The organism is Acidobacteriota bacterium, from assembly GCA_034211275.1.
Taxonomy (GTDB): domain Bacteria; phylum Acidobacteriota; class Thermoanaerobaculia; order Multivoradales; family JAHZIX01; genus JAGQSE01.
This window is the reverse complement of sequence record JAXHTF010000029.1, coordinates 1-49,058: the sequence shown is the minus strand read 5'-3', so window position 1 is coordinate 49,058 and position 49,058 is coordinate 1. Positions and strand designations below refer to the sequence as shown.

Annotated in this window: 41 protein-coding genes and 1 pseudogene; 37 read left to right on the top strand and 5 right to left on the bottom strand. The window is 68.1% G+C overall.

Features of this window, described 5'->3' with window-relative positions; translation table 11 throughout:
* The 5 genes from SX243_07465 to SX243_07445 all read left to right on the top strand — a co-directional run.
* Window positions 1–1,823, top strand: a 1,823-nt coding sequence (locus SX243_07465) for an O-antigen ligase family protein (protein ID MDY7092793.1), incomplete at its 5' end; no start/stop codon positions are given.
* A gap of 191 nt (window positions 1,824–2,014) precedes the next feature.
* Entirely contained in the window at window positions 2,015–2,773 is a 759-nt protein-coding gene (locus tag SX243_07460) for an SPOR domain-containing protein (GenBank protein MDY7092792.1), read from the top strand.
* A gap of 84 nt (window positions 2,774–2,857) precedes the next feature.
* Window positions 2,858–4,414 carry an apolipoprotein N-acyltransferase gene (lnt, locus tag SX243_07455; protein MDY7092791.1) on the top strand — a complete coding sequence of 519 codons (1,557 nt, stop codon included), beginning with the start codon at window positions 2,858–2,860 and terminating at the stop codon, window positions 4,412–4,414.
* Between the two features lie 98 nt (window positions 4,415–4,512).
* Window positions 4,513–5,629, top strand: a protein-coding gene (gene prfB / locus SX243_07450; protein MDY7092790.1) for a peptide chain release factor 2 whose coding sequence is annotated in 2 segments (ribosomal slippage) — window positions 4,513–4,578 and window positions 4,580–5,629 — 1,116 coding nt in all. Because the reading frame shifts where the segments join, the coding sequence is not laid out codon by codon here.
* A 455-nt stretch (window positions 5,630–6,084) separates the two neighbouring features.
* Window positions 6,085–7,719: a glycosyltransferase family 4 protein gene (locus SX243_07445; GenBank protein ID MDY7092789.1), complete on the top strand. Its 1,635-nt coding sequence runs from the start codon at window positions 6,085–6,087 to the stop codon at window positions 7,717–7,719.
* On the opposite strand, the gene SX243_07440 is transcribed toward SX243_07445, so the two are convergent.
* Window positions 7,716–8,636 carry a penicillin-binding transpeptidase domain-containing protein gene (locus SX243_07440; protein ID MDY7092788.1) on the bottom strand — a complete coding sequence of 307 codons (921 nt, stop codon included), beginning with the start codon at window positions 8,634–8,636 and terminating at the stop codon, window positions 7,716–7,718. The two genes, SX243_07445 and SX243_07440, sit on opposite strands and share 4 nt — an antisense overlap.
* Window positions 8,637–8,814: 178 nt before the next feature.
* On the opposite strand from SX243_07440, the gene SX243_07435 reads away from it, so the two are divergent.
* The 17 genes from SX243_07435 to SX243_07355 all read left to right on the top strand — a co-directional run bounded on the left by SX243_07435 (window position 8,815) and on the right by SX243_07355 (window position 31,472).
* Window positions 8,815–9,264 carry a carboxymuconolactone decarboxylase family protein gene (locus tag SX243_07435; GenBank protein MDY7092787.1) on the top strand — a complete coding sequence of 150 codons (450 nt, stop codon included), beginning with the start codon at window positions 8,815–8,817 and terminating at the stop codon, window positions 9,262–9,264.
* Between the two features lie 259 nt (window positions 9,265–9,523).
* Window positions 9,524–10,939 (top strand): radical SAM protein, encoded by a 1,416-nt coding sequence (locus tag SX243_07430; GenBank protein ID MDY7092786.1) that lies wholly within the window; start codon window positions 9,524–9,526, stop codon window positions 10,937–10,939.
* Window positions 10,936–12,477 (top strand): aldehyde dehydrogenase family protein, encoded by a 1,542-nt coding sequence (locus SX243_07425; GenBank protein MDY7092785.1) that lies wholly within the window; start codon window positions 10,936–10,938, stop codon window positions 12,475–12,477. Before SX243_07430 ends, SX243_07425 begins: the two co-directional genes overlap by 4 nt.
* A complete protein-coding gene (locus tag SX243_07420; GenBank protein MDY7092784.1) occupies window positions 12,474–13,598 on the top strand; it encodes an AMP-dependent synthetase in 1,125 nt (374 codons plus the stop codon). Before SX243_07425 ends, SX243_07420 begins: the two co-directional genes overlap by 4 nt.
* 8 nt (window positions 13,599–13,606) lie before the next feature.
* Window positions 13,607–15,097: an asparagine synthase C-terminal domain-containing protein gene (locus SX243_07415; protein ID MDY7092783.1), complete on the top strand. Its 1,491-nt coding sequence runs from the start codon at window positions 13,607–13,609 to the stop codon at window positions 15,095–15,097.
* Window positions 15,094–16,500, top strand: coding sequence for a radical SAM protein (locus SX243_07410; protein ID MDY7092782.1), 1,407 nt, complete (start codon window positions 15,094–15,096; stop codon window positions 16,498–16,500). Before SX243_07415 ends, SX243_07410 begins: the two co-directional genes overlap by 4 nt.
* A 17-nt stretch (window positions 16,501–16,517) precedes the next feature.
* Window positions 16,518–17,309 (top strand): enoyl-CoA hydratase/isomerase family protein, encoded by a 792-nt coding sequence (locus tag SX243_07405; GenBank protein ID MDY7092781.1) that lies wholly within the window; start codon window positions 16,518–16,520, stop codon window positions 17,307–17,309.
* A 55-nt stretch (window positions 17,310–17,364) separates the two neighbouring features.
* On the top strand, window positions 17,365–19,416 hold the full coding sequence (locus SX243_07400) for a cobalamin-dependent protein (protein ID MDY7092780.1): 2,052 nt from the start codon (window positions 17,365–17,367) through the stop codon (window positions 19,414–19,416).
* Between the two features lie 83 nt (window positions 19,417–19,499).
* Entirely contained in the window at window positions 19,500–20,255 is a 756-nt protein-coding gene (locus SX243_07395) for a phytanoyl-CoA dioxygenase family protein (GenBank protein MDY7092779.1), read from the top strand.
* On the top strand, window positions 20,252–21,106 hold the full coding sequence (locus SX243_07390; protein ID MDY7092778.1) for an enoyl-CoA hydratase/isomerase family protein: 855 nt from the start codon (window positions 20,252–20,254) through the stop codon (window positions 21,104–21,106). Before SX243_07395 ends, SX243_07390 begins: the two co-directional genes overlap by 4 nt.
* 28 nt (window positions 21,107–21,134) lie before the next feature.
* Complete coding sequence (locus SX243_07385) at window positions 21,135–22,916, top strand: ABC transporter ATP-binding protein (GenBank protein ID MDY7092777.1); 1,782 nt, start codon at window positions 21,135–21,137, stop codon at window positions 22,914–22,916.
* Window positions 22,913–24,094, top strand: coding sequence for an HlyD family efflux transporter periplasmic adaptor subunit (locus SX243_07380; protein MDY7092776.1), 1,182 nt, complete (start codon window positions 22,913–22,915; stop codon window positions 24,092–24,094). Before SX243_07385 ends, SX243_07380 begins: the two co-directional genes overlap by 4 nt.
* 13 nt (window positions 24,095–24,107) lie before the next feature.
* Window positions 24,108–24,353 (top strand): hypothetical protein, encoded by a 246-nt coding sequence (locus SX243_07375; GenBank protein ID MDY7092775.1) that lies wholly within the window; start codon window positions 24,108–24,110, stop codon window positions 24,351–24,353.
* Complete coding sequence (locus SX243_07370) at window positions 24,346–27,312, top strand: carbamoyltransferase C-terminal domain-containing protein (GenBank protein ID MDY7092774.1); 2,967 nt, start codon at window positions 24,346–24,348, stop codon at window positions 27,310–27,312. Before SX243_07375 ends, SX243_07370 begins: the two co-directional genes overlap by 8 nt.
* Window positions 27,313–27,438: 126 nt before the next feature.
* Complete coding sequence (locus tag SX243_07365; protein MDY7092773.1) at window positions 27,439–29,214, top strand: hypothetical protein; 1,776 nt, start codon at window positions 27,439–27,441, stop codon at window positions 29,212–29,214.
* The gene (locus tag SX243_07360) at window positions 29,211–29,852 is read left to right on the top strand and encodes a CoA pyrophosphatase (GenBank protein ID MDY7092772.1); all 642 of its coding nucleotides are present in this window, start codon (window positions 29,211–29,213) and stop codon (window positions 29,850–29,852) included. Before SX243_07365 ends, SX243_07360 begins: the two co-directional genes overlap by 4 nt.
* Before the next feature lie 108 nt (window positions 29,853–29,960).
* Complete coding sequence (locus tag SX243_07355) at window positions 29,961–31,472, top strand: deoxyribodipyrimidine photolyase (GenBank protein MDY7092771.1); 1,512 nt, start codon at window positions 29,961–29,963, stop codon at window positions 31,470–31,472.
* Window positions 31,473–31,700: 228 nt separating this feature from the next.
* Here the strand turns inward: SX243_07355 and trmH are convergent, their stop codons facing one another.
* The 4 genes from trmH to SX243_07335 form a co-directional block, all read right to left on the bottom strand.
* Window positions 31,701–32,366, bottom strand: a complete 666-nt coding sequence (gene trmH / locus SX243_07350; protein ID MDY7092770.1) for a tRNA (guanosine(18)-2'-O)-methyltransferase TrmH — start codon at window positions 32,364–32,366, stop codon at window positions 31,701–31,703.
* An 81-nt stretch (window positions 32,367–32,447) separates the two neighbouring features.
* Window positions 32,448–33,371 carry a DUF2090 domain-containing protein gene (locus tag SX243_07345; GenBank protein MDY7092769.1) on the bottom strand — a complete coding sequence of 308 codons (924 nt, stop codon included), beginning with the start codon at window positions 33,369–33,371 and terminating at the stop codon, window positions 32,448–32,450.
* 75 nt (window positions 33,372–33,446) lie between these two features.
* Window positions 33,447–34,640, bottom strand: coding sequence for a patatin-like phospholipase family protein (locus tag SX243_07340; protein MDY7092768.1), 1,194 nt, complete (start codon window positions 34,638–34,640; stop codon window positions 33,447–33,449).
* Window positions 34,641–35,000: 360 nt separating this feature from the next.
* Window positions 35,001–35,948 (bottom strand): transposase, encoded by a 948-nt coding sequence (locus tag SX243_07335; protein ID MDY7092767.1) that lies wholly within the window; start codon window positions 35,946–35,948, stop codon window positions 35,001–35,003.
* 462 nt (window positions 35,949–36,410) lie between these two features.
* Between SX243_07335 and SX243_07330 the strand changes: the two genes are divergently transcribed.
* The 15 genes and pseudogenes from SX243_07330 to SX243_07260 form a co-directional block, all read left to right on the top strand.
* Window positions 36,411–37,385 carry an ATP phosphoribosyltransferase regulatory subunit gene (locus SX243_07330; GenBank protein MDY7092766.1) on the top strand — a complete coding sequence of 325 codons (975 nt, stop codon included), beginning with the start codon at window positions 36,411–36,413 and terminating at the stop codon, window positions 37,383–37,385.
* The gene (gene hisG, locus SX243_07325; GenBank protein ID MDY7092765.1) at window positions 37,382–38,008 is read left to right on the top strand and encodes an ATP phosphoribosyltransferase; all 627 of its coding nucleotides are present in this window, start codon (window positions 37,382–37,384) and stop codon (window positions 38,006–38,008) included. The genes SX243_07330 and hisG overlap by 4 nt, the downstream gene beginning before the upstream one ends.
* On the top strand, window positions 38,005–39,339 hold the full coding sequence (gene hisD / locus SX243_07320; GenBank protein ID MDY7092764.1) for a histidinol dehydrogenase: 1,335 nt from the start codon (window positions 38,005–38,007) through the stop codon (window positions 39,337–39,339). The genes hisG and hisD overlap by 4 nt, the downstream gene beginning before the upstream one ends.
* A complete protein-coding gene (locus SX243_07315; GenBank protein ID MDY7092763.1) occupies window positions 39,336–40,454 on the top strand; it encodes a histidinol-phosphate transaminase in 1,119 nt (372 codons plus the stop codon). The genes hisD and SX243_07315 overlap by 4 nt, the downstream gene beginning before the upstream one ends.
* Before the next feature lie 41 nt (window positions 40,455–40,495).
* Window positions 40,496–41,074: an imidazoleglycerol-phosphate dehydratase gene (locus SX243_07310; protein ID MDY7092762.1), complete on the top strand. Its 579-nt coding sequence runs from the start codon at window positions 40,496–40,498 to the stop codon at window positions 41,072–41,074.
* On the top strand, window positions 41,071–41,745 hold the full coding sequence (gene hisH / locus SX243_07305; protein ID MDY7092761.1) for an imidazole glycerol phosphate synthase subunit HisH: 675 nt from the start codon (window positions 41,071–41,073) through the stop codon (window positions 41,743–41,745). The genes SX243_07310 and hisH overlap by 4 nt, the downstream gene beginning before the upstream one ends.
* Window positions 41,732–42,535: a HisA/HisF-related TIM barrel protein gene (locus SX243_07300; protein ID MDY7092760.1), complete on the top strand. Its 804-nt coding sequence runs from the start codon at window positions 41,732–41,734 to the stop codon at window positions 42,533–42,535. The genes hisH and SX243_07300 overlap by 14 nt, the downstream gene beginning before the upstream one ends.
* Window positions 42,535–43,329: pseudogene (gene hisF / locus SX243_07295) on the top strand (imidazole glycerol phosphate synthase subunit HisF). The gene SX243_07300 and the pseudogene hisF overlap by 1 nt, the downstream one beginning before the upstream one ends.
* Complete coding sequence (hisIE, locus tag SX243_07290) at window positions 43,324–44,073, top strand: bifunctional phosphoribosyl-AMP cyclohydrolase/phosphoribosyl-ATP diphosphatase HisIE (GenBank protein ID MDY7092759.1); 750 nt, start codon at window positions 43,324–43,326, stop codon at window positions 44,071–44,073. Before hisF ends, hisIE begins: the two are co-directional and overlap by 6 nt.
* Window positions 44,070–45,566, top strand: a complete 1,497-nt coding sequence (trpE, locus tag SX243_07285; protein MDY7092758.1) for an anthranilate synthase component I — start codon at window positions 44,070–44,072, stop codon at window positions 45,564–45,566. Before hisIE ends, trpE begins: the two co-directional genes overlap by 4 nt.
* The gene (locus SX243_07280; GenBank protein ID MDY7092757.1) at window positions 45,563–46,237 is read left to right on the top strand and encodes an aminodeoxychorismate/anthranilate synthase component II; all 675 of its coding nucleotides are present in this window, start codon (window positions 45,563–45,565) and stop codon (window positions 46,235–46,237) included. The genes trpE and SX243_07280 overlap by 4 nt, the downstream gene beginning before the upstream one ends.
* Window positions 46,238–46,239: 2 nt before the next feature.
* On the top strand, window positions 46,240–47,247 hold the full coding sequence (gene trpD / locus SX243_07275; protein MDY7092756.1) for an anthranilate phosphoribosyltransferase: 1,008 nt from the start codon (window positions 46,240–46,242) through the stop codon (window positions 47,245–47,247).
* Complete coding sequence (locus SX243_07270; GenBank protein MDY7092755.1) at window positions 47,240–48,154, top strand: indole-3-glycerol phosphate synthase TrpC; 915 nt, start codon at window positions 47,240–47,242, stop codon at window positions 48,152–48,154. Before trpD ends, SX243_07270 begins: the two co-directional genes overlap by 8 nt.
* On the top strand, window positions 48,151–48,759 hold the full coding sequence (locus SX243_07265) for a phosphoribosylanthranilate isomerase (protein MDY7092754.1): 609 nt from the start codon (window positions 48,151–48,153) through the stop codon (window positions 48,757–48,759). The genes SX243_07270 and SX243_07265 overlap by 4 nt, the downstream gene beginning before the upstream one ends.
* Window positions 48,756–49,058: tryptophan synthase subunit beta (locus tag SX243_07260; protein ID MDY7092753.1), on the top strand; the 303-nt coding region annotated here is incomplete at its 3' end. The genes SX243_07265 and SX243_07260, both read left to right, overlap by 4 nt.

Below are 49,058 nucleotides of genomic sequence, written 5' to 3'. Positions count from 1 at the left end.
GGGGGGGGGGGGGGGTGGTGGTGATTCTGCTGCCGGCCCTCTACCTGCTGCCGGCGGCGGTGGTGCGGTGTTGGCGCAGCGACGGAGATCGGCGGCGGGGCGGGGCGGCGTTGGCGGCGGTGGTGACGGTGCTGGCAGCGTGGGCCCTGTGGGGGCGCTTCGGCCTCGCCACCGAGCGGGCGGCGCTGCCGCTGGGGCATCATCTGCCGACGGCGGCGTGGCTGGCCCTGTTGCTGCCTCTGGCGGTGCTGGGGGTGCGGCGCCCGGGACCGGGGCGCTGGCTGGCGGGGAGCGCTGCGATCCTGGGGACGGCGGCGCTGGCTCTCACCCGCTCGGTGCTGGGGGGAGCCGCACTGGGCCTGGTGCTGCTGCTGGCCGCCGTCGCCCTCGGTCGCGCGCGGAAGAACGATCGAACCTCGGGGCTGAGCCGCGGTCTCTTGTGGCCCCTGACCGTCGGGGCCGTGGCTGTGGCTCTGGCGCCGCTGGTCCCTCGTTGGGCCGGGCTCAGCGGCGGCGACGATAGCTCGCTGCTGGCCCGCCAAACCTATTGGCAGGCCGGCTGGGAGGGGGCTCTGGCACGGCCCTGGCTCGGCTGGGGCCCGGGCTCGACGCCGTGGACCGTGGGACGATTCCTGCGCCCCGAGCCGGGGATCAACCCGCCGGGGGAGATCGTCAGCGACCTGCATTCGCTGCCGCTGCAGATCTTCTACGAGCTGGGCCTGGGGGCTCTGGTGTTGGCGGTGGCGGTGGTGGTCCTGTTGTTGGGACAGCGCCTGCTGCGCCGGGGGGAAGGGCAGAGAAGCTCCGGCGGGGGAGGGGAGGATGCACCCTGGACCGCCGCAGCCGCGCTGGGGCTGGTGGGGTTCGCGGTGGTCTCCAGCGGCGGCGCTTTCTTCGGCGCCAGCGCGCTGCCGGTGGCGCTGGCGGTGGTCGTGGGGGCGTTGGTGGCGGCGGCGCCGCAGCCCAGGCCTCCGAGCTTCAGCTCCCCGGCTCAGAGCAGGGGAGAGCGCTGGCGTCGGCCCGTCACCGTCGGCGCCTATCTGGTCTATGTTTTCGCCGCGGCGGTGGCCCTGACGCCGCTGCTCCTGGCCCAGCGCAGCTATGAGCGCGCCGCGGCGCCGGAAGTGGCGGAGGATGGGGACGTTCAATACTACGAGGTCGGCCGGGCGGTGGCGCTGGACCCGGACTTTCCCCTCTACCGCTCCATCTTCGGCCAGCTGGATGAGGATCCGGAACAGCAGCGGACGGCGGCGGAGAGTGCGCAGGGGGTGGGCTATCTCTGGCTCGAGGCCGGGCTCGGCGCCCGCCGGGGGGGAGCGCCGTGGGCCCTCGAAGCGCTACGCCAAGCCTGCGCTCTGCTGCCCCTGAGTGGTCTTCCGGCCTTCCGCGCCCTGGATCTGGAAACCGATGAAGAGCTCGCGGTGCAGCTGGCGGCGCGGGCCCTGGCGGCGGACCCGAACCTCGCGGCGTCGCCCCGCTGGCGTGACCGGCCGGAGCAGCGCCGGCGGGCGGTGGAGAGGCTGCAGAGCTGGGAGGGCATCGACGCCGGCTGGCGGCTGGCGCTGTCGCTGCAGGTGGCGGAGCTTCCGGAAGGGGGATCGCCGGGGCCCGTCGAGACGGTGGATCTGCGCCTCGACGGCGGTCTGGGCATGACCTTTTCGGAGCTGGTCTTCCGCCGCAGTCCCTGGCCCGCGGACTATGACCGGGTGGAGCTCGAACGGCATCTGCTGGCGCGCCTCTCCCTGCCACCGGCTTCGCGCCTGCCCACCACGGCGGCGGAGGTCTTTGCGCCGGAGGGATGCTTCCCACCGGCGCGGGAATGACGGGAGCCCCACTCGTGGGTGCCGGGACTCCATCGTCCTTGGAGCCCGCGCCGCGGCGGACTATACTGCCCGTTGATCCGGCACCTGCCTGTTTTAGGCAGCCCGCCGAGGAAGAATCTTGCGGGTTCGCGTGTTGCGCCCCATTGAGATGAGTCCACTCCAGCCGAACCCACTGAAGACATAGCCACCCGATGAGTGAAGCCGAAGAACCGAGTTATTACGAGATCGCCCTGACCAACCGCCAGGTTTTGGTCGCCTTCACCATCCTTCTGGTGTGCATGCTGGCGTCCTTCTTCGCCGGGCTGTGGATCGGCCGCGGCGACGCCCAGGCCAGCGCCTCGCCGCCGCCGATGGAAGTGGCGGAAGCCGACCCGGCTGCCGCCGACGACCTCCAGGAGTTCAAGTTCTTCTCCGAGGAAGGCTCCGAGGAAGGCGGCGGCAGCGACGAGGCGCCACAGGAGGACGCCACTTCCGACGCTGCGCGGCCCGACGCGGTGCGCGAGGTGCCGGTGACGCCGCCTCCCCCCGCGTCCCCGCCAACGCCTACCACTCTGGCGGAGGATGTGCTCGACGAAGAACCGGCGGAGGAGGCCGCTCCGCCCCCGCCGCCACCACCACCGGCGCCCGCGCCCCCGCCGCCGCGGACGGTGCCCGAGAGCTCCGGCGCGGAGGACAATCCGGCGGTGCCCCGGTCCACCGTGCGCCGGCCTCCCACCACCGCCGAGCAGGTCTTCATCCAGGTCTTCTCCTCCCGGGACGAGGGCCAGGCGGGGAAGGTTCTCCAGCGCCTCAAGGGCGGTGGTTTCCCGGCCTTCCTGTCGCCGGTGGAGGTCAACGGCCAGACCATGCACCGGGTGCGCCTGGGACCCTACGACGACCGCAGCGAGGCGGAGACGGTGGCTGGCCGGGTACGGCAACAGTTGCGTCTGGAAACCTGGATCACTCCCTAGCTACCGGGGGCCGATGCGCTCTCGCCGAGCTCCAGGCCTTTTCAATCTCCCGCATTTCGTAGCACCGCAACGCTCACCTTCACCGTGCGCCGCACCCTGCTCTCGATCCTCGCCGCCGCCGTCAGCGGCGTGCTGTGGGGACTGAGCTTCGGCCGGCTGCCGGTCTGGCTGCCGCCGCTGCTCTCCTCGGTGGCGCTGGTACCGTTGCTGGTGGCTCTGCGCCGCACTACGGGCCCCAAGCTGCCCTGGTTTCTGGGCTGGATCTTCGGCCTCTGTGCCTGGATCACCGGCATCCCGTGGATCGTCTACACCCTGCAGAATTACGGCGGCCTGCCGAAGGCGCTGTCCATGGTGTTGCTGGCGGGGCTGGCGGGCTTTCTCGGTCTCTACTTCGCCCTGGTGGCGGCGCTGGGGGCGCGTTTCTTGCGCTCCGGGCACACTCTCCTGGCCTTGTTGGGGGTGCCGGCGGCCTTCGTCGGGATGGAGTGGGCCCAGAGCTGGCTCTTCGGCGGTTTTCCATGGAATCTCGGCGCCTACACCTGGATTGACGTTCCGGGGGCCTTGCCCCTCTCCGCCTGGATCGGCGCCTGGGGCGTCACCTTCGTGGTGGTGATGGTCAACACCGGGCTGGCCCTGAGCTTCACGCCTGATTCTGTGAACCGGCGCTGGCAGCCGGCGGCGGGGGTGCTGGCGACGGCGGGGGCGCTCTGCCTCTTCGGCTGGGCGACGGCGGTGCCGGGAAGCACGGGATCCGACGCTTCGTCGGGACTGCCGGTGCGGCTGCTTCAGCCCAACGTCGAGAACGCCATCGTCCCCGACTGGCAGGAGATCCGGCGCAACTACGACCGCGTCTTCGACCTCTCCCGGGACGCCTGCGACGCCCGCGGTGCGCTGCTGGTGTGGCCCGAGAGCGCGGTGTGGCCCTACGAGCTGGAGGCTCCGGAGCGCCACCATCGCCAATTCCGTCACGATCTCGACGCCCTCATCGGCCGCGGCTGCCCGGTGATCCTCAACTCCCCCCACTACAGCGACCACGGCGAGCTCTTCAACTCCGCCTTCCTGCTCACTCCGGAGGGCACCCTCGACCGCTACGACAAGCGCGAGCTGGTCCCCTGGGGGGAACGGATCCCGCTCAAAGAGATTCTGCCCTTCGTCGGCAAGCTGGCGCGCAACGCCGGCGAGTTCACCCCCGGGGAAACGGTGGGGCTGCTGCCGGTAGGGGAGGAGCAGCTGGCCATGGCCATCTGTTTCGAGTCCGCCTTCCCGTCGCTGGTGGCGGAGTCGGTGGCTCAGGGGGCGACCCTTCTGGGGACCATCAGCAACGATGCCTGGTACGGTGACTCGGCGGCCCGCACTCAGCTCTTCCAGGCAGTGCGCTACCGCGCCGCCGAGAACCGCCGGCCGCTGATCCGCGCCGCCATCACCGGCATCACTGCGGTGGTGGGCCCCGACGGCTCGGTGCGCCAGCGTCTGCCCATGGACGAGATGGGGGTCCTCTCCGCCACCGTCTCCGGCCGACACCAGCGCAGCCTGTTCAGCCGGGCGCCGTGGGCGGTGCCGGTGCTTTGCTGGCTGCTGGTGCTCGGGCTGCTGGTGCGGTCCTTCGTGGGCCGCCGGGGTGCTCCGCCGGAGCCGCGGTAACGGCTCAGCCTCTGTTGTGACAACTTTCTTCCCCGGAGCCCCGGGATCCGCCGCCGGATAGATACGGCCTCTGCTATAGTCCGCGGTTGGAGGAATGGATGATGATTGGATTGGAAACTCAGCGCCGGATGGACGACTTGAGCTCGCAGCTCGTCGACCTGAGGAGGTATCTTTGAGGTTGCCGACCTCGATACCAAGCTCTCCGAATTAGACCACCAAATGCAGCAGCCGGGGTTCTGGGACAACCCCGAGACCAGCGCGCCCCTGCTCAAGGAGCGGCGGGATCTAGAGCGCCAAAAAGAGACCCTCGACCGCCTCGGTTCCTACTCCGAGGAGCTGGAGGTATGGCGGGAGCTGGTGGAGGAAGGCGAAGGGGAGGACGAGCTGGAGAAGCTCATGGCCACCCTGGAGAAGGAGCTGCCGAAGCTGGAGCTGCGGCTCAAGCTCTCCGGTCCCGACGACGAAAAAGACGCCATCCTCACTCTCAATGCCGGCGCCGGCGGCACCGAGTCCCAGGATTGGGCCGAGATGCTGCTGCGCATGTACCTGCGCTACGCCGAGCAGGAAGGCTATACGGCGGAGCTGCTGGACCGGCAGGAGGGGGAAGAAGCGGGGATCAAGAGCGCCACGGTGGCGATCCGCGGTTCCTATGCCTTCGGCTATTTGAAGGAGAGCCGCGGCGTCCACCGCCTGGTGCGCATCAGCCCTTACGACGCCGCTAAGCGCCGCCACACCTCCTTCGCGTCGGTGGACGTCTATCCGGAGGTGGATGACGACATCGAGGTGGACATCCAGGACAAAGACCTGCGCATCGACACCTACCGCTCCTCCGGCGCCGGCGGCCAGCACGTCAACAAGACCGAATCGGCGGTGCGCATCACCCACCTGCCGACCAATATCGTGGTCTCCTGCCAGAACGAGCGCAGTCAGATCAAGAACCGCGCCACAGCCATGAAGATGCTCAAATCCCGCCTCTACCAGCGCGAGGTGGACAAGCGCGCCGAAGAGCATGCCGCCCGCGAAGGCCAGAAGATGGAAATCGCCTGGGGCAGCCAGATCCGCAGCTACGTCCTGCACCCCTACCGCATGGTCAAAGACCACCGCACCGGGGTCGAGGTGGGCGATGCGGATCGGGTCCTCGACGGGGATTTGACGCCGTTCGTCGAAGGGTTCTTGCGCCAGCAGATGGAGGAAGGGGAGCCGGCGGCGGTTTGATGGGGTTGAGCGAGGTCTTGGCGAGACTGGCAAGAGCCCTCACCCCCTCGGTCCCCCTCTCCCGGCCCTCCCGCCCGTCCGCCCGGTAGAGGGGGAAGCTCTTCGTTCCGGGTGATCTTGGGGGAGGCGCTTGGTTCCAATGGCCCAGACGGTTTGAGCAAGAGTAGGGTGGGCGCCAGCCCACCGATGGTGCGGATGAGGTTGGTTGTGGAGGTTTTTTGAGGGCCGAGCCCTCACCCCCTCGGTCCCCCTCTCCCGGCCCTCCCGCCCGTCCACCCGGTAGAGGGGGAAGCTCGCTGCTCAGCGTGATTCTTGGATCTGCCGGGAGGGGCGGGGGGCGTCCCTCTCCCGGTCGGGGGTTGGGTGGTCTGGGAGAGGGATCGAGGGTGAGGGCCTTGTTCCCAACAACCAAACGCCCAACCCAGCAAGCCACGCTCATACCCAACCCAAATCCCATGAAACCCACCCTCGACTACATCTCTCCCCTCCCTCCGGTGCGCTCCGGCATCTCCGACTACAGCGTCGACCTGCTGCCGGCGTTGGCGCAGGTGTGCGACGTGCGGGTGTTGCAGCTGCCCGACCAGCCGGTGGCGGAGGAGGTGGCGGAGCGGTGGCAGCCGGTGCCGGCGGAAGCTGCGTTGCGAGAGGCGGCGCGGGCTTGGGGTAAGGACGGCGCGGGGCGCCTGCCTCTCTACCAGATGGGCAACAACCGCTACCACCGGGACGTGGAGCGGCTGGCGATGGAGTATCCGGGGGTACTGACGTTGCACGACCTGGTGCTGCACCATCTGCTGATGGAGGAAACCCTGGGGGTCGGCGTCCACGTGCCCTACAAAGAGCGCCTCGCCGCCGACCACGGCTGGTTGGGACAGGTCATCGCCCAGCCGCGGCGCTGGGGAGGCTACAGCAACGCGTCCCTCTTTTCCCTGCCCGCCCACCGCACGCTGCTGCAACGCCAGCGCGGCGTGCTGGTGCACAACCGCTGGGCCGCCGAGCGCATCGGCGAGGAGGATCCGCGGATCCCAGTGCGGGTGGTGCCCATGGGGGTGCCGCTGGCGGCGGATGCGGCGGACTCGGAAGAGGCTGCTAGGGACCTGCGGCGGCGTTTCGGGTTGCCGCTGGCGGCGCCGGTGCTCGGTTCCTTCGGCTTCCAGACCCCTATCAAGCGCACCGGCACGGTGGTGGAGGCGCTGGCGCAGCCGGGGCTCGAGTCGGTGCACCTGCTCATCGTTGGGCAGGTATCGGAGCACGCGAATCTGGAGGGCATCGCGAGGGACGTCGGGGTGGCGGAGCGGGTGCACATCACCGGCTTCCTGCCCTACGAAGACTTCGAAGCCGCCATCGCCGCCACCGACCTTTGCCTCAACCTGCGCTATCCCACCGCCGGCGAGACCTCTGCTTCACTGCTGCGAATCCTCGCCGCCGGCCGCCCGGCCATCGTCTCCGACTTCGCTCAATTCGCCGAGCTGCCGGACGCGGTGGCGCTGAAGGTGCCGTTGGGGGACGACGAGATGGAGATCCTGGCGGCGCGGCTGCGGGAGCTTCTGGCGGAGCCGGAGGCCCTACAGCGCATGGGCCGCGCCGCCCGCCGTCACGTGGCGGAGGTCCACGCTCCGGAACGCGCCGCGGCGGCCATCGCGGAGGCTTGCGCCGAGCTGGCGGAGCTGGAACCGCCGGGCTACCAGGCTCCCCAAGACGTGCCCCCTACCAGCCTCACCTGGACCGCTCCCCGCGGTGAGCTGACGGTCACCGGCGCCGACGCACCCTGGGCACCCGGCGAACGTCGCCGCCTGCAGATCGAGTTCCGCAACACCGGTCCCGACCGCTGGCTCCCCGGACGCAGTGGCCCCGGTGGGGTGGCGTTGGAGATACAGGTGGTGGAGGACGCGGCAGGCGAAGAGCGCCTGATTGACCCCCGCCCCTGGATCCCCCTCCCGCGTCCGGTGGCCCCGGGAGAGAGCTGGCAGCTGGAGGTGGAAATCCGCCGGCCGGTGGGGAAGGGGCGGCTGCGCTTCGAGCCGCATATCCTGGGTGGGCCTTCCTTCGGGGCGGCGGCAGGGCCGGTTTGGGAACGGGCCATCCCCGCCTAGCTAGCGTCCTTCTCCTCATCCTCCGCCGGCAGCAACCCCAGCTCCCGCAACAACTCCAGACTAATCTTCCGCGCCGTCGTCCCCTTGGCAGTCTCGCCGGCCACGTGGGTGGCGAAGACGACTTCCTGGCCTTCGGGGGTTCGGAGGTGGCCGATGAACCAGCCGGAGGGGCCGTCTTTCTCGTCGAGGCAGCTGCCGGTCTTGCCGGAGAATTGATAGCCGTCTTCTTCCCGCTGCACCAGCATCTGCTGCACCGCTAGCTGGTGCTCTTTGGCGATGGGGAGCTCTTCCTTGTAGAGCTGCCGGAGGAAGCGGATCTGCTCGGCGGGGGAGATCTCGAGGCTGCTGGTGAGCCAGAAACGGGTCTGGCCGCCGGAGATGTCGCGGTTGCCGTAGTCCAGGCGGTCGAGGTAGGTCTGCATGCGCTGCGGGTTGACCTCTTGGGCGATCTGCTGGAAGTACCACACCACCGAATAGCGGATGGCGGAGGCCAGGTCCTGGTCCCGCTCCCAGACGTCGTAGGCCTTGGCCTCACCGTCCCAGGCCTTGGTGGAGCTTTCCTCGGTGACGACGCCCAGGTCGAGGGCGATGAGGGCGTGGGGGACTTTGAAGGTGGAGCAGGGGGGGAAGCGCTCGGTGGCGCGCTCCGCGGTGCCTTCACTGTAGAACGAGGCGATCTCCTCGCCGGCCAGATCGGTGGCGAGGAAGATGCCGTCGAGGTCGCCGAAGGCCTGGGCCAGGGAGGTTGGGGTGCCACGTTGGGCTCCGGCGCCGGTGGTCGAGGGCTGGGCTGACCGATCCTGGCGCGGGGCGTCGCCGTGGAGAGGAGCGCTGAGAGTGAGCAGGACCCCCAGGAGGAAGAGCCAGAAAGGACGGAAGAGAAGTGTGGAAGAGGAGCGTTGGAGGGCTTGGGGCATGTTGCGAGAGTCCTTGACGAGTCCGGGTTTTCGAGGCCGAGGATCGGGGCACCGCGGTCCGGGGGATTCTATCTCCCGAAGATGCATCTTGAAATATTCTTGATTCTCTATTTTTTCTTGACCCCTTGGTTGCTCTGGTCTAGGATCATAAGTACGAACTACCTTAGACAAGGAGGGCATGGTGAGCTACAGCAAGGACAAGGTTGAAGAAAGAGCCAACCAGATCGCTGCCAACCGCCGGGAGAACGAGGCCAAGCTCCGCAAGTCGTCTCCGCTCTATGCGCGCATGATGGAGAACACCGCGGAGGTCTTCGGCGAGAAGGGCCGCGACGGCGGTCTCGACCAGGTGCACCGCATCCTCGTTGCCCTTGGCACGGCCGTCCAGGCCGGCAGCGAGTCCTCCATCGACTGGACGATCACCCGGGCCATCAACCACGGTGCCAACGAGGCGATGATCCTCGACGCCATCGACGTGGCCCTGCTCAACGGTGGCAACTTCGCCGTCGCCAACGCCCGCTTCGCCTACGAGGTCCTGCGCTACCGCTTCAAGGCTGGCGCCGGCAGCTCCGAACAGGAGTTCGGAACCATTTCGACCCCGGGTCAGCTGCGCACCGGCACCGAAGGCTGAGCCCTCGCTCCGCGCATCGCGTAGAAGCGAGTCATCCCGACGGACGCGGAGCGGTTTCCAACCGCCCGCGTCCGTTTCTGTTTGTGCACTCCGTGGGTGCGTTGGCTTAGCGAGCTGTTGGGGTCATCGAGCCATCGGGCTGAGGAGGTCGACGAAGTCGAAACCTCCTGTGCCCGCGAATTTTCTTGGAGCCTGCAAGGCGTCGGGCTTTCGCCGTCCTCGCTGATTGCAGCCTCCGTTGCTAGAGGAGCATCAGGCGTTGAATATTCTTCTCGTCAGCGCTCGCCGGTCTGCCTACACAGGAGAGAGCATCAGCGCCCCGCATCAGGGGGTCCTTTCGCTGGCTGCGGTCCTCCGTGAGGGCACCTTCTTCGATACCCGCGGTGTCCAGGTCGAGGTTCTGGATGATCAGCTCTTCGTCATCGATCGTCCCTGGGCCCCGCCCAGCGCGTGCCTCGCCGGCCGCAATCCGGACGTTGTCGGAGTGCAGGTCTCGACCTCCAGCCTGAAGAACGGCGTGCGGCTCCTGGACGAGGTGCGAGCGCGCTTCCCCAAAGCCCTGACGGTGCTCGGTGGCGTCGGCGCCGGTCCTCTGGCGGCCCAGCTGGTGGAGAACGAAGAGGCGGATGTGGTGGTGGCCGGGGAGGCGGAGGTCTCCTTCTCCCAGCTGATCTATCTCTACGAGCAAAAGGGGCGGGCGGCGCTGCCGGAGGTGCAGGGCATCACCTACCTCAACGGTGACGGCAAGGCGGTGCAGAATCCTGCGCCCATGCCCATCCACGACTTCGACGCGCTGCCGCTGCCCGCCCGGGACCTCATCGACATGGATCTCTACCGGCGCATCTCCCGGGGCCGGGCCGGCAATCTGCTCACCAGCCGCGGCTGCTCCTACGCCTGCTCCTACTGCTATTCCCGCCACCACTGGGGCCGCGGCCAGCGCAATTTCAGCCTCGATCGGGTGATGCACGAGGTGCGGGTGCTGGTGGAGGAGTACGGCATCGACCGCATCCGCATCGAGGACGACGATTTCCTCGAGCAGAAGAAGTGGGTGTTTGATTTCTGCGACACCCTGGAGGCCGCCGGCTACAGTCGCTTTGTCGAATGGGAGATGAAAGCGCGGCCGGATCACATCGACGAGGAGACGGTGCGGCGGCTCCGGCGAGCCGGCTGCTTCCGCATCCTCATGGGGGTGGAGACCCTCAACCCCGACCTGCTCAAGACCGTCGCCCGACCCCTCAAGGAAGGGGTTCTGGAGAACGCCCTGGACCACATGCGCCAGGGAGGAATCGGCGTCCAGGCGACCTTGATCCTGGGCATCCCCGGCGAGTCCGACGCCGCCATGCGCTACACCCTCCAATGGCTGGAGGAGCGGGTGGACAGTCGCCGCCACGACATCGTCTCTCCGTGCTTCTTCGTGCCCTTCACCCCGCAGGTGCAGGCGGCCATGAGCCAGCAGTGCGACTACACGCTGGAGGTGCACGACACGGATTGCTTTACCGGCCACATCCCCGTGACCTCGAGCCCGGCCTGCTCGCTGGAAGAGCTCAACCGGCTGTACGAGGACATGGCTCCCACCCGGCGCGGGAAGTACCAGCGCATCGCCCATTTGGCTCCGCTGGAAGAAGTTCAGAACCGCGTGAGTGAGGAAGTGGCCGCCGGGGCATCTCCTTCATGACCGCGCTGCCTGAGCAGCTTTCGGGGCAGCTTTCGGGGCAGCTTCCGGAGCAGCCGTCCGCGCCGGCGTCCGGCCTCGGAGAGCTCCAGGCCTTGTTGCAGGCAGAGCTGCCGGCGCTGCTCGCCGGTGCGCCCTACACCACCTACGCCCAGCGTCCGCTGCCGGCGGCGCAGGAAGAGCCGGAGGTGCGGGTGGCTACGGCCCCGCGGCTGCTGCAGCTGCGCATGGTGGAGCGGGCAGAGGCCTGCTGGGAGAGGTTGCGAGAGCCTTCCGAGGAGGAGTGGCTGGGGATCTTTCGGCGCGCCGGCGAGGCACTCGCCCGCCGGCTGGAAGACACGAGCGGGTTGGAGGATCGCAACGGCGGCTGCGTTCTGGAGCCGGTGGCGAAGCGAGCCAGCCGCACCTCCGGGCTGCCGCACCAGCGCATCCTGCGCTCCTGGCGCACCCTGACGGACACCCTATTGAATCTGGAAGGCTGTTTGCGGGAGCAGGCTCCGGGCCGCTCCTTGGAGGCCTATCGTACCGGCGCCACCGGCGCGTCCTGGCGCTGGTTGCCGGCGGGACGCACCGTGGCGGTGCGGATTCCGGGCAATTCTCCCACCATCAATGTCACCTGGCTTCAGGCCCTGGCGGCTCGGCGGCCGGTGTTGCTCAACGCCCCCGACGAGGATCCCTTCACCGCGGCGCTTTTCGCCCTGGCACTGCAGGAGGCGGGACTGCCGGCGGGGGCGCTGTCTCTGGCCTACGGCGACACGCCGCTCTTCTGGCAGCGGGCGGACCAGGTGGTGTGGCCCGGTGATCCACCGGCGGAGCTGCTACGCCGGGGCGCGGCGCTGCGCACCTATCATCAGGGGCGCAGCAAGGTGATTCTCGGCCCCGGCCCCCGGCCGAAGGATTTTTGGCATCGCCTGGCGCGCATGGTGGTGCAGGGATGTGGGCGGCTGTGTACCAACGCCAGCTCCCTGGTGGTCGCCAGCGAGGACTTCGGCGACGCGGCGGCCGCCGGGCTCGAGCTGGCCGGCGCGCTGCAACGCTACCCCGTGCTGCCTCTGGAGGATCCGGCGGCCATCGTTCCCGCCTTTCCCGATCCCCAGCGGCGGGCAGCGGTGGCGGCGATGATCGAGGGCGCTCTAGCTCGAGGGGCGCGAGATTTGAGCCACGAGGCGGGGGCTGGCCCTCTGGGGCAGGAAATCGACGGACTGGCCTTTCTGCGACCCACGGTGATCCTGTTGGAGGCCGGAGACCCCCTCTTCGGCGCCGAGCTGCCGTTCCCCTTCGTCACCGTCACCGCCGCTACGCCGGCACAGATTCCGGCCCTTTGCCGGGGCTCGTTGATCACGGCGCCGGTGGGCTGCGACGAGGATTTGGCGCAGGTGTTGGCTCTCGAACCGACGGTGGACAAGGTCTTCGCCGACGAGGATTTCGACCACGGCTACCGCCCCGACGAGCCCCACGAGGGTTTCTTGGCGGACTTTCTCTTCCACAAGAAGTCGGTGCTCGCAGCGTCCGCGGGACCGCGGGGGGTGGAGCAGCGATGAGCGGAAACCTGGGAGTCCTGCGCCCGCCTTCGGCGCTGAGCGCGGTGAGCGACGAGTACATCCGCCACATCGTCGAGGTGCACCTCCATCCCGATTCCGGCACGCCCTACTGGCTGGAACGGGACCGGCGGCTGGGGGCGGAGGCCTACCGGCGGGTGCACGGCTTCGACGAGTTCCAACGCCGGGTGGGATTCCGCGACGCTGCGGATCAGAAGGCCTTCGAGCACGCCACCCGTCACCGGCCGGTGGAGGATTTCATTCCCGCCAGCGTACTGGCCAGCGACCGGTGGATCTGGGTGTCCCAGACCGGCGGCACCACCGGACCCGCCAAGCACGGAAATTGGGATAGCCAGTACTGGCGGCGGATTCTCGACTTCACCGACGAGTTCCTCGACGGCCACGGGGTTCCCCGGAACGTCAACTGGCTGTTCATCGGGCCCATGGGGCCCCACACCACCGGCCGTCTGGTGGTCTCCATCGCCGAGCATCGGGGAGGGCGTTGTTTCTCCATCGATCTCGATCCGCGCATCGTCAAGATCTTCGGTACGGAGGGGATGACCGAGGCCTCGGATCGCTACATCCGGCACATCTGGGATCAGGTGCGGGCGGTAGTGGAGAGCCAGCGCTGCGAGGTGATGTTCTGCACCTCCCGGCTCCTGGAGCAGCTGCCGGAGCACCTGGACCGCTCCCTCTTCGACTCGCTCAAAGCCATCGTCCACGCCGGCACCACCATGGAGCCGGACACCAACAAGCTGGTGTCGGAGGAGGTCTTCCCGGGCATCCCCATCGTCGGCATGTACGGCACCTCCACCACCGGCATCAGCTATCAAAAGCTCCACGAGCCGGCGGACGACTATCGGGTGATCTACGTGCCCAGCTCGCCGATGATCCTGCTCTCCCCGGTGGGTGAGAACGGCGCCGCCGTGGACTACGGCCAGGAGGGGCAGGTGGCGACCTACCGGCTGACGGAGGATTCCCTGATTCCGGGATTCTGGGAGCGGGACCGGGCAGTGCGGGTCAAACCCTTCGGGGCCTGGGCGGAGCGCTATCCCTGGGATTGGATCGGCGATCCCTACAGCCCCGAGTTCACCGTCGAAGGCAAGGTCGAGGGGGTGTATTGATGGGAGCCTTGGCCGGCGCAAAGCATTCCGTGGGGCTCAGCGGCCAGGCGCTGGCGCGGCTGGCGGGCCTGGCGGGAGACGAGTTGCAAGAGCATCGGGGAGCGCATTGGAAGGTCTGGGCCGGCGAGCCCGCCGAGCGCGGCTGGAGCGGCCTGATCCGAGGGGATGACTCCCGTGGCTTCGCGGTTTGGGGGGATCGTTTGAACTCCTCCGGCCCGCCACCGGAAGGCGCTCTGGCAGCCGGCGACCCGATGGCCCTTATCGCCTGGTGCCGCGAGGGTTTCGCCCGCTACTGCGGCGCCCTGTGGACTCCGGAGCGACTCTTCCTGTGGACCGACGACGACGCCGGCTGCCCGCTCTTCTTTACCCGGAGCCCGGCCTTCGCCAGCGAGGCCAAGGTCTTGTTGGGGTTGGTGCCGGACTCTCTAGCCGAGCTGCCGGGGGCCGACGGCGGGCGGCCGCTGCCGGCGGTGGGGGAGTCGGTGTTCGGAGGCATCGAGGCGGTTCCGGCGGCGGGGCTGGTGATCCTCGAGCCGGTGGCCGACGCCGCTGCCAGCGACGCCGCCACGACCCCGTGGCGGGTGGTGGAGGTCCAGCGCCACGGGGCGCCCCTGCCGGCGGCGGAGGCGGTGGATCTGGACGCCGCGGCGGAGGTGGTGGCCCGGGGCCTGGAGGCGGCGGTGGAGCGCCTGGTGGGAGACGCCCGGGAGGTGGCGGTCTCCCTCAGTGGCGGGGTGGATTCGTCGGCGGTGGCGGCACTGGCGGCGCAGCGGGTGGAGCGCTTGCACACCTTCACCGTTGGCAGTCCCTTCGGCGACGAATTCGAGCAGGCCCGGGAGGTGGCGGAGTGGCTGGGCAGCGAGCATCGCGAGTTGATGATGCTGCCGGAGGATCTGGAGTCGCTGCTCGACGAGCTGCTTTGGGGGCTCGAAACCTGGGATCCCCTGACCCTGCAGATCGCGGCCCCGGCGGCCTATCTCTACCGCCGCGTAGGCAGCGAGCATCCGCTCTTCGTCACCGGCTACGGTGCCGACCTGGTCTTCGCCGGGGCGGTGGATACGAGTCTCGAAGAGGAACGCCTGGAAGCCCTGATTCGCCACCAGGTGGAGCTGACGGTGCCAACCAACGAGATGGCCCCGGCCTTCGCCCGCCGCTCCGGAGTGGTGGTGCGCTACCCCTATTGGGTCCCGGAGGTGAAGAGCCTCGGCCTGTCCCTGCGCGCGCGGCTGAAGGTGCGGGAGGGCGAGGTGAAATTCGTCCTGCGGCGGGCGGTGGAGCGCTTCCTGCCCCCGGAGGTGGCCTGGCGGCGCAAGGTGGGGATCCACCAGGGGTCGTCCATGGGCGCCCTCTTCGCCGAAGTCCTGGGAAGTGATTCCATGACCGGCCAGGCTCAGATCCTGCGCCGGCGCTTTCTCGCCCTTTTCGAACGACGGATGGCCCCGGCCTCCGGTGCCCCCACCGTCGCCGCCGAAGCTCAATTCTCGGAGGATTCGCCATGAGAGTGCTCCTGATCTGGCCCCGCAACGAGCGCTCGGTGCTCAGCGACGAGCTCAGCTGCGCCGAGCCCCTGCCGCTGGAATATCTGGCGGGGGCTTTGCGCTCGCACCACGACGTGCACATCCACGACCTGCGCCTGGATCCGCCGCTGGAATCCCTCGCCGGCGGTGAGGCGCCGGACCTGGTGGGGCTGGCGATCCCCTACACCACCATCGTGCGGGCGGTGCACGAGATCGCTGCCGACGTGCGGCGGCTGTGGCCGGACGTTCCCATCGTCGTCGGCGGTCACCATCCGACCATGAGCGGCGAATGGCTGGACGGGCTGCCGGCGGATTACATCGTGGTGGGAGAAGGGGCGGCGCCCCTCAAGGCGCTGGTGGCCCAGCTGGAAAAGCACGGCGACCTGGTCGAACCCATCCCCAGCGCCGGCCGGTTCGCGGAACGAGCCCACCTGCGCTACCAGCCGGACCTGGAGACGCTGGATTCCATGCCCTTCCCGGACCGCTCGCCGGTGGCGCGGCATCGGGAAAGCTATTTCCACTCGGTCTACCGGCCGGTGGTGCTGATGCGTTTCTCCGCCGGCTGCCCCTACAAATGCAACTTCTGCTCCCTGTGGCGGATGACCGACCGGCGGTACCTGACCAAGGACGTGCCGCGGGTGCTGGCGGAGCTGGAAGCGGTGCAGGGGGACAGCATCTACGTGGTAGACGACGAGGCGTTCATCCAGCCGCGGCGCATGTCGTTGCTGGCGGATGCCATCGAAGAGTCGGGGATCCGCAAGAAGTACCACATGTACGTGCGAGCGGACACCGCCCTGCGCAATCCGGAGGTGATCACCCGCTGGGCGGAGATCGGCCTCGACTCGGTGCTGGTGGGGGCGGAGTCCATGAGCGACGCCGAGCTGGACGAATACGAGAAGGGCGCCCACGCCAGCGAGACCCGCGGTGCCGTGGACCTCTTCCACAGTCTCGGGGTGAAGGTGCGCACCAACTTCATCATCAAGCCCGAGTATCAGCTTCACGACTTTGATCGGGTGGCGCGCACCGTCGAGGAGCTGGGCATCGACATGCCGAGCTTCTCTGTGCTGACGCCGCTCCCCGGCACGGTGCTCTACGAGCAGACCCGGGATCAGCTGATCTCGGACAACCCGGATCTCTACGACTGCTACCACAGCCTCTACCCCACCAAGATGCCGGAATCCCATTTCTACCGCGCGTTCGCGGATCTCCTGGAACGCACCGCCCAGCGCCAGCGCCCCGGGCTCAACGATCAGGACGATCCTTCGGTCTTTTATTTCTCCTCCGGCGGTGCCTTCGGGCGCATGCTGGAGGCGGTGCGCCAGGGCCATCTGCTCAGTCAACAGGGCTGGCGATCGGGGCCGGTGAGCGGCGCCGGGATGGTTTGAGGAGGTTGGTGACAGGTATGGATTCAGGTTTCGACGTTCAGGATCAGCGCGGTGCTCAGGTGCTCATCATCAACCGGCCGAAGAAGCGCAACGCCCTCACCCGGGAGGTGCGGCTGGGGTTGGCGAAGTGGTTTCGGGAGGCCGCGGAGGAGGCTCGCCCGGTGGTGTTAGCGAGCCGGGAGTCGGCCTTCAGCGCCGGCCAGGATCTCTCCGAAGCGAAGGACTTCGAACCCGGCTACATCCGCTTTTGGATCGAGGAGCACATGGAGCTCTACCGGGCCCTGCTGTCCTACCCCGGACCGCTGCTGGCGGCGGTGGACGGCTGCTGCGTCGGTGCCGGTCTGCAGATGGCGCTGCTGGCGGATCTGCGCATCGGCAGCCCCGAGTCCTTCTTCGCCATGCCGGAGCTGGACGACGCCATTCCCTGCATCCTCGGGGTCTGGACCCTATGGGACGTCATCGGCCGCAGCCGCACCACCGAGATGGCGCTGACCAACCGCCGGATCTACGCCGACGAGGCCTTGGAGTGGGGGCTGCTCAACCAGATCCAGCCGGCGGGCAAGCTGTTGGAGCGCACCCTCGACCTGGCTCTGGACATGGCCTCCAAGCCGGCCCTGGCGTTCCGCCTGACCAAGGAGCGGCTGCGGCTGCTGGCGCTGCAGGAGCAGGAGGCGTTGGCGGTGCACGCCAGCTACGCTCACACTCAGGCCTTCTCCAGCGGTCAGCCGCGGCAGAAGATGGAAGAGTTCTTGGACAAGGGCCGGCCGGTGCAGACGGTGAGCCGGGAGCCGGATCCGGGGGATCGATGACCACCGAGGAGAGCGCCGGAGAGCCTCTCCGGAATTCATTCAAGGGAGCGGGGCGATGAGAAATATCTACACCGCAGTGCTCAATGCCGTGCCCTTCCTGCCCTACGTCCACGGCCTCCTCCAGGTCTATGCCCAGGAGGACCCGGTGGTGGCGGAGGAGTACCGCTTCGGCGAGGCCTTCTTCCTCATCGAACGCCCAGAGGCCATCGTCGAGCGCATGGAGGATCCGGCGATCCTCTGCCTCTCCTGCTACGTGTGGAACTTCCGCAAGCAGATGAAGATCGCGCGGCTCGTGAAGCAGCGCCATCCGGACGTCTTGGTGGTGGCCGGTGGACCCCACGTGCCCAACCGGGTGGGAGATTTCCTCGAGCTGCACCCTTACGTCGACCTGCTGATCCACGGAGAGGGGGAGATCCCCTTCCGCCAGCTGCTGCGGGAGAACCTGGAGAGAAGCGCCAACGGACAGCCGGATTGGAGCCGGGTCGGCGGCCTGAGCTTCCTGCGCGACGGCGAGCTGGTGCACACCGGCCCGGGGGACAAGCTGCCCCGGGACATCCCCCTGCGCAGCCCCTACACCGAGGGGCTGATGAACGACGCCATCGAGCTGTGCCGGGAGAAGAATCTGCGCTTTTACGCGCCCTGGGAGACCAACCGCGGCTGCCCCTTCTCGTGCTCCTTCTGCGATTGGGGCTCCGCCACCATGAGCAAGGTGCGGCGCTTCGAGGATCTCTCGATCCAAGCCGACGTCGAGTTCTTCGGCCGCGAGCGGGTGCCCAACGTCTTCATCTGCGATGCCAACTTCGGCATCCTGCCCCGGGACGTGGACATCGCCCACGGCCTGGTGCGCGCCCACCAGCGTTATGGCTTCCCCAAGCAGGTGCGGGTGAACTTCGCCAAGAACTCCAACGACCGGGTGTTCGAGATCAGCCGCAGCTGGGCCGAGGCGGACATGCTCATGGGGACCACCCTGTCGATGCAGAGCACCAACCTCGAGGTGCTCGAGGCCATCGACCGCAAGAATATCGGCATCGACCGCTACACCGACCTCAAGGAACGCTACGCCGAGGCGGGGATCCACACCTACACGGAGTTGATCCTCGGGCTGCCGAAGGAGAGCGGTGAGTCCTTCAAGCGCGGCATCGGCTCGCTGCTGGAGGCGGGCAACCACGAGGATCTGCGGGTCTATGAATTCGACATCCTGCCCAACGCCCCCATCAACGACGACCCCCGGCTGCCGGAGTACCGGATCCAGACGGTGGAGAAGACCATGTACCTGGAGCGCCCCGGCACCCCCCAGGACGAGGTGGAGACGGTGCAGGTGGTGTTCGAGACGGCGGCCATGAGCCGCGAGGATTGGGTGGACGCCTCGGTCTTTGCCCAGATGATCCAATTCCTCCACAACGGCTGCTACACGCGCTACCTGTCGATTCATCTGCGGCGGCGCTACGGTCTGGCGTACTACGACTTCTACGAAGGGATCCAGCGCTATTTCCTCGACCGTCCGGAGAGCGCTCTCGGTGAGGTATTGGGGGAGCTGCGGGATCTCTACCGCCGCTATCAGCGGGATCCGAAGATTCCCCAGATCAACCTCATCGCCAGCCAGCCGCAGCTGGTGGAGAAGCTCTCCGCCTACGGCCGGCGCCGGGGATGGACGCCGGACGATTGGGGCTGGCTGTGCCTGGCGGCGCGCCATGGAGAGCTCTACGACCAGCTGGCCGAGTTCATCGAGCACCTGGGAACGAAGCACGGCTTCGAGGCGGGGGAGGAGCTGGAGCAGGTGCTGCGCTACCAGCGGGAGATCATGTTGCAGCCGGACTACGACCCGGAGGCGGGGCGGGAGGTGCACTACGACTACGACTTCCCGGCGTATCTCACCGGTGACCCGGCTGGAGGCGAAGAGCTGGCGGCGCGACCGGTGACCATCCGCTATCGGGATCGCCATATGGGGGTCAATCGTCAATACGAGATCCGCCCCGGCGATTTGAAGCAATTCGCCAAGGCGGCCATCGGCGAGAGCTACCCCTTCGTGCGCATCCGCCACTACCAGCATCAGCTGGAGGAGGCGGAGATCGAGCGGGAGCCGGAACCGGTGGTGGCTGTGGGCTAGGGAGCCATCCTCGAGCTACTACGGTGCGGCCGTGATTCTCATTCGTTAGGGAGCTCATCTGTCGTCAGGAGGAAATCGATTTCATGAGCTGGAATTTGCCGGAGCTGGCGGAGACCTTCGAGCGCGACGGGGTTGTCGAGTTGGGGCAGGTCCTCGAGCCCGCCGAGGTGGCGGAGCTGCGGGGGCATCTGGAGAAGTTGATGTACGGCGAGGCCGGGGAGGTGTCGCCGCAGGTGCGGGATCTCTCCGAGACCAAGGGCAAGCCCCTGACCTACTCGGTGATGCAGCTGGTGGACGTCTGGTCGCGGGATCCCCTCTTCGACCGGCTGGCGCGGCGGGACGATTTGCTGGACCTGATGGAGGGGCTGCTGGGACCGGATCTACAGCTGCTGCGGGATCAGAGCTTCTACAAACCTCCGGGGCACGGCGGCGAGATCTTCCTGCACCAGGACAACCGCTACTGGCATCTGGATCCTCCCCACGTGGTGACCCTCTGGCTCGCCCTCGACGACGCCACCATCGACAACGGCTGCGTGCACTTCCTCAAGGGCAGCCACACCGTCGGCCGCGTGTCCCATCACCGGGCCATGGAGGGCGAATCGATCCTCCTGGAAGCGGAGGCGGACAAGGCCAAGACGGTGCCCATCGAGGTGCCGGCGGGCCATGCCACGGTGCACCATTGCCACCTGGTCCATTGGTCACCGCCCAACCGCACGGACCGGCCGCGGCTCGCCCACACCATTCAGTACATGGCGGCGGGTCTACGCAAGGACGGCAAACCCTGCGTCGACTTCCCGCTGCTGCGGGGGCGGATGCGGATGCCGGCGGAGGCGTCATGAGCGAGGACAAGACGATGCAGGAGCCAGTGCAGGAAGGGCCCCCCAAGGTTCTGCTGGAGATCGAGGACGGCGTCGCCTGGGTGACCCTCAACCGCCCCCACCGGCTCAACGCCATGACCCTGGAAGGGCTGGACCTGCTGCTCTCCTTCATTCGGCAGGCGGGAGAGGATCCGGAGGTGCGGGCCCTGGTGATCACCGGCGCCGGCGAGGACGCCTTCTGCATCGGCAGCGACGTGCGGCTGCTGGACGAGGCCTACGCGACCCGGGATTTCCGCTACTTCCGCGATTATCTGAACAAGATCAACGGCGTCTTCTTCGCCCTCGAAGAGCAGCCCATCCCCACCATCGCCATGGTGCAGGGGCGGGCCCGGGCCGGCGGCTTCGAGCTGATCATGTCCTGCGACTTCGTATTCATCGCCGAGGAGACCCGCATCGGCGACGCCCACACCCCCTTCGGCCACATGCCCGGCGCCGGCGCCACCCAGCGCCTGGCGCGCAAGATCGGCTATCAGCGGGCGATGGAGATCATCATGAGCGGGCGCTGGATGGAGGGGCCGGAGGTGGCTCAGCTGGGCTTGGCCCTGGAAGCGGTGCCCCGGGCGGAGCTGCGCAAGACCGTGACGGCCTTTGTCGACGATCTGAAGGAGAAGACCCGGGACAGCCTGGCGCACATCAAACGGGTGATGCTGCGGGGTTGGGATCTGCCGCTGCGGGATGCGGTGCAGATGGAGATCCAGAGCTATATCGAATACCTCGCCACCTGCATGGAACCGGTGGAGATCTATCACCGCAACCAGGAGAAGCGCCGGGCCCGCAAGCGGGAGAAAGCCCGCGGCGAGGGTGGGGAGTGACGGCTCCGGCCGCTGAGAGCTCGGGATCTTGAGGCTGCCGAAGGAGCTCCGCTGGCTCTACGAACAGGTACGCCCCTTCCGCGGGCTGCACCTGCTGCGCATCACCTGTCTGCTGCTCACGGGGACGCTGCAGCTGCTCGATCCGCTGGTGATCAAGTGGCTCATCGACGACGTCCTGGCGTGGCGCCGGTGGGAGATGCTGCCAGTGGCGGCGGCGGCTTTCTTCCTGGTCTATCTCTTTCGTTTCACTCTCTTTGGCCTCGGGGCGCTGGTCAATTTCTACGCCGGCCAGCGCACCGCCTTCAATATCCGTCTCAAGCTCTTGCGCCATCTACAGCGGTTGTCGGCGAAGCACTACGACAACCGTTCGGTGGGCGAGACCCAGCACCGGGTGCAGCAGGACGTGGACCAGATCGAGCAGCTGGCGGGGGAGCTGGTGGGTTCGATCATCTGGTTTGTGTTGGTGACCTTCATGACCCTGCTCATCATGTCGATTCTCAGCTGGCAGCTGACCCTCATCAGCCTGCCGCTGATCCCCCTGCTGCTGGTCATCCGCCGCTACGGCTACCCCCGCCTCAAGGCCGCCTCCGACCAGGTACAGAAGGCCGGTGGGCGCACCAGCAGCTTTCTCCAAGAGCATCTCTCGGCGCTGGTGCAGACCCACCTGCTCAACAGCCAGCTGCGGGAGCTGCGCCGCTTCACCGCGGTGGTGAAGGATCTGCTGCGGCTGCAGGTCTCCCGCCGCAGCACCGAGCTGGTGGTCAGCTTGCTGTCCATGATGGTCAGCGTCACGGCGATTTCGGTGGTCCTCGGGCTGGGCGGCTACCAGGTGCTCAAGGGGGCGCTGACGGTGGGCGGGCTGGTGGCCTTCTACACCTACCTCAACCGCATCTTCGACCCCATCCGCGACATGGTGGATATGTACTCGCGCCTCCAGCGGGCCAACGCCAGCATCCGGCGGGTGATGGCTCTGCTGGGAGAGACGCCGGACGTGGTGGAGCGGCCCGACGCTCGCCGGCTACCCGCCGGCACCCCGGGGCGGGTGGACGTAGAGGATGTGAGCTTCTCCTACCGGGAGGATCGGCCGGTGTTGCGGGGGGTGTCGCTGGATCTGGTGCCCGGGGAGAAGGTGGCCCTGGTGGGCGGCAGCGGCAGCGGCAAGACCACCCTGGGCAAGCTCCTGGTCCGCCTCTACGACGTCGACGACGGGGCGATTCGGCTGGACGGGGTCGACATCCGGGACCTGACCCTCCACAGCCTGCGCAGCAGTCTTTCCCTGGTACCCCAGGATGCGGTGCTCTTCGACGTCAGCCTGCGGGAGAATCTGCTCTACGGCCGGCCCAAGGCTTCCGAAGACGAGCTGCAGCGGGCGGTGGACCTGGCCCAGCTGCGGGAGACGGTGGAGGGCCTGGAGAACGGCCTGGACGAGGCGGTGGGGCCTCGCGGCGGCAAGCTCTCCGGCGGCCAGCGGCAGCGGGTGGCCATCGCCCGGGCGATCCTGCAGGAGCCCCGGGTGCTGATTCTCGACGAGGCCACCTCGGCGCTGGACGGTCCGACGGAGCAGCGGCTGTTGGAGGCTTTGGACGGCTTCGTCGAGGACCGCACGGTGCTGGTCATCGCCCACCGGATTTCGGCGGTGCGCTGGGCGGATCGGGTGGTGGTGTTGGACGCCGGGGCGGTGGTCGAAGAGGGCACCCACGAAGATCTCTACGCCCGCGGCGGCCTGTACCGCCAGCTGTGCGACGAGCAGCTGGGCAAGGGGGATGCGGAGGACGCTGACGCTGAACGGCCGGAGCGGAGCGCCGTATGAAAGCCATTCGCTGGGCCGCCCGGATGATTCCCGTGGTCATCGTGGTGCTCTTCACCACCGCCGCCCTGCTGATCTGGATCGGTCGGGTGGAGAAGGTGGTGGAAGCGCCGGGGGTGGTGGAGGTACAGGATTTCGAGAAGGTGCGGGCCGAGGTTCCCGGCATCGTCGCCCGGGTGGCGGCCCGGCCCGGCGAGACGGTGGAAGCCGGCCAGCTGCTGCTGGTGCTGGAGAACGGCCGGCTGCAGATCGAGCTGGAAACGGCGTCGAAGGATCTGCAAGCGGCGCGGCTGTCGCTGGAGGAGGCCCAGCGCCGCCGGCGGCTGCTGGTGGAGGAGAGTCATCCCCGGGAGCTAGAGCTGGCGCGCTCCGAGATCCGGCGTCTGGAGCTGCTGCAGGAGCGGCGCCAGGCGCGGGTGGGAGAGCTGGAGGTGTCGCTGAACAGCGCCGCGGGCGCGCTGGGGCGGGCGGAGGAGCTGCTGGCCGCCGGCTTGATCAGCGACAGCGAGCGGGACGAGGCGAGCAGCCGGGTGGAGGAGGCCCGCTGGCGGCTGCGGCAGTCGCAGATCGAAGGGCGGGAGGATGCTTTATCCCTGGAGGCCGCCCGGGGGCGCCGGCAGCTCATCGAGAGCCAGCATCGACGGGTGATGGTGGAGCTGGACGCGCTCGTCGAGCGGCTGAGCCAGGAGGTGGAGCAGCTGAAATCTCGCCGCATCGAGCTGGCTTCCCAGGTGGCGGCGCTGGAGATCCACGCCGACACTTCCGGCGTCCTGGCGGGACCGGAGCCCAACGAGCTGCTGCGCCGCAGCCTCGGCTCCGGCGAGGAGGTGTTGACCATCCTCGACGACACATCGGTGCAATTCGTCGCCTCGGTACCGGAGGAGGCTATCGTCAAGATTCGCCGGGGACAGCCGGTGACGGTGGAGGTGAGCGGCCTCCCCAAGCGCCAGTTCGAGGCCTTCGACGGAACGGTCGAGGAGGTCGACCTGCAGGCCCAGACGACGGCCTCAGCGTCCAGCTCCTATCGAGTGAGGATTCGCCTGGAGCGCCCCTGGGTGGTCTGGGAGGAGCGCAATTTCTACCTGCGGGACGGCATGCAGGGGCGGGCCAAGATCAGCTATCGCTCCGAGGTCCGTCTGCTGCGCTCGTTGGTGGACTGGCTGGTGGGAAATCCGAGCTGAGGCCCGGCTGGAGATGGGTAACGAGCGCAAAGAGCTCAAAGAGCGCAAGCCGAAGAAGAACGCGCCGGAGGAGGAAGCCGGGAAGGAGTCCGTGGAGACGTCCACCGGGAAGGCCGGGGACTTCACCCTGCGCTGGCTGACGCCCCCCTTCAGCGAGCTCAACGAGCCGCCGCCAGCAGGACGGGACGGCGTGGCCGCCGGCACTTCCTCCTACGATGCTCTTCCCGGGGAGATCATCGAGGGGCCGGACGATGGCTGACGCCGCGGCGGACTTAGAACAACGTCTCCAACAACACGGCGCCGAGCTGTTGGCAGCCTGGCGGCGAGCGAGCTCCGCCGGTGGAGTGCTGGTGCTGGCGGACCCGGGGGGCTGGTGCGGGGGCTGGTGGGTCCAGCGCCTGTGCTCCGAGCTGGGCTTTCCTCTTCCTCCCATGGCCCTGGCGGACGGCGGTGGTCGTCCCTGGGGCTGCCTCGGGGATCTGGCCTGGGAGCTGGCTCGTCGCCTCCGGCGATCTCATCCCGGGGCGCTGCGGCGTTACGGTTCCCTATTGGTGAGCCTGCGGCCGGCGGTGGCGGGGAAGGAGCCGCTGCAGGGCTTCCGAGGACACGCCTCGGGGGTGGCAGACTACCTGCTGGAAGGTCACGTGGCAGGGCTGCGGGATTTCTTCCGCGGCCGCGACGTGAGCCCATGGCTCGGCGAGGACCTGGTGAGCTGGGTGCTGGCGGCGACCCGCCAAATCAGTAGCGCCGAAGAACAAGGCGCGGAGGTTGGGGTCGGGCGGTCGCCCCTGTGGATCGACGTGTCGGCTCCTCTGAGCGCCACGGAACAGCAGGGCCTCAAGCTGCTCACGGCGCGACTGGGGCAGGAGTCGGCGGGGCCTTCTGCCGGGCCCCTTCCCGGCTTGCTGCTGACGGTGCCCTGGCCGCTGGAGAAGCTACCGGAAGATCTGCGAGAGCTGAGCTTCGTCCAAGGTTGGGAGCTCTGGCCGGTGCCTGGAGCCCAGGAGGAGCGGGTGGAGCGCGAGGAAGCTCTTCTGAACCTGCCGTTGCCGGAGAAACGAGCTGTGGCGGCGGCGGCGCTTTGGGGACGGCGGTTCCAGGCCGCCGAGCTCGCCTCTGTCCTGGAGGTGAACGAGGACGAGGCAGAGCGGCGCGTGCAGAGTCTCGCCGAGGATCAGTGGATTCTGAAGGTGGGGGAGGATGGCTGGCTGGTGACGGTCGCCCTGCGCTCCGGAGCTGCGTCGGTACCGCTGGACGAAGCGGAGCGGGCGGAGCTGGAGATGAGGGTGCATCGGCAGGCTGCTGAGGTGTCGGAGCTGGCGGCGGATCGCAGCCGGCACCAGCGTCTGGGCGGTGTCGAGGGTTGGGGGCTGACGGGGCTCCAGGCCATGGCCCACGGATGGCGGGTGTCCGACTATGCCGCCGCCCTCGACCACGGGCGGCGAGCCATGGAGGATCCGAAGGTCCTGGAGAAGGTGCACCCGGAGCTGGTGCTGGCGCTCCTGTACTACGAGGCGGGCCGATTCGAGGAGACGGACGAGCAGTTCTCCGCGCTGGTAGCCCGGGCGACGAAGGAGATCTCCCGGGTGATCCTGGGGCGGCTCCAGGGCTACGCTCAGGTCTTCGGATTGCACCAATTCGAGCGCGGTCTGGAGACCTTCGAGCTGCCGCTGAAGTATTTCCGCGAGCAGGAGCGGCGCAGGGAGGTGTGCTTCCTGCGCAACTCCAGCGCTTGGGCGCTGCTGCGCCTGGGGCGCTTCGACGAGGCGCAGGAGCTCGAGGAGCAGACGCTGGAAGAGGTGGAAGGCTTCGATCCACCGGATTCCTATTTGCTGACCCTGATCCACCTCAATCTGGGGCGGCTGCTGCGGGATCGCCAGCCGCAGGCGGCGGCGGAGCACATCGCTGCCGCCCGGGAAGCCAACGAGGGGGATTTGAGCCCGGACTTGCTGCTGATCTTCCTGTTGCTGCGGGCGGAGGTGGCTCGGGTGCAGGGAGAGGCGGCCCTGCGGGCGAGCTTGTGGGCCCAGGCGGATGAGTTGCTGCGGGACTTCGATGCGGTGGAGGTGGCGGGGCGGGTGGCACCGCTGCTCCGGAGCTGGTGGGATGCGGAGACTGCTGACCCTCGTCGGGCCTTGGGAGAGACCGTGCGCCGGGCGCTGGCGGTGGGCTTGGCCGAGGCGCAAAGCGCTCTCGACTCTGGGACCTCCTCGTCGGGGCTGCACCGGCTGTCGTTGGCCGAGGCCGACGAGGAGCTGGGACGGCGGTTGGAGCAGGAGTTGGAGACCGAGGCTGCCGAGCTCGGAGGTTTCGAGCTGCAGGGCCTGCAGTTGGAAAGCCTGGAAGCTGGAGACTTGCCGGAGTTGCTCTCGGGGCTGGTGGTGGAGCAGGGCTCGGTGGCCTGGCTTCGCGGCGGCGCTCTCGTCGTCGACGGTGCTGCGACGGGGCACGGGTTGGTACTCCAGGATCCTCGCTCGGCGTCGGCACGGACCCGGGTGCGCCGAGCGCTACGACGGGCGCCCTGCGCCGGATGGGTGCTGGCCCTGCCGTCTGCTGGGAAAATCTTTGAAGGTTGCCGCCCGCGGCCGGGGGAGTTGCAGATCCTCGACGTGAAGCACGGCGAGCGGAAACGCTTGCCGGGGCTCGAGCCGGTGGATGTGCGGGTGTGGACGCTACCGGAGACGCCCGACAGCGGCGGAGGAGACCCGCGGCTGCGGGCTCTTCTGGAGCATTTCGCCGAGCTCACCGGCGTGCCGCTGCTGGCGGTGACCCACCTGCGGCGGGCCGGTCGCTGGCCGGTGGAGGAGCCCCGGCGGGCCCTGCGGCTGATGTTGGAGACCGGTATGGAGCATCTGGTGGTGGGGAATCGATGGCTTCGATGGAATCCCCAGGAGGGCGGCCGGGATCCGTGGCTGGCGCTGCGGCCGAAGCTGTCGACGGTAGCGCTGGTCTACCGTAGCGACCAGGAAGCCAGTAGCGACCAGGAAGCCAGTATCGACCAGGAAGCCAATATCGATCCGGAAGCCAGGCCTCCAGGATTCCTGACGGCCCCCGGCTGCTGCGCTCAGGTGGGGGATGGGGCGTTGGAGTTTCTCGAGGGGTGCAACGGTCAGCTGAGCCTGGGGCAGCTGCTGGAGGGTCTCGAGCCGCAGTCTCGGCGGGCGGCGAGGACTCTGTTGCGGCAGCTCCACGATCGGGGCCTGGTGAGCCTACTCTGACAGGTATTCAGTGGGCACTGGGCTTCATTGGGGACTGGGCTTCAGCGGACACTGGCTTCAGCAGACACTGGCCTGTGAGAAGATGAGCGGCGGCGCGGGACCACCGCCCACGCCGAGAAACTCTCCATGTCCACCTACCGCTCTTCCCGCATCGCTGCCTGGTCCTTTCTAGGCCTGCTGCTGACCGCCAATCTGGTGGCGGCGGTGCTCTTCGACCGCTCTCAATGGCCGGGGCTGGTGGGGGATGAAGCGACCTACCTGATGCAGGCGGAAAGCCTGGCCTACGACCTCGATCTGCGCTACTCGCGGGAAGACTACGACCGCTTCGTCGAGCTTCACGGTCAGCCGCCGGAGGGCCTGATCCTACAGAGCCGGGACGACGGTGGGCATATGGTCTACAGCAAGCCTTTCCTCTACGCCCTGGCCCTGGCGCCGGCGGTGCGGGTGGCGCCGGAGAAGGGGCCGGCGGTGATCAACGCCCTGTTGTTAGCGCTGGCGGCGCTGATGGCGGCGCGGTCTTTGGAGCGCCTCCAAGGGGCTGGGGGGCCGGTGTGGGTGGCGGTGTGGGTCTTCGCCTCGGTGGCCTTCGCCTACACCTTCTGGAGCCATGCCGACCTCTTCCTGATGTGCGCCACCGCTGCCGGCTTCGCCCTCGCCACCGGGTCGGTGACGCCGGTACGGGGGGCGATGCCGGAGATCTTCGACCAGGATCCGGAGGAGCGGCCGGACTCGCGCTTCGCACTGCGCTGGCTGGCGGTGGGGGTGCTGCTGGCGATTCCCGGGGCCTTTCGGCCGTTCTATCTGACTCTGCTGCTGCCGGCGCTGATGATGGTGCCGCCGCGGCACGCTCTACGGGCTCGCACCTTGATCCTGGTGCCGGCGCTGGCGGTGCTGGCCCTCACCGCCGGAGTGCAGTGGGTCAGCGGCGGCAGCTGGTCGAGCTACGGCGGCGAGCGCCAGGGCTTCTACCAGCGCACGGGCTTCCCGGAGGTGGACTTTCCCGCCGGCGGCTGGGATGAATCCGTGGAGCGCTGGGGCAACACCTCGTGGCTGCACGAGGATCTCTTCGAGGTCGAGACGGACCCCAAGCTACTCGGTTGGAATGCCCTCTATGCTCTCGCCGGCGCCAATGTGGGAGTGCTGCCCTACTTCCTGCCGCTCTTCCTCGGACTGCTGGCGGGCGGCTGGACGCGGCAGCGCAGCTGGTTGCTGGCGGCGGTGCTGGTGTCCATGGCGGCGTTCCTGATCTTTCGGCCGTTCAATTTCTATGGCGGCGCCGGTGCCATCGCCAACCGCTACTTCCTGCCGCTCTTTCCGGCGCTGTGGTTCGGTGGTCATCGGGAGCTTCGCGGGCGCTGGGCGCTGCTGGCGGCGGCGTTGGCGGCGCCGCTGATGTTGCCGACCTGGAGCCAGCCCTGGGCCTATCCGGTGCGGGCAGAAGGTGGGTACCACCATGTGAACACGCTGGCTCGCAGCTATCTGCCCTACGAAACCAGCCAAAGCCATCTGCCGCGAGCTTCCGAGGATATTTCCTACGGCGGGATCTGGTTGCGTTTTCCGGATCCGACGATCTGGCCCCAGGACGGGCGCCTGCGAATCCTCGGTGGCACTCAGAGCCGCTTGCTGGTGGGGAGCCCGACAGTGCTGCGGGGGCTGGAGCTGACCCTCGCGCCGCCGGCCACCACCGCCCTCACCGTCGACGGCGCCGAGGTGGGGGAGATGCGCTTCGAGCCCAACGGCACCTTCCACGTGGCTCTCGAGCTGGCCGAGCCGGATCGCCACCACGCCATGTGGTGGACCTCCACGCCGCAATATCTCTATCTGTTGACCCTGCGTCTCGACGAGACTCCGGAGCGCCCGGTGCCGATGTCGTTGACGCCGCTCTTCGGGAGTGACCCGTGACCGATTCTTCTAAGCCTGATTCTCCCCTCGTTCCCGAGGTCCAAGAAGCCGCCGCCGACCTTCCTTCGAGCTGGATCGTCCAGCTGCGAGGCCGCCTGACATCGCCGCCCCCGAGCCGCTTGGCGGCCACCGGCGACCGTTCCGCGGCGGTGTTGGTGCCCCTCTTCGTCGACGCCGGTGAGCTATGGGTGCTGCTCACCCGCCGGGCTGAAGCATTGCCCAAACACCGCAGCCAGATCGCCTTTCCCGGCGGCACCCTGGAGCCCGGCGAAACGCCCTGGGAAGGGGCCCTGCGGGAAGCTCAGGAAGAGGTCGGCCTGATCCCGGAGACGGTGTTGCAGCTGGGAGAGTTGGACGAGCTCCAATCCACCACCGGGTTTCGGGTCCTGCCCTGCGTCGGTTGCATTCCCAGCGGCTTTCAGCTGCGCATCAACCCGGACGAGATCGCCGATACCTTCCGCGTGCCCCTCACCGCTTTGGCCAATCCGCGGCTGATCGAGGATCGGCCGGTGGTGGTGGACGGCCACGAACGGATGCTGCGGGTCTACCACGTTGGCTCGCGGCAGATCTGGGGCATCACCGCCAAGATGCTGCAGAACCTGCTGCGGCGGCTGGGGATGGAGCCGTCGGCGAATTGAGCTCTGCCTTGGCCTTCGGAGAGCTCGGATTCCTCCGACAAGACCTCTGAACCGATCCCTCGACAGCTCGCGGTGCCGTCCGCCTGGGAGGGCTAGGCTGCGATCCTTATGAGCGAATCTAACTCGGTCCCCTCAATCCGCATTCGTGCGGTCAACGAGCAGCCGGTGCGGCAGGGCGGCTCCTTTGTGCTCTATTGGATGATCGCCAGCCGGCGGCTGGAGTGGAATTTCGGCCTCCAGTGGGCGGTGGAGCAGGCGCGGGATCTGGGACTGCCGCTGGTGATCCTCGAGGCTCTGCGGGTGGGTTACCCGTGGGCCAGCGACCGGCTGCACCGCTTCGTCCTCGACGGCATGGCGGAGCACGCGCGGCGGCTGGAGGATTCGAAGGTGCTCTACCACCCTTACGTGGAGCCCGAAGAGGGAGCCGGCAAGGGGCTGCTGGCAGCGCTGGCGGAATCCGCAGCGGTGGTGGTGACGGACGACTATCCGGCCTTCTTCCTGCCACGGATGGTGCAAGCGGCGGGGCAGCAGCTGAAGGTGCGGCTGGAGGCGGTGGACAGCAACGGTCTGCTGCCCTTGAGAGCGGCGGACAAGACCTTCTCCCGGGCCTTTGACTTTCGCCGGTATCTGCAGAAAGAGCTGCCTCAACATTTGGGTGCCTTTCCTCGCCCGTATCCGCTGCAGGGACAGGCCCTGGAGGCGCTGGAGTCGTTGCCGAAGAAGGTTCTGGAGCGCTGGCCGGCGGCGGGGGAGGACTTGCTGGCGGGCTCGGAAGGGGCGCTGGCGAAGCTGCCCATCGATCATTCGGTGCCGGTGGCACCGGCCCGAGGGGGCGCCGAAGCGGCACGGGAGACTCTGGAGCGCTTCCTCGAGGAACGGTTGGACCGCTATGGCGAGGGCCGCAATCACCCCGACGACGACGCGGCCAGTGAGCTATCCCCCTACCTCCACTTCGGTCACCTGAGCGCGCACCAGACCTTTGTCGAGGTGATGGAGCGGGAGGGCTGGAACCCCTCCAAGCTGGGCCATAGCACCAGCGGCAGCCGGACGGGCTGGTGGGGGACGGGGGAGTCGACGGAGTCCTTCCTCGACGAGCTCATCACCTGGCGCGAGGTGGGGTTCAATATGTGCTGGCGCACCGACGAGTATGACCGCTATGAGTCGTTGCCGGATTGGGCGCTTCGGACCCTGGAGGAGCACGCCGGCGACGAGCGGCCCTACGTCTACACGCTGCAGGAGTGGGAGCGCGCCGAGACCCACGACGAGCTGTGGAACGCGGCGCAGCGGCAGCTGGTGTTGACGGGCAGGATGCACAACTATCTGCGCATGCTCTGGGGCAAGAAGATCCTGCATTGGTCGGAAAGCCCGCGAGCGGCACTGGACATCATGATCGAACTCAACAACAAATACGCCCTGGACGGCCGGGACCCCAACTCCTACAGCGGGATTTTCTGGGTCCTGGGGCGCTACGACCGGGCGTGGGGTCCGGAGCGAGAAGTCTTCGGCAAGATCCGCTACATGACCTCGAAGAGCACCCGCAGCAAGCTCAAGTTGAAGGAGTATCTGCGGCGGTGGGGGCCGGAGGGAGAGGCGGCGGAGAGGCAGCAGAGCTTGTTCTGAGGCGATTCCCGCACCGAATCAACACTTGGGTCCTCCCTGTTGGTCCCCGGCCCTTGCCCGGCTTCTTTCGAGGCTTTCTGGGGTCTACAGCAGCATCCAACCAGAAGGTGAGCCAGAGCAGAACCAGAACTTGGGTCCCCCTTTTTGGGGACCTCGGCCAAGAAGGAGCCAACAAGCACCAACAAGTGGGTCCTGCCGGCTGAAACGCTTGAAGTTAAGGCTTTCCGCTCAGCGCGGAAGAGGGCCGAGGAGCTTGCCGTCTTCGTCTAGAGCGGGGTAGGGCACCTGGTGCTGGCGGCAAAGGGCGGCCTGGCGGGGATAGGCCCACTCGAAGAGGGTCCGTCGGAAGATCCCCTCGTCGAGTCGAGACGACTTGTAGAGGCCCTGATTCTGTCGCTGCCGTTGAGCCTCGTAGAGAAGGAGTGCGGCGGCCACCGAGACGTTGAGGCTGCTGACCATGCCGATCATGGGGATGATCACTTCCTGATCTGCCAGCGCTCGGGCCTCCTCGGAGACACCATCCTTCTCTTGCCCCAGGAGGAAGGCGGTGGGAGCGGTGTAGTCGGGCTCGCGGAAGTCGATGGCGGCGTCGGAGAGATGAGCCGCGTAGATGCGAAAGCCGCGGTCCTTGAGGACCGTCGCTGCGGTCTCGATGTCCGGATGGCTTTGGATGCCGATCCAGCGGGCGCTACCGGCGGCGGACATGCGGCGGGCGGAGGGGAGCCGCCCGCCGAGAAGAACTGCGTGGGCCTCGAAAATGCCCACAGCGTCTCCCGTTCGCAGGATGGCGGAGAAGTTGTGGGCCTTGTGGACATGCTCCATCAGCACCGTCAGGTCCGGCTGACGGTGGAGGAGAATGTCCCGCAGGCGGTGGAAGCGGCGGCGGGTGATCATGGAAGTCGGTAACTAGCTCGGCGGCCGGTGCTCATCTCCTAGATCGCTGCCCGCAAGGGGCTAGGAGCCGCAGCCTTTCCGTCAGCTCTGAGCTTGCTTCCAGACGTCGACGCAGCCTTTGTAGTTGCGGGCGATCTCGTCGACACAGCTCTGCGCCTGAGAGGGATCGGCGAGGAAACGCTTCACCGCATCGCTGAAGTTGGTGCGGCCGACGGCGAAGCCGATGAAGCCGTCGACGGGGGCCGCTACCTGCAGCCACTTGTGCACCTGGGCGGTGTCGGAGCCCCGCCCCAGGAGGATGCAGCCCACATCCTGGCGATGGTCGCCCCGGCGAACCGCTGCGGAGACCGTTTGGGCCTGCTCCCGCGTCTCCAATCCCTCGATCTTCCAGATGTCCGGCTCGACGCCGAAGTCTTGCAGCTCGTGGATGGCTTCGACCATACGCTGGGGCCGGACTTCCTTGTCATAGCGCTCGCCCATGGCCTTCTCCTCGTCGGTCACCGCCGGCACGAGGAGCTCGAACATCATGTAGTGATCCTCGGTGTCGTGGATGTACTCCGAGAGCTCTTTGAGACGGGTCGCCTGCTCCCGATTTTCCTGGGCGTTGTCGGCGGGGTGATAGCGCACCAGACATTTGACGATCTCGGGCTTGAAGAAGCGCAGATGGTCCTGCCAGCGAGGGCCATACTCGAAGTCGAAAACCGGCTGGCCGGACTTCTCGACACAGATCGAACGGCAAATCCCGGTCGCCGCGGCATCCACCAGCACCTGGTTGCCATATTCGGCGTCGACCAAGACTCCGACCTGATCCTTGGGCACGCCCATGTCGATGGCCTTGAGCAGGCCTCGGTAGATGAGCATCTTGGCTTCCGCGATGGCGCTGCGCTGGTCTTCGGTGGCGCTGACGACGGGATCGCCGGAAAGCTGGAAGAATTTTTTGCGGAAGCTGCCGCGGTGGTCAAAGGGCTGGACGAATAGGGGCTGGTTGTAGCCGATCTTCTTCATCGAGAGATCCTCCGAGAGCGAGTGCTGGGAAGTGGGGCGACCGCGAGGCGGACGAGCCTAGTGTACGCGTCGGATCTAGGGCGTCGCAACCCCGCTGTCGAGGAGAAGTCCGATGCGGTCCCCGGCTTGCTCAGCGTCTCGCTCACCGATTTCCATCAGCCGACGAAGGTAGGAGGGCTGGAACATGAGCAGGCTGAGGAAGTCTGGGCTCGACGTTTGGCGGGTGCCGAGGCTGCGGGTGAGAAAGCGAAAGGTGGAGGGCAGATCGGGCTCGTATTCAGCGGCCAGGCGGCCGAGATCCTCCGACGGCCGGAGCACCACCGAGTCGATGATTCGAAAGCTGCCCCTCTTGTTCGGAGGAAGCCGGCCGATGAGCTCGTTCATCTTCTCCATGCGGGCGACATCCTGGTCGACAAGATCGAGGAAGACCGAGTTGAGGAGCTTGCCCAGGATCTGCGCCGGCGGTGGGTAGCCGGTGATGGAGGAGCGGTCGGCATCCTCGACGGAGCGCCGGTAGCGCGTGGAGATCACCAGGATGCGCGAGGCGCCGAGATGGATCGCCGGTGACAGCGGAGCGGTGAGGCGAATGCCGCCGTCCCCGTGCCAGCTGCCGGCGAGGCGCACGGCGGGGAAGAGGAGCGGTAGCGAGGAGGACGCGAGGATGTGCTCCAACACCAGGCGGGCTGTGCGGCTGCGGCGACTGGGGCGCTCCCAGGTTTGGATTTGGGCACCTTCGACCCAGGTAATCGTCTGCCCGGTACCGTAGTCGATGGTGGTGAGGGCGATGGCCCGGAGACGTTCAGCTTCGAGGTTGCGGCGGATGCCGATGATCTCGCCGTCAACGGTGGGCAGGACCCTCGTGAGGGTTTGGCGGAGAGGTTCGGTGTCGACCAGACCTCGGACCTTCGGTGCGTGCTCCGACCCACCGGAGGTGAGGCGACCGGCCCAGCGCAGAAAGTTGGAGCTGAGGGCTGCGGAATCGACCCGAAAGACGTCTTCTAGCTCGAGGTCGGACCAGATGGCAGTGAGCTCGTCGGCGGCTTCTTCCAGGCTCCCAGGGTGAGAGGCGAGGAACGTGGCGTTGATGGCTCCAGCGGAAACACCGGTGATGATGGGGAAGCGGGCGTTTGGAAAGCGTCGGGCCAGGCCGCGAAGAAGGCCGACCTGATAAGCCGCTCGAGCGCCGCCGCCGGAGAGCACGATGGCCAGATCGTGAGGCGGCTTGGCGGGCTCGGGTCGGTCGGGCGATGGTTGAGAGGTTTGGGACATGGGAAAGCTGCGGCAGATGGGCTCATTGTCCATCAAGCCCGTGGCTCGATCAACTGTTGGTACCCAAGTTGTGATTCCTGGCCTTCGCTACTGCAAGAAGTGCAAGAAGAGGCACCCACTTGTTGGATTGTCGGTGTTTCGAGCCCGGGTCGGCGGCTTTTCGTCTCCAAACAAGGCCTTCGAGATGGACTGCGAGAGCTCGTCCGTTGGGCAAATGGGTTGCTCGGCCTCGAGAATTTGAGTCTGATCTACAGCAGAAACTCGTCTGGGTGAGCCTCGAGGCGCACCTCTCCCTGAGATGCTCGATGAGCCATCCAGAGTCGTGTTGAGTTTGGAGGTCTTCGGGCTCGGGCTAGCCGATCATCCAGCTCGCGGGCGGTTGGTTGGCTCGACAAAGGTCAGGGCTGGTGGAAACGTGCCTTCTGGGAATGTTACGAGTCGATCTCCGGCCCGGAGCTTGGCTGAGGCGGCCATGTAGGCGGCAACCACTTGTCGATAGGCTGCTTCGAAAGCTTCTTTGACTGCCATGGACGCCGCGATGATCAAGGGTCCTGGGCCCTTCTTGGGCTTTTTGGGGGCTGCGTGGGGGTTCTGCCGGAGCAGTTTCTTCCGGCCCAAGGGGTGAGTGCCGTTTTTCCGGTGCCTGGATCGGGTCTCCTCTTCGATCTCATCCACCAGGACCTGAACTCGCTTCTGGTACTCCTCCCAGGACAAGACCGCCCAGCAAGGTAGCTGGGACAGCTCGAGAATCTCCTCTTGCTCGTAGTCTTCCTCCTTGGGAGGAGAGGCCGGCCGGTTGTGGCGGTCGCGGCATAGGGCCGTGCGGTTGACCCAGATGCCACGGTGGACGGGACCTTCCAGGATCATCGACGCGGGGTGAAGGCCCGGCCACTCGAGGGGGCTGGCGACCAGATCCTCCTTGCATCCGTGAGAGAGCAAGTAGCGCAGAATCTGCACTTGAGATTCTTCGTCATCGGCTACTACCGAGTAGGAGTACTGACGGTGCCAGAACTTGCCGGACCAGCGGTGGATCCGGCCAGCTTCCCGGGCCAGGTTGCCGGCGAAGTAGCTCATGAACTGAGCCATGGCATGGGCATCGCGGACACGGAGCAGGAGGTGGACGTGGTTGCCAAAGATGAGGACAACCACCACTTCCACCCCAGCCCTCCTGGCGGCGCGGGCGACGATGGCCTTGGCCAGCCGATTGAGCTGGCCGCTGGGGGTGAGTAGGAAGCGGGCCTGGAGGCACCGATGGGTGACCAGGACCAAGGCTCCGCCGGGAGGAACGAATCGAATAGGTTTTCTCATGAAATCTCCTTCACCCGTTCAAGAGGGCAAAAGGAGCAGGGATCGCTCACCTTTTTGAAGAAAAGGGCGAGATTTCTGAAGATTCCGCAGTTGGGACCCAAGTGTTGGCTGGATTTCAGGAGGGGGGACCCAAGTGTTGGTTTTGGGCGGTTGGATGAGCTGAACGGGGGGTTGACAGGTTTCGGGGGGGCTGCTGTAATCCTCAAGAACCCTCTGGGTTGAAGAATTATGAGCAAGACCGCCCCGAAGACGAGCTCGCTGAACGAGTCCACGCCTGCGCTCTGGCTGCGCTGGCATCATCATGGTTTGAGCTAAGCCGGGGCGACTGGTCCCGGTACTCTCGATTCCGGGACGGGGCCAGAGCTAAGCGGTCGCACTATTTGAAGCCTCCTCCCGGCACCGGGAGGAGGTTTTTTGCATGCGACGAAATGATTATCAACCGTTAGCGCGGGGGAGGCGGCGATGAAGGTTTCGGCGGCCTTGCCGGCGGGGGTGTCGGCGCTGTTTTTCGAGGCGGCGCAGAATCGCCGTCGGCTGGAGGCGCGCCTGGCATCGGGGCTGGAGGAGGCGGGATTCTCCGAAGTCTTGTTGCCCATCCTGGATTATCTGGACCCCTACGAGCCCCTGCTCACTTCCGCCGGACGCGCGGAGCTCTACCGCTTCATCGACCGCGACGGCGAGCAGCTGGCGTTGCGGGCGGATTTCACCACGATGTTGGCGCGGCTCTTGGCTCCAAGGTTGCCGGCGCTGGAGCTACCGTTGCGCTTCTTCTACCGGGGCGACGTGGTGCGCTACCAGGAGACCCGGCCGGGGCTGCAGCGGGAGTCGTATCAGATGGGGGCGGAGCTGCTAGGAGTGCCCGGAGCGCAGGCGGAGCGGGAGATGTTGGAGCTGTGCCTGGAGCTGCTGCAGGACCTGGGACTGTCGGATCTGCGAGTGGTGCTGGGTTTCGCCGGGGCTCTCGACGAGCTGCTCTTGGCAGGGCAGGAACAGGGGCTTTCGGCGCGTCAGCTGGCGGCGGCGGTGGAGCGCCGGGAGCGGCAGCCGGTGCGGGCGGCCCACCCGGCGCTGTTGCAGGTGGTGGAGAATGGAGTGCCGGCGGACCCTGGTGACCTGGGGGCACCGGGAGCCGGCGCTCTCGAGACTCTGGGCCGCCTGCGCCGGGATCTGGCGGAGCGCTTCCCCGAGACGGAGTTGATCCTCGACCTGGCGGAGTTCGCCGGCACCACGCGGGATCCCCAGCTCGCCGAGGCTCGCGGCCGCCGCAGCTATTACGATGGGTCGCTGTTTCGGGTCTACGGCGGTGCCGGTTCGGAGGCTTTGGCCGGAGGCGGGCGCTATGACCAGCTCTTCGGCACCCTCGGTGCGGGGGTGCCGGCGGTGGGTTTCTTCCTCGCCGTGGATCGGCTACTGCGGGCCAACGGGGGGGAGCCGTGATTCGTCTGGCGTTGCCCAAGGGGCGCAATCAGCAGCCGGTGGTGGAGGCCCTGCGGGCCGCCGGGCTCTCTCTTTCGGCTCTCGACAACGGTGAACGCAAGCTGCTGCTGCCGTGTCCGGAGGACGGCTTCGAGCTGCTCCTGATCAAAGGCTGGGACGTGCCGCGCTATGTCGAGCATGGGGTCGCCGACCTGGGGGTGGTGGGCAGCGACGTGTTGGAGGAAGTGGGCGGGGACCTGCTGGTGCCGCTGCGCTTCCGGGCCGGCCGGTCCCGCTTCTGCCTCATCGGTCCGCCGGGCTCACAGCCTCAGCCGGGCAGTCAGGTGCGCCTGGCGACGAAGTATCCGGAGACCGCCCGCCGGGCCCTGCGGGAGCAGCCCTGGGGGGCGGAGATCCTCGAGCTCAGCGGCTCCATTGAGCTGGCGCCGCTGTTGGATCTGGCGGATATCGCCCTCGATATCGTCCAGACCGGGCGCACCCTGAAGGAGAATCATCTGGTGGAGCTGGAGACGGTCAAGGAAGTCGCCGACTGCCTGGTGGTGAACCGGGCTTCCTTCCAGCAGCATCGGGCGGTGGTCAACGATCTCATCGCCCGGTTGGAAAGCGCGGAGGTGGTGTTGTGAAACGCTCGCTGAGGATTTACGGGGCCCACACCCGGCGCGGCCGCAAGCGCCTGGAGCGCCTCTTGGGGCGCGGCCGGCTGGTCTTGGATCGCAAGACCCTGCGCAAGGTGGAGCGCATCGTCACCCGGGTGCGCCGGGGCGGCGACGGGGCGCTGCTGGAGGCGGTGAGGAAGTACGACGGCTTGGAGGCAGGCGGAATCGCCGATTTGAAGCTGGCGCCCGCGGAGTCGGATCGGGGAGCGTGGGATCTGCCGGAGGGCTTCGCCACGGCGTTGGATCGGGCGGTGGCGGCGGTGGAGGCCTTTCATCGGCCCCAGGTACATCCGGGCTACGCCTTGCCCGGGGAAGAGAATCCGCAGGACGATGGCATCCAGCTGGTGGAGCATCGGAGAGCTTTGCGGCGAGTGGCGGTCTACATCCCCGGTGGCCGGGCGTCGTATCCGTCCACGGCGGTGATGACGGTGGTGCCGGCGCAGCTGGCGGGGGTCGAGGAGATCGTCGCCGTGACTCCGCCACGGGCCTATCGCGCCATGCCGGCGCTGCGATATACCCTGGATCGGCTGGGAGTGCGGGAGGTCTGGGGCATGGGGGGCGCCCACGCGGTAGCGGCGTTGGCTTACGGCACCGAGTCGGTGCCGCGGGTAGACAAGATCGTCGGTCCCGGCAATGCCTGGGTCACCGCTGCCAAGCGCACGGTGGTGGGGGATGTGGCCATCGACGGGCTAGCAGGGCCGACGGAGGTGGTCATCGCCGCCGATGGCGATACCGATCCCGCCACAGACCCCCGGTGGGTGGCGGCGGACCTGCTGGCTCAGGCGGAGCACGATCCGCTGGCGGCGGCGGTGCTGATCACCGACCGGCGGCGTTTCGCCAAGGCGGTGGCGAAAGCGGTGGAGGAGCAGCTGGATGACCTGGCTACCGCCGACACCGCCCGGGCTTCCCTGCGCCGCTTTGGCTGTGCTCTGGTGGTGGAGTCGATGGACGAGGCTCTGCCCTTGATCCAGGCCATCGCCCCAGAGCATCTGCAGCTGGTAGGGCCGGAGGCGGAGGCTTTGGAGCCGCGGGTGACCCACGCCGGAGCAGTGTTCCTGGGGGCTGCCACGCCGGAGGTCTTCGGCGATTATGTCGCCGGTCCCAGTCACGTGCTGCCCACCTGCGGTAGCGCTCGGTTCAGCTCGGCTCTAGGGGTCGAGGATTTCATTCGCCGCAGCCACACGGTACGTTTTTCGCCCTCGGCGGCGGAGCGTTGGGCGGAGGCGGCGGCGGTATTGGCGGATGCGGAAGGGTTGCCGGCGCACGCCGAGGCGGCCCGCAGGAGGATGCGATCATGAGCGGAACGGATAGCGGTACGTCCCCGGCGCGGTTCGTGCGGCCGGAGCTGCGGCGCCTCAAGGCCTATCACCTGATCCAGGCGGAGGCGGACTTCAAGCTGGATCAGAACGAGGTCCCGTGGGATCTGCCCCGGCGGATCAAGGAACGGGTCCTGCGCCGACTGAAGGAAGAATCCTGGGCCACGTACCCGGATTTCAACGCCGACGAGCTCCGCAAAGCTTTGGGCAAGCTCGACCATTGGCCTTGGGAGGGAGTGTTGGTGGGGGGAGGCTCCAGCGAGCTCATCAGCATCTCGGTGGAGGCCATGTGCGAGGCCGGCAGCGAGGTCCTGGGGCACGCCCCGAGCTTCGGCCTCTACAACATGCTGCTGCCCCGCTCCGGCGCCAAGCCTCACTTTCTGCAGGCGGGGCCGGATCTGCTCATCCCCTATGAGCGGATGCTGGAAGAGGTAGAGGCCAACCCCCAGCGGGCGGTGATCCTGTGCACCCCCAACAACCCCGTCGGCGACGCCCTGTCGGTGGAGCAAGTGGACGAGCTACTGCAGCGGCTGGACGCGCCGCTGATGCTCGACAACGCCTACCACGGCTTCACCCGCTACGATTACCGCCCGCTCCTCGACCGCCACCGCCACCTGCTGATCTACCGCACCCTGTCCAAGGCCTGGAGCGTTGCCGGCATGCGCATCGGCTATGTGCTGGCGGATCCGGAGCTGGTGTCGGAGCTGGTCAAGGTCAAGCTGCCCTACAACCTGGAGCACGCGGGCATCCTCACCGGTCTGGCACTGATGGAGGATCCGTCCTTCTCCGACCGGGCAGTGCGCACGATCCTCCAGCGGCGGCCCCAATGGCGGCAGATGCTCGAGGAGGCGGGGCTCGAAGTGTTGCCCAGCGAGACCAATTTCTTGCTCATCCGCTGCGGCACCGGGGATGAGGGCGTGGCGCGGGCCAAGCGGCTCCTCGCCGGCCTCACCGAGCGGCGCATCCTGGTGCGGGACGTCAGCGCCGGCCCGGGGCTCGCGGGTTGCCTGCGGGTGACCGTGGGCGGCGGCGGCGCGCTGCGGGCGATGAAGAAGGCCTTGGCGGAAATCGGCGATCTCGGCGGGGCGGCGTCATGAGCTCGGCCCCGACGGCGACTCCCGCACCGCGCAGATCCCAAGTGGAGCGCTCAACCTCCGAGACCCAGATTCGTCTCAGCCTCGATCTCGACGGCGGAGAGCGGGTGCTCGAAGTGCCCGACGGCTTCTTCGCCCACATGCTCGACTCCCTGTCGACGCTGGGCGGGCTGGGGCTGAAGGTGCAGGCCCAGGGCGACACCGAGATCGACCTGCACCATACGGTGGAGGACGTGGGCATCGCCCTTGGGGATGCGCTGCGGGAAGCCCTGGGAGATCGCCGCGGAGTGGTGCGCTTCGCTCATGCGTATGCGCCGCTGGACGAAGCCCTGGCGCGGGCGGTTGTGGATTTGTCGGGGCGCGGCTTCTTCGCCTGGCGGGTGCCGCCGGAGCTGGAGCAGGTGTGGGTGACCCAGACCTTTCCCCTGACCTTGGTGGCGGACTTTTTCCAGGCCTTCGCGGACCGCGGCCGGTTGACCCTCCATTTGGACCTGTTTCACGCCCGCAGCGGCCACCACGCCGCCGAGGCGTCCTTCAAGGCGGTGGCCCTGGCTTTGCGGCAGGCGCTGGTCCTGCGCGGGGGGGATGCGGTGCCCAGCACCAAGGGGACTTTGTCGACATGACCTCTTCGCCCGGCTCTGAAAACTCTTCGGAAGGAACATCCCGGAGGGGGATTGAGGGGCAGGAAATCGTCGTCATCGACCCAGGAGTGGGCAATCTGGGCAACCTGACACGGGCAATCCAACACTTGGGTGCCACTCCTCGGATTACCGTCGATGCGGAGGAGGTGGCGGCGGCGCGATGTTTGCTCTTGCCCGGCGTCGGCGCTTTCCGGCCACCGCGGGAGCGGCTGCGGGGGGCGTTGGAGGAGGCCTTGGGGCAAGCTCTGGCGAACGGTGCCTGGCTGCTGGGCATCTGCGTCGGCTATCAGCTGCTCTTCGACTCCAGCAACGAGTTCGGTGACACCGACGGCCTGGGGTTGATCCCCGGAACCGTCCGCCCGCTACCGGAGACCGTGCCGCTGCCCCACATCGGCTGGAACCCGCTGCTGGAGGTGCAGGACCATCCGCTGGTGGCGGGGCTCGACGGAGCCGCTCTGTACTTCGTCCACAGCTATGCCCCGGAGGACGTGCCGGAGGAGCTGGTGCTGGCCCGCTGCCGGCACGGTCGGGATTTCCCGGCGGTGGTGGGTCGGGGACGGGTGCTGGGGACTCAATTTCATCCCGAGAAGAGCGCCGACGCCGGTTTGCGTCTTCTCGCCAACTATTTGGAGCTGGCTCATGGCCCCTCCTGAAGCTGCTGATTCCATGGCTCCGGACTCTCCTCCGGCGCGCTCCATCGACCTGCTGCCGGCCATCGACTTGCGCGGGGGGCAGGTGGTGCGGCTGCGCCAGGGGGACGACGCACGGCGCACCGTCTATAGCCAGGATCCCCGTGCCGTGTTGGAGAGCTTTGCCGCCGCCGGCGCGCGGTGGGTGCACGTGGTGGACCTCGACGGCGCCTTTGGCGATGGCTCCCAGCGGGCCCTTACCGAAGACTTGGCGGAGGCTGCCGGAGCGCTGGGACTGAGCCTCGAGCTGGGGGGCGGCCTGCGGGATCGGGACGGCGTGCTGCGGGCCCTGGACGCGGGCTGCCGGCGGCTGGTGCTGGGCTCCATGCTCGCACGGGATTTCGATCTCTTCGCCGCCCTGGCGGAGGAGCTGCCGGGGCGGCTGGTCCCGGGGATCGATCTCAAGGATGGCCAGCTCGGCGTCGCGGGGTGGACCGAGACCGCGGATCTGAATCTCGAGACCCTGGCGCGGCGTCTCGCCGGCCTGCCATGCCCGGCGGTGCTGGTCACCGACATCTCCCGGGACGGCGAGCTCGGTGGCGCCAACCTGGAGCTGGCCTGCGAGGCCGGCCGCCTCACCGGGTTGCCGGCGTTGCTCTCCGGCGGCGTCGAAGGATTGAACGATCTGCGCCGGGCGCGGCAGCGGCCGGAGATCGGCGGTGCAGTGGTGGGGCGGGCGCTCTACGACGGTCGTCTGGAGTTGGCGGAGGCGTTAGCGGTCTGCCGCGGGGACGACCCCGAGGGAGGCTCCTGATGAGCCCGCTACGTCCTTGGGAGGGCACCCTCAGCGGTCTGACCCGTCGCATCATCCCCTGTCTCGACGTCTCCGCTGGCCGGGTGGTCAAGGGAGTGCGCTTCCAGAACCTGGCGGACCAGGGAGATCCGGCGGAGATCGCCCGCCGCTACGGTGAGCAGGGGGCGGACGAGATCGTCTTCCTCGACATCGGCGCGGCGCCGGAGCGCCGGGATACGGACCTGGACTGGGTCCGCCGCAGCGCCGAGCAGGTCTTCATTCCCCTCACCGTGGGCGGCGGTGTACGCGACGTGGAGGATGCCCGGCGGCTGCTCTTGGCGGGGGCGGACAAGGTGGGGATCAACACCGCCGCGGTGCGCGACCCGCAGCTGTTGAGCCGCCTGGCGGAGCGCTTCGGCCGTCAATGCGTGGTGCTCTCGGTGGATGCCCGCCGGCGGGGGCCGAGCCCGGAGGACGGTTGGGAGGTGGTCACCCACGGGGGGCGTCAGGGCACCGGCCTCGACGCGCTGGAGTGGATTCGCCGCGGGGTCGAGCTCGGGGCGGGAGAGCTCTTGTTGACGAGCATCGACAGCGACGGAACGCAGCAGGGTTATGACCTGCCGCTGCTGGAGGCGGCTTCCCGGGCGGTGACGGTGCCGGTCATCGCCTCCGGCGGCGCCGGCAAGATGGAGCATCTGGAGGCGGCGTTGGCGGCGGGTTCGGCGGCGGTGCTGGCGGCATCCATCTTCCATCACGGGATCTACACCGTAGGACAGGTCAAGGAGTATCTGGAGGAGCACGGCTATCCCATGCGCCATTCCTCCCATGGCTCCGCTAGCCAGGCCAGCCAGGCCAGCCAGGCCAGGCCGGGGGCAAGCTCGAAGACGAGCACACAGACTGCGGAGCACCCATCGGGCACGATGGCGGGAACGGTGCGGGATCCCGATTCCCTCACCTACGATGACCGGGGCCTGCTGCCGGTGGTGGTGCAGGACGCCGCCGGCGGTGCGGTGCTGATGGTGGCGTGGGCCAATCGGGAGGCGGTGGCCAAGACTCTGGAGACCGGCGAGGCGCATTTTTGGAGCCGCTCCCGCCGCAAGCTGTGGCGCAAGGGGGAGACCTCGGGCAATGTGCTGCGGGTGGTGGAGGTCTTGGCGGATTGCGACCGCGACACGCTGCTGGTGCGCGCCCATCCCGCTGGCCCCGCCTGCCATCGCGGTACCCGCACCTGCTTCGAGCCCAATCCGGTGGAGCTGGAGCTGGGTTGGCTGCGGCAGGTGCTGGAAGAGCGCCGGAAGGCGTCCCCGGAGGAGAGTTACACCGCCCGGCTGCTCGCCAAGGGGTTGCCGCGGGTGGCCCAGAAGGTGGGGGAGGAGGCGGTGGAGACGGTCATCGCCGCTCTCGGTGAGGGCGACGACGGTGGGGGCAACGACGAGGAGCTGGTCGGGGAGGCGGCGGATCTGCTCTATCACCTCTCGGTGCTGCTCCTGGCCCGCGGCATCCCGGCCCGGGCGGTGACCGAGGAGCTGCGGCGGCGCCATCAGGGGGAAGGCTCATGAGCGACTCCACGCCCCGGCGGGCGACGCCCCACACCCGGGAGTTTCTGGCGGATAGTCTGACGCCCCTCGGGGTCTACCGACGCCTCGCCCGCACTTCGTCCTCCCGATTCCTCTTCGAGAGCGTCACCGGCGGCGAGCAGGTTTCCCGCTTCAGTTTTCTCGGGGCGGCGCCGCGAGAGATCTACCGCCTGTACCCGGATCGCCTGGAGGTGGAGCGGTCCGGTCGCCGCACCGACCTCCCGGGGGAGCCCCTGGAGGCGCTGCGGCGGGTGCTCGGCTCGGTGCGGGGGGCGGCCAGTCCGGTGCCCTTCACCGGCGGCTTCGTGGGCTATTTCGGCTATGACCTGGTGCGCATGGTGGAACGGCTGCCGGCGCGGCCGGCGGATCCCTTCGACCTGCCGGTGGCACTCCTCGCCCGGGTGGACGACCTGATGGTCTTCGATCACGCTCAGCAGCGGGTGCTGACCATCGCCAACGAGATCGAAGGGGAGGTCTCGGTGAGCGAGGCGGAGCGCCAGCTGGAGGCCATGGCGCGGCTGCTCACCCGCTCCGGCGGTTCCGGGGCGGTGCCGGTGCCCTCCCGGCGGCCGGGGGCGGCGGAGGTTCAGGCCAGCGTCCAGGCGAGCCTCGGCGGAGCCCAATTCCGCGCGGCGGTGGAGCGGGCCAAGGAGTACATCGGCGCCGGCGACATCTTCCAGGTGGTGCTGGCGCGGCGCTTCACCCTGCCCCGGGCGCCGAAGCCTCTGTCCCTCTACCGTGCCCTGCGCATGGTCAATCCCAGCCCCTACATGGTGCTGTTGGAAACTCCGGACGTGGCTCTCGTAGGTGCCTCACCGGAGATGTTGGTGCGCAAGACGGGGCCGAAGGTGGAGACCCGGCCCATCGCCGGTACCCGCCCCCGGGGCGCCGACGCCGATGGCGACAAGGCCCTGGCGGAAGATCTGCTGACGGACCCCAAGGAGCGAGCGGAGCACGTCATGCTGGTGGATTTGGGGCGCAACGACCTGGGACGGGTGGGGCGTCCCGGCACCGTCCGGGTGGGCACCTTCATGGAGGTGGAGCGCTACAGCCACGTCATGCTCATGGTCTCCGACGTGGAAGCGGAGCTGGAGCCGGGGCGGGACGCCCTGGACGCCCTCCTCGCCTGTTTCCCCGCCGGCACCGTCTCCGGCGCTCCCAAGATCCGCGCCATGGAGATCATCGACGAGTTGGAGCCCGAGGCTCGGGGACCTTACGCCGGCGCCGTGGGCTATTTCTCCTACTCCGGCGATGTCGACACCTGCATCACCATCCGCACCTTGGTGGTGCGCCGGGGGGAGACCTCGGTCACCGCCGGCGCCGGCATCGTCGCCGACTCCCAGCCGGAGAAGGAAGAGCAGGAGACGGAGAACAAGGCCGCGGCGCTGCTGGCGGCGGTGGCCCTGGCGGAGGAGCTGGAAGGGGATCCGGACGAGGACCCGGGCGCGGAAGAAGGAGAGGGCGAGACCCCATGATCCTGGTCATCGACAACTACGACTCCTTCACCTACAACCTGGTGCAGATGCTCCAGACCGCCCATCTGGAGACCGAGGGCGTCCCCGCCATCGAGGCACCAAGGGTGGAGGTGGTGCGCAACGACCACGAGTCGGTGGCGGCGCTGTTGGCGCGGCGGCCGGCGGGGATCGTGCTCTCGCCGGGGCCGTGCCGGCCGGAGCAGGCGGGGGTGTGCATCGAGCTGCTGCAGGCCCAGACGGAGGCGGACGAGGCCATTCCCGTCCTCGGGGTCTGCCTGGGACATCAGGCCTTGGGCATCGCCTTCGGCGCCAAGGTGGAGCGCTCGCCGCGGCTGATGCACGGCAAGACCTCGGAGGTGCGCCACGGGGGTCTCGGTCCCTTTGCGGGCCTGCCGGATCCCTTCACCGCCACCCGCTACCACAGCCTGGAGGTGCCGGAGGAAAGTCTGTCGGAGGAGCTCGAAGCCATGGCCTGGAGCGACGATGGCTCGCTCATGGGGATGCGCCACCGGCGCTTGCCCTATTGGGGTGTGCAATTCCATCCCGAATCGATCCTCACCACCACCGGACCGGAGCTGCTGGCCAACTTCCTGCGCTTCTGTGCCGACGAGACTAGGCGATCGACGAGGGCGGTAGAAGAGCCCGATAGAGGAGCCCGAAGAGGAGTCTAATGATGGAGTTTTCCCAAGCCCTGGAGCGCCTGCTGGACCGCCGGGATCTCAGCCGCGAGGAGACCGAGGAGCTCTTCGGCCGGCTGATGGACGGTGAGCTCGCCGAGGCGCACAAGACGGCGCTGCTGGTGGCCCTGCGCATGAAGGGGGAGTCGGCGCCGGAGATTGCCGGTGCCGCCGCCGCCATGCGCCGGCGGGTGTTGGCCATTCCGCACCAGCGGCCGCGGGTGGTGGACACCTGCGGCACCGGCGGCGACGGCCGGGGTACCTTCAATGTCTCCACCGCTGCCGCTCTGGTGGCCGCCGCCGCCGGCGTGTCCATCGCCAAGCACGGCAACCGCTCGGTCTCCAGCCGCTGCGGCAGCGCCGACGTCCTGGCCGCCGCCGGAGTGCCGGTGGAGGCGACGCCGGAGCAGGCGGGGGCCGCCCTCGAGGCCATCGGCCTGGCCTTTCTCTTCGCCCCGAAGCTGCACCCCGCCATGGCCCAGGTGATGCCCATCCGCAAGGCCCTGGGGGTGCGCACCGTCTTCAACGTCCTGGGTCCCCTGACCAACCCCGCCGGCGCCCGTCGCCAGCTTCTGGGGGTCTACGCCCCGGAGCTGGTGGACCGCCTGGCCCAGGTGCTGGTGGAGCTGGGCAGCGAGCACGCCCTGGTGGTCCACGGCGAGGGTCTGGACGAGATCACCACTACCGGCTCGACCCGGGTGGCGGAGGTGCGCGACGGCACGGTGCGGATCTACGACGTGCACCCGTCGGATTTCGGCCTCGCCACCGCCCGGCCGGACGATCTGCTGGGGGGCGAGCCGGAGCACAACGCCCGCCAGCTGCAGCGCGTGCTGGCGGGGGAAGCCGGACCGCTGGCGGACATCACCGTGCTCAACGCTGGCGCCGCGGTCTATGTCGGCGGCGAGGCGGAGAGTCTGGCGGCCGGGGTCGAAGCGGCGCGGGAAGCCCTCGATTCCGGTGCCGCCGCCGCCAAGTTGGAGGAGCTGAGGAGCTTCGATGGTTGATTCCGCAGCATCCTCCGGCCCTGCCGCAGCGCTACCTCTGGCCTCGGATCGGGTGGCGGAGGTGCTGGCGCGCATCGTCGAAGGTCGCCGCCGCCGGGTGGCGGAGAGCGGTGAGGCTCTCGGGGTCCAAGGCTTGCCGGCGGCATCCGCTTCGGAAGGGAATGCACCGGCGGTGCTCGATCCAGCCTCCAACGCCTTCCTGGGGGCGCTGCACGAGAGCTCCCCGATCGAGAGCCCCCAGATCGAGAGCTCTCAAGGCCCGAGTCGGCCGGCGATCATCGCCGAGGTCAAGATGGGTTCGCCGCGGCTGGGATCCCTGGTGGGGAAGATCGATGCGGAGCAGCAGGCCCGCACCTACCGCGACGTCGGCGCCTCGGCGCTGTCGGTGGTGGTGGAACCGGATTTCTTCCACGGCGGCTATGAGCTGCTGGAGCGCTGCCGCCGGGCCAGCGGCCTGCCGGCCATCGCCAAGGACTTCGTGGTGGATCCGATTCAGCTGCACTGGGCGGCGAATGCGGGGGCGGACGCGGTGCTCCTCATCGCCGCCCTCTACGATCGTCACACCCTCCACGCCCTCGCCGCCGCCGCCCGGCGGCTGGGATTGGTGCCGCTGGTGGAGACCCACGGCGAGGGGGACCTGGAGCTGCTGGCGGGAGCTTCCTGGGAGTTGGTGGGGGTCAACAACCGCGATCTGCGCACCTTCGACGTGGATCTGGGCCACTCCGAGGCCATGGCACCGCGGCTGCCGGCGGGGGCGCTGAAGGTGGCGGAGAGCGGCATCGCCTCCGGCGCCGACGTGGCGCGGCTCCACCGGGCCGGCTTCCGAGCCTTCCTGGTGGGGGAGTCGTTGCTGCTGGCGGAGGATCCGGCGGCACAGCTGCGGGAGCTGCTGGGAGATGCCGGATGAGCCTGGTGAAGATCTGCGGTGTCACCCGCGTCGAGGATGCCCAGCGGGCGGTGGAGCTGGGAGCGGATCTCGTGGGCCTCAACTTCTGGCCCCGGAGCCCCCGCTATCTGACTCCGGAGCAGGCGCTGCCGGTGGCGGAGGCGGTGCGCGGCCGGGCGCAAGTGGTGGGGGTCTTCGTCGATCCGCCGCCGGGCCGGCCGGAGGCGGTGGCGGAGGCGGTGGGCCTCGATCTGGTGCAATTCCACGGTGACGAAGAGCCGCAGCGCCTGGCGCCCTGGGGCCGGCGGGCGATCAAGGTCTTTCGGCTCTCGGGGGCGCCGGAGCCGGAGCAGCTAGCGGCCTATCCGGAGGTCTGGGGATTTCTCTTCGACGTCCGCCATCCGGACTATGGGGGTACCGGTGAGCGCTGGGAGTATGGCACCCTGTCGGGGTTGGAGCTGCCGCGGCCCTTCTTGGTGGCCGGCGGCATCGGTCCCGACAACGCGCGGCAGGCGCTGGAAGCCAGCGGCGCTGCCGGTATCGACATATGCTCCGGCGTGGAGACGGCCCCGGGAATCAAAGATGGAGAACGCATGCAACGATTGTTCGCGGAGGTAAGACGATGACCAGGGCGAATCTGCAGGATCTCACCCGCCAGCCGGATCGGGCCGGCCGCTTCGGCCCCTACGGTGGGCGCTACGTGCCGGAGACCCTCATGGGGCCGCTGGCGGAGCTGGCCCGTGCCTACGACAAGATCCGTGGCAAGCGCGCTTTTCGCCGCCGGCTGGCGGGGCTGGCGCGGGATTACACCGGCCGCCCGACGCCCCTCTACCGGGCGGATCGGCTGACCCAGCACCTGGGCGGCGCGCGCATCTTCCTGAAGCGCGAGGACCTGCTCCACACCGGCGCTCACAAGATCAACAAC

What these genes read in the sequence shown, in the direction of transcription:
- SX243_07300 (MDY7092760.1), top strand. Translation starts at nt 41,732, where the DNA reads ATGGCCCCTCCTGAAGCTGCTGATTCCATGGCTCCGGACTCTCCTCCG.
- hisIE (MDY7092759.1), top strand. Translation starts at nt 43,324, where the DNA reads ATGCGCCATTCCTCCCATGGCTCCGCTAGCCAGGCCAGCCAGGCCAGC.
- SX243_07390 (MDY7092778.1), top strand. Translation starts at nt 20,252, where the DNA reads ATGAGCGAGGACAAGACGATGCAGGAGCCAGTGCAGGAAGGGCCCCCC.
- SX243_07375 (MDY7092775.1), top strand. Translation starts at nt 24,108, where the DNA reads ATGGGTAACGAGCGCAAAGAGCTCAAAGAGCGCAAGCCGAAGAAGAAC.
- SX243_07270 (MDY7092755.1), top strand. Translation starts at nt 47,240, where the DNA reads ATGGTTGATTCCGCAGCATCCTCCGGCCCTGCCGCAGCGCTACCTCTG.
- trpD (MDY7092756.1), top strand. Translation starts at nt 46,240, where the DNA reads ATGGAGTTTTCCCAAGCCCTGGAGCGCCTGCTGGACCGCCGGGATCTC.
- SX243_07340 (MDY7092768.1), bottom strand. Translation starts at nt 34,640, where the DNA reads ATGTCCCAAACCTCTCAACCATCGCCCGACCGACCCGAGCCCGCCAAG.
- SX243_07445 (MDY7092789.1), top strand. Translation starts at nt 6,085, where the DNA reads ATGAAACCCACCCTCGACTACATCTCTCCCCTCCCTCCGGTGCGCTCC.
- trpE (MDY7092758.1), top strand. Translation starts at nt 44,070, where the DNA reads ATGAGCGACTCCACGCCCCGGCGGGCGACGCCCCACACCCGGGAGTTT.
- SX243_07435 (MDY7092787.1), top strand. Translation starts at nt 8,815, where the DNA reads ATGGTGAGCTACAGCAAGGACAAGGTTGAAGAAAGAGCCAACCAGATC.
- trmH (MDY7092770.1), bottom strand. Translation starts at nt 32,366, where the DNA reads ATGATCACCCGCCGCCGCTTCCACCGCCTGCGGGACATTCTCCTCCAC.
- SX243_07265 (MDY7092754.1), top strand. Translation starts at nt 48,151, where the DNA reads ATGAGCCTGGTGAAGATCTGCGGTGTCACCCGCGTCGAGGATGCCCAG.
- SX243_07365 (MDY7092773.1), top strand. Translation starts at nt 27,439, where the DNA reads ATGTCCACCTACCGCTCTTCCCGCATCGCTGCCTGGTCCTTTCTAGGC.
- SX243_07425 (MDY7092785.1), top strand. Translation starts at nt 10,936, where the DNA reads ATGACCGCGCTGCCTGAGCAGCTTTCGGGGCAGCTTTCGGGGCAGCTT.
- SX243_07395 (MDY7092779.1), top strand. Translation starts at nt 19,500, where the DNA reads ATGAGCTGGAATTTGCCGGAGCTGGCGGAGACCTTCGAGCGCGACGGG.
- SX243_07335 (MDY7092767.1), bottom strand. Translation starts at nt 35,948, where the DNA reads ATGAGAAAACCTATTCGATTCGTTCCTCCCGGCGGAGCCTTGGTCCTG.
- SX243_07280 (MDY7092757.1), top strand. Translation starts at nt 45,563, where the DNA reads ATGATCCTGGTCATCGACAACTACGACTCCTTCACCTACAACCTGGTG.
- SX243_07410 (MDY7092782.1), top strand. Translation starts at nt 15,094, where the DNA reads ATGAGAGTGCTCCTGATCTGGCCCCGCAACGAGCGCTCGGTGCTCAGC.
- SX243_07315 (MDY7092763.1), top strand. Translation starts at nt 39,336, where the DNA reads ATGAGCGGAACGGATAGCGGTACGTCCCCGGCGCGGTTCGTGCGGCCG.
- SX243_07355 (MDY7092771.1), top strand. Translation starts at nt 29,961, where the DNA reads ATGAGCGAATCTAACTCGGTCCCCTCAATCCGCATTCGTGCGGTCAAC.
- SX243_07380 (MDY7092776.1), top strand. Translation starts at nt 22,913, where the DNA reads ATGAAAGCCATTCGCTGGGCCGCCCGGATGATTCCCGTGGTCATCGTG.
- SX243_07420 (MDY7092784.1), top strand. Translation starts at nt 12,474, where the DNA reads ATGAGCGGAAACCTGGGAGTCCTGCGCCCGCCTTCGGCGCTGAGCGCG.
- SX243_07330 (MDY7092766.1), top strand. Translation starts at nt 36,411, where the DNA reads ATGAAGGTTTCGGCGGCCTTGCCGGCGGGGGTGTCGGCGCTGTTTTTC.
- hisH (MDY7092761.1), top strand. Translation starts at nt 41,071, where the DNA reads ATGACCTCTTCGCCCGGCTCTGAAAACTCTTCGGAAGGAACATCCCGG.
- SX243_07400 (MDY7092780.1), top strand. Translation starts at nt 17,365, where the DNA reads ATGAGAAATATCTACACCGCAGTGCTCAATGCCGTGCCCTTCCTGCCC.
- SX243_07460 (MDY7092792.1), top strand. Translation starts at nt 2,015, where the DNA reads ATGAGTGAAGCCGAAGAACCGAGTTATTACGAGATCGCCCTGACCAAC.
- SX243_07405 (MDY7092781.1), top strand. Translation starts at nt 16,518, where the DNA reads ATGGATTCAGGTTTCGACGTTCAGGATCAGCGCGGTGCTCAGGTGCTC.
- SX243_07370 (MDY7092774.1), top strand. Translation starts at nt 24,346, where the DNA reads ATGGCTGACGCCGCGGCGGACTTAGAACAACGTCTCCAACAACACGGC.
- SX243_07345 (MDY7092769.1), bottom strand. Translation starts at nt 33,371, where the DNA reads ATGAAGAAGATCGGCTACAACCAGCCCCTATTCGTCCAGCCCTTTGAC.
- SX243_07440 (MDY7092788.1), bottom strand. Translation starts at nt 8,636, where the DNA reads ATGCCCCAAGCCCTCCAACGCTCCTCTTCCACACTTCTCTTCCGTCCT.